The following is a 57,671-nucleotide window of genomic DNA, read 5'->3' as shown; positions in this document are numbered from 1 at the left end:
AAACTGTCATATAGCAAGCCGGCTAAATCGTCCTGCGTCATGTGCGCAGCTTTCTGAGCCAGGTCTGGCCGGCCAACATCTCCTAAAAACAATGTGTCTCCGGTGAAAATGGCGTAATCCTTTCCGTCTTCGTTTTTTAACAGGTAAGTGGTGCTTTCAAGCGTATGGCCTGGTGTATGTAAAATTTTAATGATCAGCTTGCCTATCTTAAACTCCTGGCCGTCTTCAGCGATAATGGCGTCAAATTCTGGTTTCGCTGTCGGTCCGTAAATGATGGATGCGCCGGTTTTTTCGCTTAAATCCAGGTGTCCTGAAACAAAGTCCGCGTGAAAGTGAGTCTCGAAAATATACTTTATCTGCACCTTATCGCGGTTAGCGCGGTCTATGTATGGCTGCACTTCACGTAAGGGATCAATAATAGCTGCCTCTCCGTCGGAGCTGATATAATATGCGCCTTGTGCCAGGCAGCCGGTATAAATTTGTTCAACTTTCATGACTTGGAATTAATTATCGACCATAAAATCTGCCGGACGATATTGGCTGCTAAGTTCAGGGATTTTATTAAGAAACGGAAAGAAGGCTTGGACGTAAGTTAAAGATGATAGTAAATGGCTTGTCAAATTTTTGGCATTTTTATTACGTGATCGAAATGCAGGCCATGTAACTTACCCAAGTTACGATTTAATTAAATTTCAATGTTAAGTCGGATAATTTGTAGCGCAGGGCCACATGCCTCGGTTAATGTCTCTTCCCGCTATCCGCTTTTACTCCTCACGCCGTCGCTTAATCCACCGCGTCGTTGCGGGGTAACCGCTTCTATCGGGGCTAAATAGGAGTGACAACGCTGTAATTTGCGTTTTTATTAGCGGTTCGGATTTCGAATGTTGTTAGAACCGAATGCCGGACGTTTCTAAACCCGGGCGGCGGATACTGGCCTTGTGGCTAATGCCTTGTGTAGGATAAGCAAAGAACGGGGCTGCAGTTTGACATGAATTCAGGCCCTGCTTTTCAATTATGTAAAGCCCATTATTTAAAATCTGTTCCTTTATAAAGTATAAATGCCTGTTAGTTCAAACCCTCGTAATAACCAATAAATCCCTTCAAAACAACGTCAACTCTGGCATTGGTTCAATAAACGAATACTCCTTAAAGCGGTTCCATTTTTTGCCATCGTGTTTTAGCAAAGTAAAACCGCCGACGGTAAACTGCCGTTTGAACTTTTTGTTCTTGTATTCCGCCCACATCGCCGGAAAAATTTCCTGGTCGATGTCACGATAAGCAATAGTAATATGTGGTTTGAACAGCGTGTTGCCGCCTTTCACTTCTCGTTTGCCAATTTCATGATGATGCATAACGGCCGTGATGTTCTTCTGTAAACTTGCAATCGACTTGTTTTTGATGGTGTTGATATAAACTACATGCGAGTTAAATGTGTCGAAATTTTCTAACTCCTGTTCGAAAGAAGAATGGTGACGCGGCGCCTCCAATACCTTTATTAGCTGGTTTTCGCGTTCGTTCCCAAGTTGGAAAGGAGCAAACAGCGTTATATGAACAGGTGGCTTGAGCGCTGCAAATACATTGAACATCTCCGAGCACTCTTTCCTGATATCGTCGATCTGTTCGCTTAATTGCTCCGGTGGTAAAATGGCAATGAAATACAAATTTTTCATTCTCAAAAATACTAAAATTATTAGTAATATTGCAAAGCATGAAACGCTATATTGTTCATATTGACCTCGACTCATTTTTCGTTTCCGTTGAGCGTTTAAAGGATCCTTCGCTTAGAGGGAAACCTGTGTTAATTGGCGGATCTGGCGACAGGGGTGTGGTGGCCTCATGCAGTTATGAAGCGCGAAAATTCGGTATCCACTCGGCGATGCCTATGCGTACTGCCAGAAGGCTTTGTCCAGATGCGATTACTTTGCGAGGCGACTATCATGCTTATAGTGACGCCTCAGCCAGTGTCACTTCTATCATCCACTCGATGGTTCCCTTGTATGAGAAAACGTCGATCGATGAGTTTTATATTGACCTCACAGGAATGGATCAGTTTTTCGGATGCTATAAACTGGCAACCGAGTTGCGCAGGCAGGTAATCAAGCAAACAGGTTTGCCCATATCATTCGGACTTGCATCTAACAAAACGGTGGCTAAACTTGCTACTAATCAGGCAAAGCCCAACGGCCAATTATTTGTAGAACATGGAAAGGAGAGAGAGTTTCTTGCGCCGCTCCCGGTAGGCAGCATCCCGATGATTGGCGATAAGGCCTGCGAAACTTTACGCGGCATGGGTATCCATAGAGTGAAGGATTTACAGGAGCAAAAGATTGAGAATCTTGAACGCGTATTTGGAAAGATGGGACAAATGATGTGGGATAAGGCCAATGGTATCGACCATTCGGAAATCGTTCCCCACCATGGCCGTAAATCAATTTCTTCTGAAAATACATTCTCCCAAAATGTGATGGATGAGCCGAAACTTGAGGAATTACTAATTTCGATGACCGAGCAATTGGCAGCAAAGCTCCGTATCGAGCGAAAAGTTGCTTCCTGCATCGCCGTTAAAATCCGCTATTCGGATTTTGAAACGAATACGCAGCAATTGAGTATGCCTGCAACGAATTCGGATCATTTGCTTTTTCCGCTCATAAAAAAATTGTTCAGGAAGGCTTATCAGCAAGGTCGCAAGATACGGTTAGTTGGCGTACGGCTAAGTAACCTCGCCGAAGGGCCGTTTCAGCCCGGCTTGTTTGATGATTTCGAGCGCAGCTCAAAATTATATAAAGCGCTTGATCAATTGAATGTGCGTTACGGAAGCAAAACTATTTCGAGAGCGTTGACAATGGGAATTTCGTCACGCGATTTTAATCCGTTTAACGGGAAGACTGGCTAATTTATTAAAGAGCCCGCTTATTGCGGTTTTCTAACCGTTTCATACCTGGTTTTTATAAAATCCGACTGAGTGTGTTTTTTTCCGTCTTTAACACCAATCAAAAAAATATCCTTACAAAAATTTACTGCTAAAGGACATAATCCGATAAACAGTATGACGATTTTGGCTTTTCGTTTCATTGCAAATTGAAGATAAATACTATTTTCTAAAATGCAAATAGTTAGGAGTCATTAAGGATTGGTTTTATCAAAAGCTGAATCGCTCACTGTCGAGATTTCCCGGAACTGCACATATTTTTTACAATCTCGCCTGCTCGGCATTGCCACCAAAAGTGAAGGGTATTTTTACGTGTACCAGTTGAACTTGACTATGCGGATTTACATGAGATTTGTCGGTTATATTTTTGCAATCCTTATCGCATCCTGTGGGAAGGATAATCTGAAGCCAGATACTAGTTCGATAGACAACGCAAGTAACGCAAAGGAAGCAACGGTGTCAGCCGTAACAGCTAATTATTATGTCGATAACGTGAGCGGTAATGACAGCAATAACGGTACAAGTGCCACCACCGCCTGGAAAACTGTAGGCAAGGTTAATTCCGTTACTTTTAAACCAGGAAACAGGATTTTGTTCAAGGCAGGCGGCAGCTGGACAAGGCAGCTTCGTCCTAAGGGCTCAGGCAACAGCGGAAGTCCTATTATCATCGGAAGATACGGATCTGGAAATAAGCCTAAAATTAACGGCGCAGGAGTAGCTGACGGCGCACTCTATCTGCTCAACCAGCAATACTGGGAAATAAGCGATCTGGATATTACTAATTTCAATACTTCAGAAGCAGGCGGAGCGAGCATATCGCAATGGGAAACGGCCAATACAGCTAATTACGCCAATATGGTTCGTCCGCCGCAATATGCAAACAAGGCGAGCGCAAAAATAGGTGTTCTGGTTGCAGGCCAGGATAAAGGAATGCTGAATCATATTTACCTCCGTAACCTGGAAGTTCATGGAGTAAATGGTTTTATCGATCAGTCTGACGAGAACAGTAAATACAACGGAGGCGTTTGTTTTAGAATTACCGGAACCGCCACGCCTACATGGTTCAATGATATCTTAGTAGATAGTTGTTTTATTCATGATGTTGACAGGACCGGGCTTTGGACGGAATCAACATGGAGTACGCGAACCTTAACTTCAAATACTAACTGGACACCATCCCTGAATATTATCGTTCGCAACAATAGTTTCGCTAACACCGGCGCTAATGCTATGATTATCAGGGTTGCCGACCGCCCGCTAATGGAACATAATCTTTTCGACCACTGCGCTATTAAGGCCTCCGGCAATGCCGCATTCAATTTTAATACGGATAACGCTATCTGGCAATATAATGAGTCGCGATTTACAAAAGCAAATATAGACGATGATGATGCTGGTGGTATTGACGCGGATTATAGAACCAAGAATACGATCATTCAGTACAACTACCTGCATGATAACGATTATGGCATGTTGGTTACCGGAGGCTCCAATTCCTTTAACGACAAAACGGTCGTCAGGTACAATATTTTCAAGAAAGATGGAAAATACGCGCATCCCGTGAGCGGCAAGTTTATGATTAAGCTATCGGGTACCGCTTCCAATACTGTCTTTTATAATAATGTGGTTGATATTGGTCCCACTCAGACCAATACCCAGTTCGTACGGTTCCAGATCTGGGGCGGCTGGCCATCTAATACATCCTTTTACAATAATATCTTTGATAACTACGGCAGCGGTACTTCATATACCTTTGGCAGCAGCACCGGAAATATCTTTGATTACAACTGCTATTACAAGAACCAGGTTGTCAACCAGCCCGGCCAAACCCATAATATTGCCGGAGATGTTAAATTTCTGAATTCCGCTTCTGATACTCCCGATGGTTTTAAATTGAAAGCTGGCTCCGTAGCCTTATCGTCTGGCCGGGTAATCAGTAATAATGGTGGTAAGGATTTTTTTGGTAACCCGCTTTCAGCTACTGCAAAGCCAAACATAGGATTCTATCAGGGTCCGGGACTTTGATCCCTTTTTAAATAATTACCTTTTCTTGTTAGTCTCAGGATCTCAGTGATTCTGAGACTAAGATTTTTGTGGTCTTAAGTCGCAATACAATTTCGTGCTTTAATCCTTTTGAATCCATCAAAGTCAAAATAATCGAATAAAAAATGATGATAATCATCAGAAAATGTGATTGTTATCATAAATCATCGGCCGGAAAATTCAGACTTTTGCAGCTCAGTTTTCTTGGCTGAACAAAAATGTTGGTAAGGTTTCCAGTGCCCGCCGGAACTGCCAACGTTCAGCCAGTTAAGAAACTGATTATACGGTATTTAAGCCGGTAAGTTTACAGACATCCAAATTGTTGGCGATGGAGATTAGTGTAACAGCAAAGCAGGAGAAGATTATTTTTATTGGAGGTGCAATTTTTTTGTTAATCTGTTTTGGTTTTATGATTGCTTTTGGCAACGCAAGCAATTTTTCAACCATTGGATTTTAAGATTTGGTAGGGGGGATTTATACGAATTGTGGCCGTTGCTTACACACCAACGGCCATTAATTCACGAAATTAAGACGGTGTCCGCCGCTTTCTTTCAAATGCAAATTTTGAATTGCCTGATTGGTTCCCGGTGGTTATTAGTGGGAAAGATGAGGCTGCTTAAAGCAGTCTGGTAACGGGAACAGCCAGCAGGCAATAATAGAAAGTTAATAGCCCTGGTCAGGATTTTATCCGGCCGGGTTTTTTGTGTTAAAGATAAAAAGCAGCGCCATCAACTTTTAATTTGCAATAATCTTTTATTGCCTATTTTAGGTTGCTTTTTTTAGATAGAAATGAACTGTAATAATTGCGGAGACGATAACAACGGCGTATACTGTATTAGCTGCGGACAAAAACTTTCGGTTGGCCGCTTAAGCATGCATGAACTGACACATGAAACCTGGCATGCTTTTACTCATATGGATAAAGGAATGATACGCTTGGTATCTGACTTGATCGTTCGTCCCGCCATAGCTTACGCCGATTATTTCAGCGGTAAAAGAAAGACATATTTTAGTCCGGTGCTCTTTTTTATTCTGACGGCCGGTATCCTGGCTGTACTTTACCCTTATGTTTTCGACTTTGAGGATAAGGTTGTGCACATGAATAATCAGTACGGCCGTGAGTTGTATCACTTAACTAAGTACCGCGCTATTTTATTATTGCCTCTGGAAACTTTGCTGACCTGGCTGGCTTTCAGGAAACGTTTCAACTTTGCAGAGATCGTTGTATTCTGGCTTTTTGCGCTGGGTTTAACTTATTTTTTCCGACTAATACTTTTACCGGTCTATTTTCCATTGATTGAATATAAATCGAATGTTGATCTGGCTTTTCAGTTAATCAGCTATGCGATTATTTTATGGCAGGGAATAGCCTTATTCGGCCGTTCAGCGTACAGTGTTATTGCGCTGATACTGATCCTAAATGTAATGAACCTGGCGGACCTGGTTTTGCAACTTTATACCATTTTCGACATTCATATTTTTAACAATAATGTTGGAATACATTCCTGGTGGGATATCTTGAAATATAGTTACGGGATTAGCTAACATGCAGCCCCTGCCCGGCGCCAGTGATTGTTCAGATCAAATCTTCAGCTTTAATTGGCAATTTACGAATGCGTACCGGATGCTGCCTTTTGCATTTGTACTCGTTACCAAAACTCCATAGGCACAATTCTTCAGCGAGTAGTCAGTCGAATAACAGAACTTGTATTTTTGTTAAGATGCATGCAGGTAGTGTCAATTTGTAAACCGTCATATAACAAGCTGGTTTTAAGAAAAATTATTGGCCCGGATTTGCGGTGACAATTATCATGCTGTAAATGAGTGAGGCTTTAACTTTACTGATTATGAGCGTATTTCTCACGCTGGAATTTTTGAAATTTCTTCACAGAATTTCACATTTTTTTTACTAGTTCCGGGACTTTTAAGGGTTGTTGACTTTTAATTGATGAACTTTAATAAACTAAACACACCCATGAAAATCTTAAAAAACCATGTAGCGCTGATATGCCTGCTAGTTCTGCTTTTTTCATGCAGGAAAGATACTGAGCAGGCGTTAGTCAAGGCTTCCGCCAGTGAGTCAAACTTAATGGCGACAGCAGTTCCAAGCGGCTACCCACGCCTGACGGTTAAAACAATTTCCGGCGTACCTGAAGAACCAGGTTATGTTGATGGCTCCGGCAATGCAGCAAGGCTGGCGTATCCTGAAGGCCTCGACTTATTACCAGATGGCAGCTTATATGTTGCTGATCATAACAATCACAAAATTAGAAAAGTAAGCCAGAATGGTGAAGTTTCTACTGTTACCTTGCCAGGTGATGCATTTGGAACGACCATCTCGTCGCCAAGGAGGGTCAGAGTTCAGAAAGATGGAACTATCAATATTCTTTGCCAGGATGGTCCGTTTACAATTGCTCCGAAAGTATGGATTATAAAACCCGGTGGCGAAGTACTTACGCCACCTTATAAAAATGGACCTGTCGTATACCCATACAGCTCTTACTATTACAATGATCTGCAGAGAGAGCCATATCATGATCAATTGTTTATTGCCGGATCATACGTCGACGGTTACGCACAAACGGGTATTATCGAACAATTTATAATCAATGAAGGTGCAATTGGCGCATTTGGCTATACGTTGTTTCCCGATTCGCTGGCGGAAGATGCACAAACCTTAAGCACGATCAATGCATTTTTTTGCGGATATAACAATGTTAAATATATTGTTGTTAATGGCAAAGCAATTTATAAATGGACATCTAAAGGGGTATTTACGCAAATTTTCAGAGACTTGAAATTTACTTACATATCGAGTATCGTTGTCAATAGAAACAGTAAAAGTATTTACGTTGCTGATAACGGATCTATTAAAAGTATATCAAACGGTAAGCTTCAATATCTTGCCGGGCCTCATCCTGACTATCACGGAAAAGACGGAGTAGGAAGAGAGGCTGATGTCAAGGCCGAACAGCTCGCTCTCGCAAAAAATGAAGCATCTATTTTTTTCACTGACCGGAATTCCGTCAGGCAGATTTTCTTAAGGTAAGAATTTAATATCGCGACTAATGTGCTGACAGATTATAGTTTGTTAACTAATTACTGTTTTACGGCGACTTTTAAATTTCTGATAATAATTTCAGCGATAAATAGATTGGGAACCCATGCCAGCCAACTTACGATGCGGTATGCCGGGATAAATTCATGAAACACAAAATTGGCAAGAATCGGAAGCCATAAACGTAAAGTGACGGCTCCGAATGTCAGGGCGTAATTCCGGATCATCCAGTACCGGTGCTGTATGATATTTCTTTTTAGGATAGTAGTATAAGCCATTGTGTTTGTATAAAACCATAGAACGGCCAGAATGCCGAAACCCATAACACAAACAATGCCGCCAGAAGCATAAAAGGCGACATATAACCCAGCCAGGCTGCTGAGAAATACCGACGTTATATATACTTTACCGACTGTTCTGTGCAGGCGCAAATACCGGTTTCTTAATTTTGTACTGAACTGCGGCCATCCTGTAAGCAACGCAATGCCGCCAAAGGTGATATGCACGTAAAACAGGGCATTCCAGAGCCTATTATCCAGCAGAGTTTTTGGTTTCGTTTGAAACAACCCGTTGCTATGCATATCCATCAGGTAATATGTCGCCGGATATATGCCAACAGCGATGGATAGGAATGCAATGCTCAGCCAGGGTAATTGATATCGCTTCATTTTCGTTAGACGAATTCCTTAGTTTTTGTTACCAGTGTATGCGATCGTTCTTATGACTTTCTTCCATTAAGCTTTGCGTTTCAGGTAAAACGGCCATGGCGACAGCATTTGTTTATCTCTTAACGATTTACCGTCGGCGTTGCGAAGAGCTCGTCAGAGCTTGATATCAACACCTTCCGCTTTTAATATTTTTAGTTGATTCTCTATTCCGCCGGGCATATGCCTGCTTGGTTTTCCGCTCTTTAACACCCGCCACCATGGTATATCGTATTCAGGATACTTTACCGGCGATTCATTTAAGCTGGCCATCCATTTCCAATATTTAATTGTCTTCGCCGGGCAGGCAGTGTCTGCTTTGCCTATTTTCGCCAGATCATCTCGCAATTGTTCGATCGTTTTGGTTTCACCTTTTGGAATTTTACGGATGGTTTCTGCTACGTCAGAGACCGATGGAATATATAAAGTTTGAGCTCCAGCCATTCTTTTACTTTTAACGACGTCCAGCTTATGAAAAGTGGCCTGCGGAGCAGTTTGTAATTTTTCAAGGAAAGATATATTTGACATCTGTTTTTACCTGAGGGGTGGATACAGCAATTTAGTAAATTTATAAAAGACAGTAAAGATCCTTATTTCTGCGGGGTATCGTTCCTGCTGATCTGGCGGCGTACCGGTTTTGAAGCACACCTTCAAGCTTCACAAAAACTTCATAAAACTACCCGAGTTTTGCCCCCATGATAGGAGTAACTTTTTCATTTTTGGCGCTTTGCGTTTCATTTTTATGCAGATGCCAGCAGCGGTCGGCAGTTGTCGCACTTTGTAATCCGGCGACAGGGTTCGCCGGATATAATGTTCAATCTGTCCAAGTTTCATTAATCGTAAACCGCTTTAATTCACAATATCCATGAAGAGAATTATTTTGCTTGCCGGAGTTTCTGCTTTGATCTACGGTACAAGTTGTAATCAAAAAAAAGAAGTAAAAGAAGAAATTCCAAATTACTCGGTCACCAGCCCGTTGCAGATTGATACATCATTTACTAAAGAGTATGTGTCGCAAATCAAATCGGTGCGGAATATAGAGATCAGGTCACAGGAAAAAGGCTATTTACAAAATATTTATGTCGATGAGGGCCAGCACGTAAAAGCCGGGCAGTTGCTGTTCAGAATCATGCCAACAGCTTTTGAAGCTGAGGTAAAGAAATCTGAGGCTGAAGCCAAAGAATCTGAAATCGAGCTCCAGAATACAAAAATGCTTTCAGATAAAAATATAGTTTCTAAAAATGAACTGGCCGTAGCTAAAGCCAAGCTGGAACAGGCAAGAGCGGAAACATCACTCGCGAAAGTTCATCTTTCGTTCACCGAAATCCGTGCGCCTTTCGATGGAATCATCGATCGTATTCCAATGAAGCTCGGGAGTTTGATCGACGAAGGTCAGCTGCTTACCAACCTTTCTGATAACAACCAGATGTTCGCTTATTTCAATGTGTCTGAACCGGAATATCTCAATTACGAGAATTCGGCTAACAAAGGGAAAAAACAACCGGTGAGCCTGGTAATGGCAAACGGCGATCTTTTAAAATACAAAGGTGAGGTAGAAACTGTTGAAAGTGAATTCGACAGCGAAACTGGTAACATCGCTTTTAGGGCACGTTTTCCCAATCCCGATCAACTGCTTAAAAATGGTGAAACAGGTAAAATAGAAATGGTTGTTCCGATTAAAAATGCGTTGGTGATACCTCAAAAGGCCACGTACGAAATCCAGGATAAGAGCTATGTTTTTATTGTGGACAAAAACAACAAAGTGCGCTCCCGTGAAATATCGATCGCCAGTGAGCTTCCTGATCTGTACATCGTAGGATCCGGTTTAAATCCCGGCGACAAAATATTACTGGAAGGGGTACAAAAAGTTAAAGACGACGATAAGATCGCGTACAGATTCCAGGATCCGAAAAATGTTATCGGGCACCTGAGAGTTGCAGCTGAATAGTGTAGTACGTTCAAAAAATAATATCATGTTTAACAAGTTTATACAAAGGCCCGTCCTTTCGATCGTTATTTCACTGATCATCGTATTTCTGGGCGTATTGTCAATCGCCAAATTACCGGTAACTCAATTTCCGTCGATATCGCCTCCAAAAGTGAATATTACGGCTGAGTATCCTGGTGCAAACAACGAGCTCTTGATCAAGTCGGTAGTTATCCCTCTTGAGCGGGCGCTTAACGGTGTTCCCGGAATGAAGTATATGGAGTCCGACGCCGGTAATGACGGCGAGGCATCGATCCAGGTAATTTTCAACTTAGGAACAGACCCTAACCAGGCATCGCTTAACGTACAAAATCGTGTTGCCGCGGTAACGAATAAGCTTCCGCCACTCGTCATTCGTGAAGGTGTGAAGATTTCGCGTGAAGAATCCAACATGCTGATGTACATCAACCTTTACAGTAAGGATCCGAAAATGAACGAAAACTTCCTGTACAACTATGCGGATATCAATCTTCTTTCTGAATTAAAGCGTATTGACGGCGTTGGATTCGCCGACATTTTAGGCGACCGCGATTATGCTATGCGAATCTGGTTGAAACCGGACAGGATGCTGGCTTATAAAATTTCTGCCGACGATGTGATGAAAGCGCTTGACGAGCAAAGTCTCGAAGCGTCGCCCGGCAAAACCGGAGAAAGTTCTGGTAAGCGCTCACAAGCATTTGAATATGTTTTGAAATATTCGGGGCGCTTCAGCACGAAGGAACAGTACGGCGACATCGTTTTACGTGCTAACCCCGACGGCGAACTGCTGCGGTTGAAAGACGTTGCAGACATCGATTTTAGCAGTTCGATGTATGATTTGTACTCGCACCTGAATGGTCGCCCTTCCGCGGCAATCGTGCTGAAGCAATCTTATGGCAGCAATGCCAGTCAGGTTATTGCTGATGTAAAAGCAAAGTTGGCCGAAATCAAGGCGAACGATTTTCCTAAGGGCCTCGATTACGAGATTAGCTATGACGTGTCAAAATTCCTTGATGCTTCGATGGAAAAGGTTGTGCATACGCTTATAGAAGCTTTCATCCTGGTAGGTCTGGTGGTGTTTATCTTCCTTGGCGACTGGCGCTCGACAGTCATTCCCGCTATCGCGGTTCCGGTATCGTTGGTTGGAACATTTGTTTTTATGCAATTTTTCGGCATCACTCTTAACCTGATTACTTTATTCGCACTCGTACTGGCCATCGGTGTGGTAGTCGATGATGCGATCGTGGTAATTGAAGCGGTGCATGCCAATATGGAGAAATACCATTTGTCGCCGTTGAGGGCAACCCAACGGGCGATGCGTGAGATCAGCGGTGCAATTATCGCCATTACTTTCCTCATGGCCGCGGTGTTTATCCCGGTAGCATTTATGTCGGGACCTGTGGGCATTTTTTATCGCCAGTTTTCAATAACCATGGCTACGGCGATTATTCTTTCCGGGTTAGTTGCGCTTACGTTAACGCCAGCACTTTGTGCGATGATGTTGAAAAGCCACTGTACCGGATCGAAAAAGAAATCAATCATCGACAAGGGCCTCGACAAGTTCAACAATTCGTTTAACAGGTTGTCGGGTAAGTACCATATTGTACTGACAAAAGTCGTGAGCCGCCGTGTAGTAACGTTCGGAATGCTGATCGCTTTCTGCGCCGGCGTTTGGTTCTTAAACTCCAATGTTCCATCTGGCTTCATACCAAATGATGACCAGGGAATGGTTTACGCGATTATTCAAACGCCTCCGGGATCGACACTTGAGCGAACCCAGGAGGTGGCATCGCAGCTGCAAAAAATAGCTGAACACGTGGAAGGCGTAAAATCGGTTTCGGCCCTGGCAGGATATGAAGTTTTAACCGAAGGAACCGGCTCTAACTCTGGTACCTGTCTGATCAACCTGAAAGATTGGAATGAACGTAAACATTCAGCCCAGGAAATCATTGATGAACTCGAAGAAAAATCAAAAGATATTGGCGGCGGATCGATCGAATTTTTCCAGCCACCGGCAGTACCCGGATACGGAGCAGCCGGCGGTTTTGAACTTCGCTTGCTGGATAAAGCCGGTAGCGGTGATTACAAAAACATGGAAACTGTGGCCCGGGATTTCGTCCGCGAGCTGAATAAGCGACCCGAACTCTCATCCGTGTTTACCTTTTACAGTGCAAGTTTCCCTCAGTATATGCTGCATATCAATAATGACCTCGCCCAGCAAAAGGGAGTGACCATCGACAATGCAATGAATACCTTATCGACTCTGATCGGAAGTAACTACGAAACCAGTTTCATTAAATACGATCGTCAGTATAAAGTGATGGTTCAGGCTCTGCCACAATACCGAGCTATGCCGGCTGATATTCTGAAGCTTTATGTGAAGAATGACAAGGACGAAATGGTTCCGTTCTCAGCTTTCATGACAATGGATAAAGTTTATGGCCTATCGGAAATCACTCGTTACAATATGTATAACTCGGCCGAGATCAGTGGTTCCGCCGCGCCAGGTTACAGTAGTGGCGCTGCCATACAGGCAGTAAACGAAGTCGCCGCTAAAACGCTTCCTCGTGGTTTTGGCATCGATTGGGCAGGTATTTCGAAAGATGAGGTTTCCCGTGGAAATGAGGCGCTTTATATCTTCCTGATTTGCCTTGGATTCGTTTACCTGATCCTCGCCGCGCAATACGAAAGTTTCATCCTGCCTCTGTCTGTAATTCTTTCACTGCCTGCCGGAATTTTCGGAGCATTCCTGTTCCTGAAAATATTTGGTTTAGAGAATAACATTTACGCACAGGTAGCTATGGTGATGCTGATCGGTTTGCTCGGTAAGAATGCTGTGCTTATCGTTGAGTTTGCGACGCAACGGCACCGTGATGGTGCTACGGTTTTAAAAGCGGCGCTTGATGGCGCGAAAGCCAGGTTCCGCCCGATTTTAATGACCTCGTTTGCCTTTATCGCGGGATTAATTCCGTTGATGATTGCAACTGGCCCCGGCGCTATCGGTAACCGCACCATCGGATCAGCCGCCGCCGGAGGTATGCTTTTCGGAACCGTGTTCGGGGTAATTGTTATTCCTGGGCTTTACTACATCTTCGGTAAAATATCCGAAAAACATCAGCTTATCAACATAGAAGAAGAACAACCTTTGACTGAAGAAATAGAAAACAATGTCTAAAAACAAAATATACTGGCTTGCCAGCGTGGCCGTGCTATGCCTGTCGGTTACAGGTTGTAAAGTGCCGTCCATGACGCAAGTCACCGAAAATAAACAGGTTCCACAGTCTTACGGAACGACAACGGATACGCTCAATACAGGTAAAATCCGCTGGCAATCATTCTTTACAGATCCGAACCTGGTTAGCCTGATTGATACAGGATTAAAGCGTAACCAGGAATTGCAGGTTACATTGCAGGAACTTGAAATTGCGAAAAGCGAAATCAGGTTCAGGCAAAGCAGCTTGCTGCCTTCAGTTGGAATAACAGCAAGTACCGGAATTGAGAAGGTTGGCCGGTATACCAGCCAGGGTGCCGGCGACGCTTCAACAGAAATAACTTCCGGTAAGCCCGTGCCCGATCCGCTGCCCGACTATCTCCTTGGCGTGTACGGTAATTGGGAAGTTGATATATGGCATAAACTGCATAACGCGAAAAAGGCCGCTGTAACCCGTTACCTGGCGAGTATAGAAGGCCGGAATTTCGTGGTAACAAATCTTATCGCGGAAATCGCTAACTCTTATTATGAATTGCTCGCACTTGACAACCAGATGGAAATTGTGAAAAAGAACATCGAGCTGCAAAATAATGCACTCGAGATCGTAAAAGTGCAAAAACAAGCCGCAAGAACCACTGAGCTCGCAGTTCGTAAGTTTGAAGCAGAAGTGTTGAATACGAAAAGTCTGCAGTATGATCTTCAGCAAAAGATCACGGAAACAGAGAATAAAATCAATTTTCTGTTGGGAAGATATCCGCAGCCGATCGTTAGAAGTTCGGTGACTTTTAATGATATGATGCCGGGCAGTATCAGTGCCGGTATCCCGTCGCAACTTCTCACCAATCGTCCTGACGTGAGACAGGCGGAGCTGGAACTAACAGCTGCAAAGCTCGACGTGAAAGTGGCCAGGGCTGAATTCTACCCGTCGTTAGGCTTATCCGCCTCAATTGGTTTACAGGCATTTGATCCAACTTACCTGGCTAAATTGCCGGAGTCTCTCCTGTACAATATAGCCGCTGATATTACTGCGCCCTTAGTTAATCGCGGAGCGATAAAAGCGGAATACGCAGGTGCGAACGCCAAGCAAACGCAGGCAGTTTATAATTACGAACGTACTCTTCTCAACGCTTATGTGGAAGTAGCCAACCAGATGTCGAGTATTAGTAATCTGCAAAACAGTTATGATCTGAAGTCGAGACAAGTGAATGCCCTAACACAATCTATTGATATTTCAAACGACCTCTTCCGTTCAGCTCGTGCCGATTATCTTGAAGTATTGCTGACACAGCGCGATGCTCTGGAAGCTAAATTGGATTTAATTGATACAAAGAAAGCGCAAATGAACGCGATGGTTAATATTTATCAGGCTTTAGGCGGCGGGTGGAATTAACAGCGAAATGATATATGATATGAATTCAAATAGCTGGCTAATACCGGCTATTTGAATAAAGATGCCTCAGTTAAATTTCACCATAAAAACTGTACAACCCGGACGAAGTGTTTTTAACGAAAACTCAAATCCGTGATTAACTAAAATTTCTCTGACCAGGATAAGTCCTATTCCTTTGCCGTCAGTTTTAGTGCTGTAAAAAGGAGTGAACAGGTATTCGCTTTGCGCAGGAGTAATACCGGTACCTGTGTCTGTGATCTTTAGCTGCCGGCTTTCAAGTTCTATACTGAATGTTACAGTTCCGCTAAATTCGATAGCTTCAATGGCATTTTTAACGATGTTGATGAATGCCTGCTCCACCTGTTGCTCGTCGGCCGAAATAATAATTGCTGATTCTGGTAACTCGTTGACCAGTTTAATATTTTTTTCTTCGGCTTTAATACCCATCAGCTGAACCACGGTTTTGATTAACGACTGCAGTTCAAGATGTCTTTTATTGGGTTTCGGCAATTTAACAAGGTCGGCAAAGTTGCGGATGAACAGGTTGAGGTTTTGATTCCGATCCAAAGCCACGTGGAGCGCTCCTTTCAGCAATTCATTATTTTCATTCCATATGGAGTTGGTAGCGATTGCTGATTGAATGATAGAATTAACCGGGCCGATGGTATTGTTAACCTCATGTGCCATCATACGAATCACTTTTCCATATGTATTCTTTTCAGCAGAAAGAATCTCGGCCGTAAGGTCTTCAATTAATATAAAATGACGTGAAAAGCCCCTGTCGATAAAATGCGACTTTTGTAACTTATATACCAGGGCGCCTTTATACTTAACAGTGCGGGAATCACCGGATTTTAACGTTACTATTTGGGTCAATAATTCATTTTGATGATAATTAACCGGGTAATTGATCAATTGCTTTTCGTCAATTTCCAGGATTTCCAAAGCTCTTGGATTTACTTGCTGAACCACATCGTCATAGTCCAGGATAACGATTCCGGTAGGTGATGTTTGAATTAGCTTCTCCAGGAAAAAATGTTGTTGTTCCTGCAGTGTCCGTTCAATACGCAGCTGATCGATCATCTGGTTATACACTTCGATCAACTGATCAACTTCGTATTTTCCTGTCGGCGAAAACTTGATGTTAAAATCACGGTCACGGATGGCTTCAACACCGGTCATTAACGACTTAAGCGGCTGTATCAACTGCCTGTATAAGCTCCAGGAGATCACGACCGAAATGACGATGAAAGCCTCCGCTACCAGGAATAGGATCTTGTTTTCCTCAAAAATAAAGTAAGAGAGCACAAGGGCAACCAGGTGCAGAATAAATACGAAAAGGAGGTATTTAGTCCTCAGTTTCATCGTAAGGTATTTGGTATTTGTCCAGCCTGCGATACAGGGAACTGCGCGTAATACCTAATGACTGCGCAGCTTTCGCCACCCGGTTTTTGTGATAATCCATCGCCTTCCTGATCATGTCTGCTTCAAGCTCGTCTAATGTATAGGAACCGACGCCGGGTAATTGCTTGTTATCTTTTTTTGCCGGCGTCGCGTCGAGCTGAGCCCTTATATCTTCAATTTCAAACTTGTCTTTTTTACTTACCAGTACAGTTCGCTCTACCAGGTTTTTCAGTTGGCGGATATTGCCCGGCAGGGGTAATTGCTGCAGCCATTTCAAAGCCGCATGGCTAACGGATAACTCAGGACGGTTATAAATCTCTTTTAAATTGCTGATAAAGTAATTAACCAGCAAAGGAATGTCTCCGGGCCGTTCACGTAATGCTGGCAAATAAATAGTAATGAGATTAATCCGATACAGCAGGTCTTCCCTGAAACTTTTAAGCGTAACCATATCATTCAGGTTTTTATTGGTAGCACATACCACACGCAGGTCGACTGTTTTTGTCCGGCTGCTGCCGAGTACTTCGTAAGTGCGGTCCTGTAGAACCCTTAACAGTTTTACTTGGCTTCCGGCATCCAGGTCGCCGATCTCATCTAAAAAGATGGTCCCTTTATTTGCCATTTCAAATCTTCCCATCCGGTCAAAACGCGCGTCGGTAAAAGCTCCGCGAATATGGCCGAACATCTCACTTTCGAATAAGGAAGTGGAGATGCCGCCAAGATTCACTTTTACAAAAGGCTTGTTCCTGCGGCTGCTGTTTTGGTGAATGGCTTCTGCAATCAGTTCTTTACCCGTTCCGCTTTCACCCATGATGAGCACAGAAGCATCTGTTCCGGCCACGCGGCCGATGGTTTCCAGGATATCCAGTAATTTGGGGTCCTGGCCAACGATCTGCTGAAAGTTATACTGACTGTCTAATTGTTTACGTGTAAGCCGCTGTGTAGTCTGTTTCTCGAGATCTAAAAATGTTTTGACGGATTGCAGAAAATACTGGTTGTCCCAGGGCTTGTTTATAAAGTCATTCGCACCCATTTTCATACCCTTTACAGCGAGTTCGATGCTTCCCCATCCGGTTATCAGGATTACCGGCACAGCGGGATTCAGCTGTTTAATCTGGCCGAGAAGCTGCAGGCCTTCATCGCCGGAAGTATCTAGCGAGAAGTTAAGATCCAGGATAATGAGCTGCAGTTTTTCTTTTTTAATAATCGATAAAGCATCTGCAGGTGTCGAAGAGCCAGTAACCTCATACTTCTCGCTTTTTAGCAATAAATACAGGGAGGTACGAACGGCGATATCATCATCAATGATCAGTATCATAACAGGGCCTTAAGGTCGTAATTATTCTTCATGTAGAGCAACAGCCGGGTAAATCGCTGCGGCTTGATTGCCCGGGTATAAAGAGCATGCAATAACAACCAGGTAAATAAAACCGATCGCAAGACCGATGGCCGTTAAATAAACGCCTGCAGGGAGATCAAACACATTGAGCAACGGAAACTGAACGGCAAAAAATGTCCCGGCAATGATCGATAATGTAGTAAGTATTAGCGCTTCGGTGACTAACTGGGATGATACCGAACTGCCGCTTGCACCGATCGCCCTCCGCAGGCCGATTTCGCCCCGTCTCTTATTAATGTTGTACCATAGCACGCCGAATATTCCCAGCGCTACATTGATGATCAGGAACGCGGCAACTATGGAGAGAATGATGAGCGGTACAAGAGTGAATTTGTTGTAAGCTGTTAATTTGTTGTCCAGGTGCTCTATCTCTATGTTCGAATTTTTTAAGGTATTGGCCATCATTTTATATAACCGCCCTTCAAAGGCGGCATCTGCATCCGGGCTTACCTTAACCAGTATCCGCGACAGCCAGTGATAGGCAGAGGTATCGGCCCGGCCATACATTGAAGGCCCCGCAACCTGGTAGTCACCGTCAAATTTGATATCGTTTACAACGCCAATGATTTTGATCTTTGCTTTGTCATCACCATAGGTTAGATATTTTCCAAGCGCGGTGGTATTGCCAAACAGCTTTTCTTTTAATGAATTATTGATTACGGTAAGTCTTTGCTTGCCCGCCTTATCTTCCTTATTGTACCATCTGCCTTCAATCATTTTGGCACCTAAAGTATTGGTGTAATTATCATCGACGGTGAATTGATTTACACGGTCAAATTCTTCACCATCATATTTAATACCGCTGCTTGAATGTGAAGAGGAGAAAGGTACATTGTTGCTTGAATAACCCGCATCAATTACTTTGGGCATACTCTTTATATTCCTTAACAGGCTCTCATAGAACAGGGCCAGTGAATCGGAACTCGTCGTTTTTAATGAGTTGTTATAATTAATAACCCATACATGTTCGTAATCGATCCCCATCGGTGTTACGTAGTTGCGGTAAGAATTCACCCCAAAAGTAAACACGGCGAACATCACCATAAAGGAAAGCAGGATTTCGGCGATCAATAAAGAATTTTGTTTCTTCTTGTTCCAGATGAGTTTAAATAAATGCTTGAACATAATATCGTGATTTTAAGGATTTATTTTTTACGCTTTCAGGGCAGTTACCACATTCAGTTTGGACATGCGCCAGGCCGGGTACACGCCCGAAAGCAACCCGAATACAATACATATTCCCAGTGCATAAAATAAAACGGTGAAGTTTAAACTCAATTCCAGGTTGGCAATTAGTCGCGCATTGTTAATAAAATACAGGGCTACAACAGACAGCACAATACCTATTAAGCCACCCAGGAAAGTCAAAATCAGGTTTTCTACAATGAACTGGTAAACCAACGTTTGCGAGGAAGCGCCAAATGCTTTGCGAACTCCAATTTCCGAAGAACGTTCCATAATCCGGGTAACGTTGATATTAACCAGGTTTAATGTAGGCAATAGCATGACCAGCAAAGCAAATACAGACAGGGCTGTTATAGCATACAGCATGCCTGATTTAGTTTCATTGCCGGTTCGAACATACCCCTCAACGTAAGGGTCGGCATGACTGTATATTTTATCGAATTGCTTATCGGGAATTGGGAGTTTGGGTATCATTAAATCAAATTCTTTTTTCATTTTCGGAACATCACTTTTATCAGCTGCTAGCAAAATTCCAGTGAATTCCCCCATATAACCTTTGTCGCTTTTGAAATCTATTTTAGATACAGTATAGGGCAGGTATATATCAGCGTAAAACAAGTAGGCTGTAATGGGTATATTTTTTACTACGCCACATATCCGGTATTTAATGTTGTCGGCTTCCAGGTACTTACCTACAACAGGACCGGAATCATCGCCGAAGTATTCCTTTTTCATATCTTCAGAAATGACGGTAACACGCTCCGCATTAGCAATCTGCTGCTTAGTGATCGCCTTGCCCTCCGAAAATTTATATTCCAGTATGTCCCAGTAATCGGCGTTGGTATATTTATAATTAATAACGATCTTCCGGTTATTTACATACGTATTCGTGCTGTTGAAATTAGATGATATGGCGAATTTAACAGGCGTTTTAAGGCTTCCGACATAATGCTGAAGGAAATAGTATGAAGGGGCTGCAGCATTCATTGATTCTTTGCCTTTTAATTCGATATGAGCGACATATAGTGAGCGGTCACGCTTTTTGTCCGGATAATCGTCGTTAACCACTTTATCAATGAACGCGGTGGCTACCATTAATATGCTCAGTGTAAAACTGATACCGAACAAACTGATAAAGGTGAAAAACTTACGGCGTTTTAACACCGCTATGGCAATTTTGAAGTAGTTTTTTAACATGGCTTTAATGTTAGAGCGGTGATTATGATACTTGCGAACCATCAAATAAACGCACCAGCCGATGTGTTTTCCTGGCCATATTTTCGTCGTGGGTAACCATCACAATGGTGGTTCCCTCTTTTTGATTTAAGTTGATCAGGATATCCATAATCTCATTTCCCATGGCGCTGTCCAGGTTACCGGTAGGCTCATCGGCCAGTATAATTTCCGGCCGGCCTACAATGGCTCTTGCGATAGCTACCCGCTGCCGCTGCCCGCCGGATAGCTGGGTAGGGAAGTGCTTCATCCGGTTGCTTAACCCAACTTTTTCCAATGCTTCGGACGCGAGCTTTTTTCTTTCCCTGGCTGTTGTATCTCGGTATAATAAAGGCAATTCGACATTGTCAAGCACCTGCAGGTCATTGATCAAATGATAGCTTTGAAAAATAAAGCCCAGTTTTTGATTGCGGAACTTTGCAAGCTGCTTGTCGTTCAGGCTGCCGGTTTCCTGGTTTGCTATTTGAATGCTGCCTTTAGAAGGGTCATCGAGCAATCCCATAATATTCAGCAGCGTACTTTTTCCGCAACCGGATGGACCCATAACTGAAAGGAACTCGCCTTTGGCAATATCCATGCTGATGTTGTTGAGCGCCAGCGTTTCGATGTTCGTGGTGCGGTAAACCTTTGCAATGTTTTGTAATCTGATCATGATGGTTGATTATACTATTTTAATAAGTTATTTTTTGCTTCTTTTCAAAATCATAAAGCGAGAGATAACGCAGCTGGTAGTAGGCTCCCCAAAAGTCCCGCAAGGCGTTAATAAAATCGCGTTTAGCCTGGTCGTTTTCCCTGAAAGCTATCCCGAGATCAGTGATGCTTAAATCGCCCAGCACATATCGTTCCCGTGCTATCTTGTACTTCTCGCCAGCGATGCTGTCGGCCTGGGCATTGGAAACGATCTGTTCCTTGAGCATGTTAAACAGGGTAACCTGTGTTACGATTTGCTGGCGAAAAGTTTGCTTATCCTGTTCCACTGCATAAGCTGTAAATTGCTCATTGGTCAGCGCCGTTTTAATTTTGGATTTACTTCGTCCCCAATCGAGAACAGGTATGGAAAACTGTAATTGCAGCAACTGTTGATCCTGTGGATTATGGTATACGCCCGGCACCGTAGCGGCGCTGTTGGAAAATCCTAAGTTCGCTGTTAAACTGGCCGTTAAGCCGGTTTGCCCTTTCGCCAGGGCGACGTCCCTTTTTGCCTCGGCAACTCTCCGCACAAATGCAATCGCTTCCGACCGGTTTTCGAAAGCTTCGGTCAGCACCCTGTCGGCACTTACTTCCATCCGACTGATCTCTTCCGGAACCACCAACGCCAGCTCCGCCTCGCTGTCGATACCCATATAGCTGCGCAGCGTCAGTGTAGCGATCTGAATATTACGGCTAGCCGTACCGACGTCTTTTTTTGCATTTAACAGCTCGAGCTGCAGTTGCAGAATTTCATTTTTCGAAATTTTGCCCAGCTCGAATTTAAGATTGGCCACCTTCATGATCTGCTGTGTATTTCTAAGGTTGATCTCGGCTACATGCAGGTTAACCTGCGCCAGTAACAGGTCAAAAAAATAACCCTCCACAGTAACGGCAATCTGCTCCTGCGATTCTATAAAAGCTTGTTTGCTTTCGTCATACTTCAAAGGCTCTATCTTCTTATCCCACTTTAAACTGTTGTACTGGAATAGTGGCTGGCTGATCCCGATGGCGTAAGGAACACCGTTGTAGAGCACGTTATTACGGTCGAAATCATCAAAGCGCTGAAGGTTTGTTGTGCCATAAACCGTTCCTCCGGTGGCTGTGATGGTCTGGCTGAAATCCAGCTGCAAGCTGGAATTATCGTTGTGCACCGGCTGAAACAGAATGGTTCCGTTAGGCTGAAGAACCTGCTGGTAAGTTTTGCTGTACCCAGGCAGCATTCCGCTTAATGATAGCTGTGGCTGATAGTTGCTTTTAAAGGTACGCCATTGCCAGTACTTGTTTTCCTTTACGGCGATCGCCTGTTTTGCCGCGATGGAATTTTTACGGGCCAGGTCAACAACCTCGGTCAGCGTTAATCGCAACGTATCGGGTGGCGCCGCCATGCAAAAGGCCTGTATGCCAGATATAAAAAACAAAAGGATGAGCAGCTGTTTCATGTGTTCCTATTGATTTTTAATGCTTAGCACCTTCGAATTTTTATACTCACTCATGTCTGAGCTTACAACGATATCGCCGGGCTTCAATCCATCCTTTATCTCTACATAATCGAAATTGCTAAGGCCGAGATGTACTATACGCCGTTCAACCTTATCACCATTCAGAACAAATACATCCTGCGCGCCGACACCTTTAAAAGCCGGCCCGTTTGCGATACGCATCACATGACTGTGGGCATCGGTTACCGGGAACACATCAACTTTCATATTAGGGCGCAGCTGTTTATTATTCCGTTCTTCCAGCTGTACCTCAAAACTTACCAGGCTGTTTTGCACGGATGGATTCAGATTCACGATCCGGCCCTTTAGCTCTGTATCATTAAAGCGGACGATGACGGGCATATTGTTACGCAGCTGGTCGAGGTAAGTGTCTGATATATTGCCGGCCACTTTGAAACTGTTCAGGTCGGCAATGCGGGCCAGGATGTCACCTTCTCTTACCGTTGTTCCGATATTCTTGTTAACATAGGTGATCACGCCCTTACGTGAAGCGGTTACGTTGGCAAGCTGTAGTTTGCGGCTCAGTTCGTTTAAATCGTTTTGTTGAATAGCCGCGGCAATTTCAGCTTCTCTAGCTTCCACACGCATCGTTTGCTGTTTGCTCCTGATCTCATTTTCCAGTTGCTTTTTCTCCAATTGAGCAACTTTCAGATTCAGTTCCGCCTGTTCAATACCTTCCCGCGTGCCGCCGCCGGCTTTGAATAGCCGTGTTGCATTTTCTACGGCATCCTTCAGATTTTCAATGCGAAGCTGTTTGATGGCGTTATTGGATTGTATATCAAAAAAGCTTTTATCCAGGTCAAGCTTTAGCTTTTTAATCTCACTTTTTTTTGATTCCAGCTGAAATTTCAGATTGGTAAATTCGTTTTCAGAGGATGATTTGTCCAGAATAATAATAGGCTGATTGGCTTTAACAGTTGTACCAGCATCAATCAGCGCGCTTTTGATAGAGGCGTTAATAGGGCTGGTGATCACTTCTTCAAACTCCGGCAATACTTCACCGGTAGCATTCAGCGTGTTTTCAACATTACCCGTTTCAACCTTTGCCAGCGTAATGTCACTGCGGTTAAGGGTTGGTTTAAAGAATGCTCTCAGTCCCCAGACCGCAGCGATGAGTACGCCTATACTTAAAACAATGATCAGTATAGTTCTTCTTCGTTTTTGTAACAGGTATTGAGCTGGTATTTCAGTATCCATATATCATTTCTTGTCAATTGCTTTGCAAGTGATATACCAATGTTAATTTATTGGTTGTTAGTGTTTTATGTTATTTCCGATGTCTGTATTTGTCCGATTTCGGACAGGTTGCCCTGCTTTCGGGCAGTTGTGGAGAGCAGACGGATTCAATCGTGTTATTATTATGCTACCAGTTGAAAGCAAAGAGAAAGGCTGCAGCTGCGGTGGGACGTCTGACATTCTGTATAAAATCACCTGTATAAAAAAGGGTGGTTTACCCGGGGTAAAAAGGGTGTTTTGAATCGTGTGTTTTTAAATCGGCGATAGCATATTTGCAGCACATCTGAAAAACAAAACTGTTACCCACATCTATCTATGAAAAACATACCTCTTGGGAAGTTCTGGGCCAAGATATTGTATGGGTAAAATTTACGGAATTAAGCGGCTTTGCCTGGTTGTTGTTTGCGGTATCATTTTATTTAGCTTTGGCTATTTAGATAAGCCCGTCAGAAAACCCGGTACTGCAAAATCAATCACACCAAAACTTCAGTCTGACAGGAAAAATCATTTTCAGCACGCCAGGAACATGCATGCGAAGGATACGTTGTTATCTGCCTGGGATTGAATTGACTTTACCAGATTTTCTTATTAAAGCATTTGCCAACCGGAAGTGCTATACTAGTCATTGCTAATAATCCTTATCACAATAGCTGCGGCATATCAGAGATGGTATGCCGTTTTTTTGACTGGTAATGATGTTACTTATTGTTTATAAGTACTTCAAGCAAGTTTTAATATAGAAATGGTAATTGGGGGATATAAAAAACTTTTCGAATGCCCGGAAAGCGGGTGGCTTTCGTTGAATGGTTGAATCATTTTTAAGTGGCTATCAATTCCGCTAATCTTAAATTATTTTAAGACTGTACGAGGCTCAAAATAATTGTACGAGCCGGACACAAAGGAACGGTATACGATGCAATAACTTGTTGAAAATGAAGATTTGGATTCGTTGTCCGGTTTGATTGAAACGTTGCATTTGATTAGGTAGGGTTATAGTAGATGATCGTATAAGTCGATTAAAATTACTTCGAATCTGTTGGCGGCTTAAATAATCCGGCGGATAGTTAGTTATCCCCCGGATTACTCAATTACAGGTGCAGCTGCTGAAGGATCGCCATAAACCATTGGAGCAACTTTCACGGTCATCGCTTTCAAGTTTTCAGGAGCGGATTCTTCAGCACATCCATAAACCATTGGCGCAACGGGTACACGTTTCAGATCAATCAATTCTGAAGGAACAGTTTCTGACTGGTTTCCGTAAATCATTGGCGCAACTTTAACTGTCATGGCCTTCAGGTTCTCTGGTGCAGATTCATCAGGGCTACCTAATGTAAAAGGTGCTGCTGAAACGTTTTTTAAAGAAGCAACAGTTTTTGAAGGAGCCTTTTCGTTAGCGAAAGCGCCGGTTGATGCGATGATTAATAAACCTGCTGCGATATTTTTTAAAGTTTTCATGATTCGTTTTTTTAATTTTTTTCCTTGTTTGTTGACTCAAAATTATCTCAAAAGCAGGCCGTCGTAAATAGAGAACTGGCAAGAGTGGAAAGACTTTCGGTAAATGCCGGAAAATTTCCGGTGAAAAGGGATTCGAAATTTTTACCGGTGATTGAGGTGTTGCTGAACTAAAGCCAGGCGCTTTTTTTTTTTGACGTGCAACACTCGTGGATCGTATTATGGAATTTAATCTATCCGCTCATCATTTAATAAAAAACGATTATGGCCGAATTAACCCAAACCTTACGTTCTAACTCTGGGAGAGTGAAACGCTTGCGAATTGCGCCACGCATAGATCTTACAGCAATGGTTGATTTATGCTTCTTGTTAATTACGTTTTTTATGCTGACGACTACGCTGGCAAAGTTAAAAGCGATGGACGTCGTTATGCCGGTTAAAGAAACTAACCAAACAGGTGTTTCCGAAGATCGGAGCATAACTATTTGTCTTGGAGCGAATGATAGGTTGATGTGGTATAAAGGCACTTCAAAAAAGCCACTGCTTGGCCCCTTCAGGACAAACTTTAGTAAAGGTGGTATCCGGAAAGCATTGACAGAACAATCCGCAGCTATAAAAAATCAATATAAAGACAAACAGTTGATTGTGCTTATTAAGGCAAGCGATCATTCCAGCTATAAAAATTTGGTTGATATTCTGGATGAAATGAAGATAGGGAGCGTTGACTCTTATGCCATCGTTGACCTTACCAAGGAGGACATGGTGATGATGAAAGCAATTCACGTCAATTAATTTCAAATCGTAACGTGCTGTTGAACGCCTTTCTGCATCATCGAATAAGCGGAAAGGCGTTATTATTTAGGAAAGTCTATTTGGGGCGATGTGTTTCTGAAATCATTCACTATCTTGAAATGGATTAACAATAACCAATTATGAAAACCAAATTTCTTTGCATTTTCTTACTGTTAACTTCGGCAGCTATGTCACAGCAACTTCCAAGTCGTTGGGATGAATTAACCACCACAGACTGGAAGGCCGCCCTCGATAAATCTTCCAAAACCTGTATACTGCCTATCGGGATTTTGGAAAAGCACGGCCCTCATTCACCGCTGGGAACCGATCTTATTCACGTAAGAGATATTGCGGCCCGCGTCGTAAAAAATGAATACGCCGTCACCTTTCCTGATTATTTTTACGGCCAGATTAATGAAGCCAGGCAGCAGCCGGGAACTTTTGCCTTACCAAGTGATTTGATTTTAAAACTCATTGAGGCTACCTGTGATGAGATAGCGAGAAATGGCTTTACCAAAATTGTTATACTTAACGGACACGGCGGAAACCCCGAATTCATGCGGTTCTTTATGCAATCGCAGCTATACAAACGGAAAAGCTATGCAGTGTTCTTCTACACTCCGCAGGGAGATCCGGCTTTTGGTGAGAAATTGGCTTCCATGAGAAAATCTGCTGCCCAGGGCGATCTTCATGCAGGGGAAACCGAAACTTCTGTGCTTTTATATCTTCACCCGGAATTGATGAAAATGGATCGCGCAGCCTCCGAATCTGGGGAAAATCAAAAACGCGCTACCTTGCCGCCTGATGTTTATACGCCCATATGGTGGTATTCGGGCTATCCCAATCATTATGCCGGCGAAGGTGCTAAAGCGACTAAAGAATTAGGCCAGCTGATCGTCGATCATGAAGTAGAATCCTTTTCAAAAGCATTAAAGGCTATCAAAGCGGATACAAAAACTTTGGAAATCCAGGATGAATACTACAAGAAGGTTGACGGGCTCAACAGGTAGCAGAGACTGTCGGTTAAAGATTAACTCAACTTTTTATTGAAAAACTCAATCGTCCGATTCCATGCGAGTTCTGCCGCTGCTTTATCATAGCGCGGGGTCGTATCATTGTGGAAGCCATGATTTGCGTTTTCATAAAAATAGGCGGTATATTCCTTGTTATTATCTTTTAAAGCTTTTTCATAAGCCGGCCAGCCCTCATTAACGTGAGTGTCGAGCGATGCATAATGCAGTAAAAGAGGAGCTTTTATCTTTGAAACGTCTTCAACCGGCGGCTGGCCACCATAAAATGGAACCGACGCCGACAGCCCGGGAATCCGGACAGCCATCATATTGGCAATCCACCCGCCAAAGCAGAAACCTACAACGCCAATTTTGCCATTGCAGTCTTTATGGTTTTTCAAATAATCATAAGAAGCGATGAAGTCTTCCAGCATATCATTTCTGTCACGCTTACTTTGCAGGGCGCGGCCCTCATCATCGTTGCCCGGATAACCGCCTAAAGGGCTCAGCGCATCAGGAGCAATAGAAATAAATCCCGCCAACGCTGCTCTTCTCGCTACATCTTCAATATGCGGATTTAAGCCCCGGTTTTCGTGAACAACGATGATCCCGCCAAGTTTCTTGTTTGCATTTACGGGTGCTGATAACAGTGCTTTGATTGTTCCGCCGCCTTTCGGAGATTGATAGCTGATGTATTCAGATTTTAAGCGGGGATCATCGTGTGAAACCTGGATCGCACCCTTGTAATCCGGCATGAGAAAACTCATCAGCGAAGGCACTGTAAGGCCGCCAACCGCATATAGGGATAGTTTTTGTACAAAATCCCGGCGATTAACACGGTTATGCGCATAATCGTCATACAGGTCGAATACATCCTGGCTGATGTCTTCTTTTTTTATTTCGCTCATAGTCAATTTGAATAAGTATTCTAAGCTAAGAATTTTTTAGTAGGTGTTGAACGGCTTACTAAAGAATAACTGGATGGTATTTTGTGCTTTGTCATTGCACTTTCAGCTTTCGCTAATCTGATTGTCATCTCCGTTAAGGATATAGGGATATCGGAAAAATCCGATATATCTTTGTCTTATGGATCAGGTGGAACTATTTAAAGCGCTTTCCAATAAAACCCGCTTGCAAATTTTGCAATGGCTCAAAGATCCGGAGAATAATTTCCCGGAACAGGCGGAGTATGGTTATGACAATGGTGTATGCGTTGGCCAGATACAGAAAAAAGCCGGATTGACTCAATCAACGGTTTCCGAATACTTGTCGCTATTGCAGCGGGCCGGGATGGTAAAGGCTACCCGTGTCGGGCAGTGGACTTACTACCAGCGAAATGAAGAAGCATTTAACAGCTTGATCCAGTTAATTAAAAAAGACATTTAAATTTTTAAACATGAATACAGACAGCTTGTTCAGGCCTTTTAACCTGAAATCGTTAAGTATCAAAAATCGTATTGTGATGGCTCCGATGACGCGTTCGTTTTCGCCAAATGGCGTTCCAACTGATGATGTCGCAGCTTATTACCGTAAGCGTGCCGAGGGGGGAGTGGGATTAATTTTATCGGAAGGAACGGTGATTGACAGGCCGTCCTCATCTAATGATGCAAACATTCCTCACTTTTATGGTGCGGATGCTTTGACTGGCTGGGAAGACGTTATCAAAAATGTTCATCAGGCTGGGGGGAAAATGGCACCTCAAATCTGGCACATGGGTATCATGGACAACCATCATTCCGGATGGATTCCGCCCGTCCCGTTTGAAGGCCCTTCAGGTTTAAATCGCCCGGGATTTGTTAATGGAAATACTATGACTGATTCTGACATCGCCGATACGATTGCAGCTTTCGGTCGTGCTGCCGCGGATGCCAAGCGATTAGGGTTTGATACCGTAGAAATCCACGGAGCACATGGCTACCTGATCGACCAGTTTTTCTGGAACGAAACGAATAAAAGAACGGATATCTGGGGAGGCAAAACATTAGCCGAACGGACACGCTTCGGAGTAGAAGTGATCAAAGAAGTTCGTAAACAGGTAGGAGAGGATTTTGCATTGATCATACGATTATCACAATTCAAGCCCGCCAATTATACCAATAAACTGGCTGCAACGCCACAGGAACTTGAAGCCTGGATCAGTCCGCTGGCTGATGCAGGAGCAGACATTTTTCATTGTTCGCAGCGTCGCTTTTGGGAAGCTGAGTTTGACGATTCGGATCTTAATTTCGCCGGTTGGGTTAAAAAGGTAAGCGGAAAAGCTACAATCACGGTAGGTTCAGTTGGTTTAACAGGAGAATTCCTTGCCGCTTTCGCCGGTGAAAGTTCCCAGCCAAGTTCATTGGATGAATTGCTTCGTCGTTTTGACCGCGGGGATTTCGACCTGGTAGCTGTCGGCCGTCCGTTACTCTCTGATCCAAATTGGGTTAAAAAGATCAAAGAACAACGTACCGGTGAACTGAAAGGTTTCTCTAAAGAAGCGTTGGCTGAGCTTGTAATGGAATAAAGCATTTTAATACCGGTTAACAAAAAAGCCGCTTCTTTTGAGGCGGCTTTTTTGTTATGCATCGTTTTTGCATATTGTTGTAAGCTAGATTAAATGCCTATCTTGATATAAAATTCGCTTCATGAAGCATACGGTTTTAATGCCGGTTTTTATGACTTGTGTCCTGTTAGTCTCCGGCGAAAATAATTTTTACAGACAGGCCCCGGTTTTAGCAACTTTTGACAGGAGTGTCGCCATTTGCGGAAATCTCCCGGAAGGCATAACAAAGGATCGGAACGGGAAATATATACCGGTGCTTCCGGGCTTGGGAAATCACAGTTACAGCATTTCTACCACTGCAGACAGTGCCCAGGTGTATTTTGATCAGGGCATTAATTTCTATTACAGCTATCATTTTCGCGAGGCGCAGGCTTCGTTTAAGGAAGCTGCCCGGTTTGACAAGGATTGCGCTATGGCGTATTGGGGTCAGGCGCTGGCAATGGGGCCATATTATAATAACTACACCTATAAAATGGATAAGCAAGTGCCGCAAGTTTTGCAGGTGATGGCACAAAATATCGCGGGTGTAAGCGAAAAGGAAAAAGATTTGATTTACGCCATGCAACGACGGTATTCTTCGGATACGACAAATGCAGATAGGGTTAAACTTGACAGCGATTATGCAGCTTCAATGCGCTTGCTCGTTAAAAAGCATCCGAATGACAACGACGTAAAAGCTCTGTACATTGACGCAGTGATGCTGCAGCATAAATGGGATTTTTGGTATAATAACGGAACTCCTAAAGCCTGGACACCGGAGCTTGTGCAGTTATCGCAAGAGATTTTAAAATCCGATTCCACTCATCCTGCGGCGCTTCATTATTTTATTCATTTAACAGAAGCATCGCGCCATCCGGAGATTGCACTGCCTGATGCAGAAAAGTTAAGAAATACTATGCCCGGCGTTGGCCACATGGTGCATATGGCAACGCATTCTTACCAGCGCAACGGTTTTTTTTCCAGGGGTGTTGTTGTAAACGAAGAAGCCAACGATGTAAATAACCGGATCGATTCCCTTGTGCCATCTTTACAACTAGGACGAGATAATGTCGTTCATATTTATGCTGTGCAATCGTACTGCGCGATGAACGCTGGTATGTACCGAAAGGGATTGCCTGTTTATCAGCGCACCCGCGAAAGGCTGATTGCTCAGCAACCAGGATTTGAAAAAAATACCTACGCGCAATTTGTTTATATGATACCGGTTGTCGCCCGGGTAAGGCTGGGCAAATGGCAAGAGATATTAAAGGCCAACGAACCCGATACAAAGTGGAAATATGCCTCTTTGCTTAACGATTTTGCAAAAGGAATGGCGTGCGTCCGAAGTGGCAATATACCCGAGGCTAAACGGCGGCTTACTAACATTAAAAAGCATTTGGCCAATAGTCAGCTGGCAATCCGGCTGATGCCTTTTAATGCGCCGAAGCAATGTGGTATCATAGCGTCAGAATTATTGAGTGGTGAAATTTTATTTGCTGAGAAACGATATGAAGAAGCATTAACTGCATTAAAGAAAGCCGTTGATGAAGAAGATAACCTGATTTATCGTGAACCTCAGGATTGGTTGATCCCTTCGCGACAATACTTAGGATTAGCGTTGCTAAGATTGAATCGTGCGTCGGAAGCTGCTAAAGTTTATCAGGAAGATTTGACAACAAACCCTGGAAATGGCTGGTCGTTATTAGGCATGTTCCAATGCCTGTCTGCTCAAAAGAAATTAACAGAAGCGGCTGCTTACAAAAAAAGCTATCAGCGGGCATTTGCTGCAGCTGATGTAATGCCCGATGCATCTGCATATTAACTCAGGTCGCTATACTTAAGAATTAAGATTTGATTAAAACCTTTTAAACAGATTTCTATTTTCTAATAAAAGATTTCTGTTATGAAAGACAACATGCAAAATCGGGGCGACGGCAACGAACAGGGTAAAAACATAAGTGCGAAAAACCTTGCTGCAAACAACGATATAGATGACAAAAAAATCGGCGCCGATGGTATTTTAATCGACAGCTCAGCAGAATCATATATTTCGGGTGAAAAAGACCAGTCGGAAGACAATTCCGAAGCTAAGAGACCAGAGCCCAAATAAACTTCGAAAACCGCAGCCAAAAAAGTGGGCTGAAAATAAACTAGCAATAAAGTTATGGTTGAAAACAACTTGAAAGAACATTTAGATGGTAGCGCGCATGATATCGATTATCATTATTTCATGGATAAGTTTAAGGTCACGCGCGAGGACGTAATGGCGGCTATCAATAAGTTAAAATCAACGGAATCTTCGACTTTGGAAGATTATCTCCGTCAAAAGTTTAGTCCACCGTCCGGAGATCCGGTAAAATAACAATCTTGTTCAATAAATATTACTGAATCAGAGCTGGTCCTTTAGTACTTTCCAGACGTTCTCTGTAACAATTTTCTGTCCTTCTTCTGTAGGATGTATGCCATCACCCTGGTTTAGCTTGCGAACACCAGCAACATCCTGTAGCAAAAAGGGAACCAACGCAATGTTGTTTTCTTTCGCCAGGCGGGGGTAAACAGCCGCAAAATCGCTCGCATAGTTCTCGCCCATATTAGGAGGAACCATCATGCCGGTAAGTACGATTTTACAGGAGGGATATTTTGATTTCACTTTCGAAATAATCGACTGAAGATTTTTGTAAGTGTCCTGTACGTCCAGGCCGCGCAATCCGTCGTTAGCGCCCAGTTCCAGCACGAAAACATCAACCGGCTGCTTTAAAAGCCAGTCGATACGGCTGTTTCCTCCGGCTGTTGTTTCGCCGCTCAGTCCGGCATTTACGCAATTATAAGGCAGGTTAAGTGAATCCACGGTGTGCTGTATCAAACCCGGAAAAGCATTTGCCGGATCATCGAGGCCATATCCGGCTGTTAAGCTGTTGCCAAAAAAAAGGATATTTTTTTTAGGTGTTTTTACCGCATTCCTGCTTTCGCCGGATTTTGGTTTTTCGCTGTCGGTAGTATTTGATGACTGATTACAGGCGAAAAATATTCCTGCAAAAAGAGTTATCATTAAAATCTTTAGTCTGGTCATTCGTCTTAGAAATAAGTGATTAAAACAAGCCGGTGACAAATTAAGTTTTCTAATCAGGTATTTTCGATGATCTTACAGAAATATTAGCAAATAACACAAACGCAATTGGCATCTATATTAAAAGTCAGCAACCTAAGTAAAACATATCAAAGCGCCGGAAGATCCCTTACCGTGCTGGATGACATCAATTTCGATATCGAAGAAGGCTCAACAGCGGCTATCGTCGGACCTTCAGGCAGCGGAAAAACAACCTTGCTGGGCCTTTGTGCCGGGCTTGACCGGGCGAGTGCAGGAGAAGTTGCTTTGAATAGCATTGTTCTCAATACGCTTTCCGAAGATCAGCGTGCAACCGTCAGAAATCGCTATGTAGGTTTTATATTTCAAAATTTTCAATTACTACCAACATTAACCGCTTTGGAAAATGTGATGGTTCCGCTGGAGCTTCACGGCGAAAAAAATGTGAAGCAGCGTTCGCTTGAGTTACTTGATAAAGTAGGACTTGCGGATCGCGGGCATCATTACCCGACACAATTGTCTGGAGGCGAGCAGCAGCGTATCTCCCTGGCCCGGGCTTTTTCCAATTCGCCGAGAATTTTATTTGCCGACGAGCCAACCGGAAATCTGGATGCTGAAACCGGGGCGAAAGTGGAAAAATTACTTTTTGAGCTGAATCGCGATGCCGGAACTACCTTAGTGCTGGTTACTCATGATCTTGAACTGGCGGCAAAAACACAGCGGGTGATACGACTCAAAGGCGGAAAGATTATTTCTGATGAAGCCGCGAGTAAATCAATCCATACACAGCTTTAAACTGAACCTGTGTTATGAACGATTATACGCAAAAACAACCGCTGCAATTTAACTGGTTGCTGAAAATGGCCTGGCGGGACAGCCGCAAAAACAGATCACGACTATTTCTATTCATATCTTCCATTATTGTTGGAATTGCCGCGTTGGTGGCTATTTACTCATTTGGTGATAATCTTAAACGCGATATTGATAACCAGGCAGCGACACTTATCGGCGCTGATTTGTCCGTTTCAGACAACAGGCCCTTCAGCAAGGAAACTTTGCATTTGATCGATTCGTTAAAAGGCCTGGATGCCCGTTATTCCGAGGAAAATAGTTTTGCTTCGATGATTCTGTTTAAGAAAAATCAGGGAACGCGATTAGTTCAGATCAGGGCTTTAAGCGGCGATTTTCCTTACTACGGTGAGCTGGAAACAACACCTGCGGGCGCTGCCACGGAGTTTCGCAAAGGCAAAAGTGCATTGGTGGATAAAACGCTGATGCTACAATTTAACGCCCAACCGGGTGATTCGATTCAGGTGGGAAATCTAACATTTCAGATCGCCGGAATTCTGAACAAAGCTCCCGGGCAAACCGGCTTTGCATCAACTGTAGCGCCGGCTGTATTTATTCCGTTGCAATACGTTTCTGCCACCGGCTTGCTGCAAAAGGGTAGTAGGATCAATTATACCGTTTACTACAAATTCCCGAAGGATGTGGATGTGAACGCCATGGTGAAAAAATTAGATCCGAAATTTGAGAAGCAGGAGTTAAACTATGATACGATTCAAACGCGGAAGGAAAACACCGGTAAATCGTTCAGCGACCTTACGGATTTCCTGGCCCTGGTTGGATTTATCGCCTTGCTTCTCGGCTGTATCGGCGTGGCGAGTTCGGTCCATATTTATATGAGGGAAAAGCTGACAACTGTTGCGGTGTTAAGATGCATGGGAGTGAGTTCCCGCCAGGCATTCTTAATTTACCTGATCCAGATTTTAGGCATCGGGTTCATTGGGTCGGTTACAGGTGCCCTTTTAGGTACGATTATCCAACAGATATTGCCGGTTGTGTTAAAGGATTTTCTTCCGGTAGAAATTAGTAGTGCCATTTCCTGGCTGGCGGTTGGTCAGGGGATTCTGCTGGGTATGCTCATTTCGGTATTGTTCGCGTTGCTTCCATTACTTTCGGTGCGTAAAATTTCGCCATTAAATACGCTTCGATTGCTTGGGGAGGAGAAAGGCGGTTGGAAAGACTGGGCGAGGTGGCTCGTCTTTTTATTGATTGCTTTATTTGTTATCGGATTTGCGACGCTGCAGCTCGATGGATGGATTCAAACGCTGGCATTTGCCGCCGGACTGTTTATTGCATTTGCTGTTCTTTATGCTATCGCGATGTTGCTGGTGTGGATGGTTCGCCGGTTCTTCCCAACCTCATGGAGTTATCTCTGGCGGCAAGGATTGTCAAATTTATATCGTCCGAATAACCAGACGGCTATTTTGTTGGTATCCATTGGCTTAGGAACAGCTTTTATAAGCTTACTATTCTTTGTACAAAGCATGCTGATCGGGCGGGTTACCATGGCGGCAGGAAAAAATCAGCCGAACATGATTTTGTTCGATATTCAGAGCTCACAAAAGGCTGCAATCGCTTCACTAACCCGTTCGGAAGGTTTGCCAGTAATACAGGAAGTGCCGGTTATAACCATGCGGCTTCAAAGCATAAATGATCAAACGGCGGCCGATATTAAAAAAGATAAGAAAACCACTTTATCAGTAAAGCCATTTGGAAGAGAGTTTCGCGTAACCTTCCGCGACACGCTGGGCGATACCGAAAAACTGAGTGCCGGAAAATGGATGGGATCTGTTGCCGGGCCGCGGGACACAGCTCGTATATCTGTTGAACAAAAATACGCTGAAAGTAATCACTGGCATGTTGGCGACAGGCTGATGTTCAATGTACAGGGCTTGATGGTTCCTACTGTTATCGGAAGCCTGCGAACTGTTGAGTGGAACCGGGTGCAGACAAATTTCCTGGTAATATTTCCAAAAGGTGTGTTGGAAGACGCTCCTCAGTTTCATGTATTGGTTACTCGTGTGCAGGATAACCGGCAGTCAGCGGCTTTTCAGCAGAAGATTGTACAACAATTTCCAAATGTGTCGGTGATCGACTTGGCGCTGATACTAAACGTGCTTGATGAGATACTGGATAAAATTGGTTTTGTGATCCGCTTTATGGCGGCCTTTAGTATCCTTACCGGATTGGTTGTTCTGATCGCTTCGGTTATGATCAGTAAATACCAGCGAATGCAGGAAAGTGTTCTGCTCAGAACGCTTGGCGCAAGCAGGAAGCAAGTGTTCGCAATTACCGCCCTTGAATATGTTTTTCTTGGCGCACTTTCAGCGCTTACAGGGATTTTGCTGGCACTTGCAGGAGGATGGGCACTGGCGCGGTTCAGTTTTGACACACCTTTTCGGCCAGCTTTGTCAGTTATTGGATTCATCTTTCTGAGCATCACCGCTTTAACGGTTCTTATCGGATTATTGAATAGCAGGGGAGTGCTTAACAGGCCGCCGCTGGAAGTTTTGCGTAAGGAAGTTTAGTTTTAGGAATTTTAAACTTTGATAACCGGTTTCTGGTCATAAAGGCAATTAGTCGATTAATCAATTACTGCAATCTAAATATGCTTAGAGCTTTTACAATCACGTTTATTTTCTCCGCTATTGTTACACTAGCTAATGCGCAAACAATTACGCATGCCCGATTTAAAATCTCCAACCGAAACGACGGTATTCAATCGGTTGAATTGCTGATCGATGATCGTTTTTATATCGGTCTCACAGGAAATGGCGGCGTCGATTATATTCAACTGACAACAAGAACTCCTTTAGCAGTGGAAGATATGGACAATCTTGGAATGCCTCTTACATGGTATGATCAATCAGACATTCACGACATTCCGGGAAAAATAAAATCAATTGGTGGTATCCAAATCGTTTACAACAACGTTTTTGATATTCACGAAAGGAAGGGGACGCTGAAATCAATAGGAGATATCCCGATTAGTTATTATAATGTGTTCGATATACATGACCCGCAGGGTAAAGTTAAATCAATAGGAAAAATACAAATCGAGTACTACAACGCATTCGATTCAAAAGAACTGTTTGGTCGGATAAAGTCGATCAAAGGCAATAGCCGTGATTTTGCTGTTGTTGCTGGTCGTTAAAATTGGCTGCGAATCACTCGTTACCACCGGTTTCGGGCCGAGGAGTTGGCGCTGTGGTCACTGCGATTCGCTTAAGTGAGCAGTCGGTATCGGCCGTTTTATCATCAAACAAAATTCCTACATTTGCCGCCATGAGAAAAAATAAGGCGGTTTTTTTAGACAGGGACGGAGTATTAAATCAGGAACTCGGCGATTACGTTTGCCGGGTGGAAGATTTTGTCGTGCTTGAACATAACTTTAAACCGCTGAAAGAACTTCAGGATCGAGGTTACCTGCTCATAGTTATAACCAACCAAGGCGGACTCGCGAAAAAGTGGTATACTGAAGATGATTTGCAGTCGATGCATAAAAAGCTTCGGGAAGCCTACGAGGCAAACGGCATTCAGCTTGCCGAAATTTATTACTGCAATCATCATCCCGAATATACCAGTAAATGCCTTTGTCGTAAGCCCGGATCGCTAATGCTTGAAAAAGCGGCTGCAAGATTCGATGCCGAGCCGTCTAAATCTTATTTTATCGGCGATCGTGAACGTGACGTTTTAGCAGGCGAGGCAGCAGGAATAACAGGCATTCTGATTAATTCGGATCAGCCGATCAGCGAAGTACTGCACCTGATTGATTAAGCATTTTTTCTTTAATAGCGTCGACAATCTTATAGGCGTGTTCACGTGAATTTTCAATAAACCAAACATGTGTCTCCATACCTCCGCAAACAACTCCCGCGAGGTATATTCCCGGCACAGCGGTCTCCATGGTGGTTTCATTATGTACCGGTATTAGTTTCTCGTCGTCAGACAAGGTTAGTCCGATTTTTTTCAGAAAGCTAAAATTTGGCTGATACCCTGTTAGAGCAAGCACATAGTCATTGGGGATTGTAATGGCTCCTTCGGGAGTCATTATATCAACTTCTTTTTCACGAATAGCTGCCAGGCTGGAATTAAAAAATGCTTTAATCGAACCTTCCTTAATGCGATTTTCGATGTCGGGCTTTACCCAATATTTAACACGCCGCCCGATTTCATCTTTCCGTATAACCATCGTCACCTCCGAGCCCTTACGGAAAGTTTCAAGCGCAGCATCTACCGATGAATTATTTGCACCTACAACAAGTACTTTTTGAAAAGCATACTTGTGCGGATCGTCGTAATAATGTGAAACTTTCTGAAGATCCTCACCAGGCACGTCCATCTTATTCGGCAGATCATAAAAACCTATGGCAAGGATGATATTTTTCGTGAGATATTCATTTTTCGAAGTGTGAACAGAAAATTCATCATCAACCTTTGTGACGGTTTGCACTTTCTCATAAAGTTTTATATTGAGATTGAACGTAGTAGTCACCCTGCGGTAGTATTCCATTGCTTCGCTTCGTGTTGGCTTTGGGTTGTTCGAAACAAAAGGAACTTTGCCGATTTCAAGTCTTTCGGAAGTTGAAAAAAAGGTCATGTTAACCGGGTAGTTGAAGATCGAGTTAACTAACGCTCCTTTTTCGAGGATTACATAACTAAGTCCGGCTTTTTTTGCTTCAATACCGCATGCCAGGCCAATGGGGCCGCCGCCTATAATTACCAGATCAAATTGATTCTCCATATTCGTAAAAGTACAAAGGCCAGAGTAAAACCCCGGCCCTCGTATCTTGAATAAAAGTAATTTTTATTTTACTGCTTCTGCCGCTTTTGCATGGTCCGCAAGAAACTGGGCCAACCCGTTGTCAGTTAGAGGGTGTTTCAATAAAGCCGTGATAGCCGAAAGCGGGCCGGTTATTACATCTGCACCGATTTTAGCACAGTTAACAATATGCATTGGATGACGGACCGAAGCCGCAAGGATCTGAGTTTCGTAGCCGTAGTTGTCATAGATCAAGCGGATGTCTTCGATCAAGGCAAGTCCGTCCGTTGAAACGTCGTCTAATCGTCCGATAAATGGCGATACGTACGTTGCGCCTGCTTTAGCTGCCAGCAACGCTTGCCCTGCAGAAAATACCAGGGTACAGTTGGTACGAATCCCTTTGGATGAAAAATATTTCAGCGCTTTAACGCCGTCTTTAATCATTGGAACTTTAACAACGATTTTATCGTCTAAAGACGCCAGGTATTCGCCTTCTTTAACTATGCTGTCAAAATCTGTCGCGATGACTTCGGCGCTTACGTCGCCTTCAACAATATCGCAAATTGCCTTATAATGATTGATTACATTGTCTTGTCCGGAGATGCCTTCTTTGGCCATTAAACTTGGATTGGTGGTTACACCGTCGAGAACGCCTAAATCGTGAGCCTCTTTAATCTGCTGAAGATTGGCAGTATCGATGAAAAATTTCATAAGATTATAATTTAATATTAAGGTTATTTGTAAAGCGTAGAGCAAACGATTGCACTGAATCTTTTAAAAGTAACGTTTTGTAGTAATTATAAAAACGAACTGATAGCATGATATTTGAAGGAAGATCATTTTTGCAAACCGCCTGAACGTAGTTCAAATATAAGCAAAAAAAATGGGCAAGCCCCTTTTATCGCACCGCTACAACCTTCTACCCTTGCTGTGTTCCCACCCTGGGGGAGTTCAAAGGGAGCTGGTCGTAAAAGACTTACCCGCCACAAAAGTAGAAAAAAAAGCGAAATTGACGAGCAGACTTTCAAAAATTGTGAATTTAACCCGTCATTGTCTACTATTCTCTTGATTTTTAGTGGCTTATTTTTAACGACCATATCTAAGTTTAGCAAGGCAAACATGTACTGCCCTTGTCAAGTTGAGGGTAATCAAAACGTTTCTAATTATTGTCGTGAGTAGGAAACACGTATGTTTTAGCCCTTAGCCCGGCTAATTGCTACAACTATGTAAGCAGACATCATTGGAATTTACCTTATATAAGTTTACTGTGATAGGTTGTATTTCTATTGTTAACAAACACGCAGGCCGCATTTTACAATTTTAAGCCAAAAAATGTTTTAAATTTCATAAATTTAGTCATCTAAGCCTGATAGAAGCAAAAAACTCAAATTACGTAATTGTTAATTAGAGTGCGTTGAAATTGCGATAGTGTAAATTATTGTATACATTTTTGATGATAAAATAGTGAAACGTTAAAAATATTTAAAACTATTTCAATCATTTCGTTAAATCTATATCTTCGTAATCACACCACTTAACCAACTTAATCAAATGAAGCAAACTGAGATTGATCAGCAGGGTCTGTATCGGCCTGAATTTGAACACGACTCATGTGGTACCGGATTTATCACATCAATCAACGCACACAAATCACATCAGATTATTGCAGATGCATTGACGATCCTGGAAAACATGGAGCATCGCGGAGCGTGCGGTTGTGATCCCGATTCAGGTGACGGAGCGGGAATTCTCTTTCAAATACCACACGAATTTTTACTGGAAGAATGCATAACACAAGGTATAAGATTGGGTGAGCCTGGTTATTATGGCGTTGGAATGGCCTTTTTACCTAAGGACATTGAATTGAAAGAGGCTTGTAAAAATATAATCAAACAGGCATCGGCCGATTTAGGGCTGAAGTTCTTAGGTTTCAGAAAAGTGCCTGTTGATCCTTCATCTATTGGAAAAACAGCGTTGGAAGCCGAACCAGCCGTTGAACAGGTTTTTATCGAGCGACCTTCGCATGTTAAAAACGCAGATGACTTTGAGCGCAAGCTTTTCGTTCTCCGCCGGTATGTAACCAAGTTGGTTTCAGAAAAACTTCCGCACGTTTCTGATGAGCTTTATTTTACGTCTTTTTCCTGTAAGATCATTATATATAAAGGACAGCTGACTACTTACCAGGTCCGGGCATATTATAAGGATTTGTCTGACGAGCGTATCAAATCTGGTTTCGGTATGGTACACTCTCGTTTTTCAACCAATACTTTTCCTTCATGGAAACTGGCACAGCCTTTCCGCATGATGGCTCACAATGGTGAGATCAATACTTTGACAGGAAATCTTAACTGGTTTTACTCCGGTGTTCGTTCATTAGCTTCTCCTTATTTTACTAAGGAAGAAATGGACATGATCCTGCCGGTAATTGATACTAATCAGTCCGATTCTGCCTGCCTTGATAATATTGTCGAGGTTTTGCTTCACTCGGGAAGAACCTTGCCGCATGTGATGATGATGCTGGTTCCTGAAGCTTGGGATGGTAACGAACAGATGGATCCGATAAAAAAGGCCTTTTACGAGTTCCACGCTACATTGATGGAACCATGGGATGGCCCTGCAGCGTTGACTTTTACAGACGGAACAAATATCGGGGCTATGCTGGATCGTAATGGTCTGCGTCCGTTGCGTTACGCCATAACCAGCGATAACCGTGTTATAGTTGCCTCAGAGGCAGGTGCGCTGCCGGTTTCTGAAGCGCTTATTATTAAAAAAGGACGCTTGCAACCCGGTAAAATGTTGTTCATAGATACAGCGGAAGGTAAGATCATCAACGATGATGAGATTAAACATCAGCTGGCCACAAGGCAACCTTATGGACAATGGCTTGAGAACTATAAGATCCGCATGGAGGAATTGCCTGAACCGCGCTTAGCGTTCACAAATCTTTCGGCGGAATCTGTGTTTAAATATCAGCAGGTGTTTGGTTACACCCGGGAAGATATCGAGTCCATCATTAAACCGATGGCGCTGGATGGCAAAGAACCGGTAGGTTCTATGGGAACTGATGTTCCACTCGCGGTACTAAGCGACAGGCCTCAACATTTGTCGAGCTATTTCAAGCAATTTTTTGCCCAGGTAACCAACCCGCCAATCGACCCAATCCGCGAACGTCTCGTAATGAGTCTCGCAACCTTTATCGGTAATAACGGTAATGTGCTTGATGAGGATAAAATGCATTGCCATTGTGTAGCTCTGCAGCAGCCAATTCTAACTAACGTAGAACTTGAAAAACTAAGAAGTATTGATACCGGCCTTTTCCACGCGAAAACGCTGCAAACTTATTTCAAAGCCGATGGATTGGCAGGGTCAATGCAAAATGGCATCGACAGGCTTTGCCGCTATGCCGAAGATGCCGTAAACGACGGTTTTGAAGTTTTAATTCTTTCCGACCGCGCTGTAGATTCTGAGCACGCGCCGATACCATCGCTGCTTGCTGTGTCCGCTGTTCATCATTACCTGATTCGTAAAGGCTTGCGTGGTGCGGTTGGTATTGTAGTTGAAGGTGGTGATGTTTGGGAAGTTCACCATTTTGCTTGTCTTCTTGCATTCGGTGCTACCGCGATTAACCCTTACCTGGCGCTGGGTACTATCCAGACAATGAAAGAAGAAGGTAAACTGGATACCTCACTGGAATGGAAATATCTTTCTAAAAACTATATAAAAGCTGTATGCGATGGATTGCTTAAGATTTTCTCGAAAATGGGGATTTCAACTTTGCAGTCATACCACGGCTCCCAGGTTTTTGAAATTCTGGGAATAAACAAAGCAGTTGTTGATACGCATTTCGCCGGAGCGGTAACACGGATCGAAGGTTTAGGCCTTGATGAAATCGCTCGTGAGACCTTATACAAACACTGGAACGGTTTCGGCGCTTCAAAACGCGACGAGCAGTTACTTCCAGAAGGTGGAATTTATCAATGGAAACGTCGTGGTGAAGCGCATTTGTTTAACCCGCAAACGGTTCACCTGTTGCAGCAAGCCACACGTACCAATAGCTACGATATTTATAAGAACTACGCAAAACTTGTAAACGAGCAAAGTGAAAAAATGTACACACTGCGCGGTTTATTGGATTTTGCGAAACATCGCGAATCAATTTCAATTGATGAAGTTGAGCCAGCGGAGAATATCATGAAGCGTTTCGCGACGGGAGCGATGTCGTTTGGATCTATTTCTCACGAAGCCCATAGTACATTAGCAATCGCGATGAACCGTATCGGCGCAAAGAGCAATACCGGTGAAGGAGGTGAAGACGAAATTCGTTACGAAAAATTGCCTAACGGCGATTCCATGCGTTCTGCTATAAAGCAAATTGCTTCAGCCCGTTTCGGTGTAACCTCAAATTATCTTACCAATGCGGACGAATTGCAGATAAAAATGGCACAGGGCGCTAAGCCTGGTGAAGGCGGCCAGCTTCCTGGACATAAAGTTGACGACTGGATCGCACGTGTGCGCCATTCGACTCCGGGAGTAGGTTTAATTTCTCCGCCACCACACCACGATATTTATTCAATTGAAGATTTGGCGCAGCTGATTTTCGATTTGAAAAACGCTAACAGAGCAGCCCGTATCAATGTGAAACTCGTGTCTAAAGCAGGAGTGGGCACCATTGCGGCAGGAGTAGCAAAAGCGCATGCTGATGTTATCCTTATTGCAGGGTACGATGGCGGTACAGGTGCATCGCCAATCAGTTCAATTAAACATGCTGGTTTACCGTGGGAACTTGGTTTAGCTGAAGCACATCAGACACTTGTTCGTAACCAGCTTCGCAGCCGTGTGGTTTTGCAGGCAGACGGACAGATGAAAACTGGTCGTGATTTAACGATAGCGGCGTTATTGGGGGCCGAAGAATGGGGAGTCGCTACCGCTGCTCTCGTTGCCGGTGGTTGTATTATGATGCGCAAATGCCATCTGAATACATGCCCTGTTGGTGTGGCTACACAGGATCCTGAATTGCGTAAGTTATTTAGCGGAAAACCTGAGCATATAGTTAATCTTTTCCGTTTCCTTGCAGAAGAAATGCGCGAGATTATGGCAGAGCTTGGCTTCCGTACCATTACCGAAATGGTTGGACGTGCTCAATACCTGAAAGTAAAAGAAGGCGTCACCCATTGGAAAGCGAAAACAGTTGATCTTTCAGGAATACTGCACCCGGTCGCTAATCCGTCTGGTCAAACACTTTATAACAGTGAGTCGCAGGATCATGGAATGGCCGATATCCTTGATTGGAAATTGCTGCAACATGCACAACAGGCTTTAGAAAGTAAAACGCCTGTGTTTGCAACGTTCATCGTTAAAAATACCGATCGGACAATCGGAACGCTTCTTTCAAACGAAGTATCGAAACGCTATCAATCTGCTGGCTTACCTGATAATACAATTAACTTTAAATTCAGTGGCTCAGCGGGACAAAGTTTCGGAGCTTTTGCTACCAAAGGTTTATCGTTTGAGCTGGAAGGTGAAGCTAACGACTATGTCGGAAAAGGCTTGTCGGGCGCGCAATTAGCCATCTATCCATCGTCCGAAAGTAAATTGGTTCCTGAGGAGAACATAATAATTGGAAACGTAGCACTTTACGGGGCTACATCGGGTGAAGTATTCATCAGGGGACAAGCGGGTGAACGTTTTGCAGTTCGTAATTCGGGCGCTACGGCGGTTGTAGAAGGGGTAGGAGATCATGGTTGTGAGTATATGACCGGCGGCCGTGCGTTAATTCTCGGTAAAACAGGACGTAACTTTGCCGCAGGAATGAGCGGAGGTATTGCCTGGGTATATGATGTTGACGGAAGTTTCGCTGAAAACTGTAATACAGAAATGGTTGAACTAGATCCGCTTACACAGGATGACGAAGATCAGATCCAGCACCTGCTCAGAAAGCATATCCAGTTAACACAAAGCCGGCTTGCGCTTTATCTGACCAGCAATTGGGTCGAAGAGTCACGCAAGTTCATAAAAGTATTCCCTACTGAATACAAAAAAGTTTTACAACGTTCACAATTCCAACCAGCTAATTGATCTATGGGCAAAGTAACAGGTTTTAAAGAGTTTGACAGGGAACTTCCCGCGAAAAAGAGCCCCGCGGAAAGGGTTAGTAACTACAAAGAGTTTGTTGGTTTGTATTCAGATGAGAAACTGAATAAGCAAGCTGCAAGATGTATGAACTGCGGAATCCCGTTTTGCCATTCGGGATGTCCGCTGGGCAACATCATTCCTGAATTTAATGATGCCGTTTACAAGGAGAACTGGGAGGAAGCTTATAATATCCTCTCTTCAACAAATAACTTCCCCGAGTTTACAGGCCGTATTTGCCCGGCGCCATGCGAGTCTGCATGTGTGTTGGGTATTAACCGTCCGCCGGTAGCCATAGAGGAAATCGAAAAACACATTATTGAGATTGCTTATTCAAAAGGCTATGTTCAACCGCATAATACGCATTTACGTACGGGTAAATCAGTAGCGGTTGTTGGCTCGGGTCCGGCAGGTCTTGCTGCCGCTGCGCAGCTGAATAAAGCTGGCCATTTGGTAACGGTTTACGAAAGAGATGATAAAGCCGGAGGATTGCTTCGTTACGGCATCCCTGATTTTAAGCTTGACAAATGGGTGGTCGATCGCCGCATTAAACTGATGGAAGAAAGCGGCATCCTGTTTAAATATAACACGGAAGTCGGCAAAGATATTTCGGCAAAAGAACTTGCTGAGAACTTTGATGCAGTAGTTCTTGCAGGAGGTTCAACTATTCCCCGGAATCTGAATATTCCGGGCCGTGAGTTGAAAGGCGTTTATTTCGCGATGGAATTTCTTAAGCAGCAAAATAAGCGCGTTGGAAACTCTCCCTTTGATGCGGAAGACATCCTCGCCACAGACGCCGATGTAGTTGTAATTGGCGGTGGTGATACGGGATCAGACTGCGTTGGAACTTCGAATCGCCACAAAGCAAAATCTGTTAAGCAGTTTGAAGTGATGTTTAAGCCGCCGGGCGACCGTACAGACAGTATGCCATGGCCGACATATCCGATGGTGCTGAAAACCACATCTTCGCATGAAGAAGGCTGCGAACGTTTCTGGGGTGTTAATACGAAAAAATTTATTGGCGATGAAAACGGAAACCTGAAATCGCTCCTGGTAACAGACGTAAATTGGGAAAAAGATATATTCGGGCGCCCAATCAAATTTAACGAAGTAGAAGGTTCCGAACGTGAAATTCCTTGTCAGCGCGTTTTTCTTGCTATGGGATTTCTTCACCCTCAATTCGAAGGCATGCTGGAAGAATTGGGTGTTGAAATAGATGAGCGCGGTAATGTAAAGGCGCGCGAAGGCGTTTATCAAACCAACGTATCTAATGTATTTGCAGCCGGCGATATGCGCCGCGGACAATCTTTGGTTGTTTGGGCAATCTCAGAAGGACGTGAAGCTGCGCGAAAAGTCGACGAATATTTAATGGGAGCAACAGCTCTTGCCAGCAAAGACGCTGTCAGCATGTTTGCGTAAATTCATATAAAATTCTTTACTCCAACCTCGAGACATAACCTGCGTCATGTATTTGATGCAGGTTTGTTTTTTAAGTCTTTAATTGTATGCTAATCGAATCACAAGTTGCCAATATTCTGAACGTAAGAACCTATTTGCTGGATCAGATAAAAGATTTCTCAGTTGAGCAGTTGAATAAAATTCCTGATGGTTTCAATAACAATATCATCTGGAATCTTGGCCATCTCACGTCAGCTATGCAAGGACTATGTTATAAACGTTCTGGCTTAAAACCTGCCGTAGAAGAGCAATATGTTGAGCCTTTTATTCCGGGATCAAAGCCTGAAAAATATTATAACGAAGAAGATGTTAATGCGATAAAGGAATTGCTTTTGTCGAGCCCGTTAAAGCTTCAGGACGATTATCAGCGCGGGATTTTCCAGGAATATACTACTGTCACAACCCGATACAATGTCACTTTAAGCAATATTGATGAAGCCATTGATTTTGTTTTGTTTCATGAAGGCTTGCACGCCGGATATGTAATGGCGATGCGGAAACTGGTTTAGAAATACCTGTTAGGGACAAGGACGTCAGGCAAACGCATTCCGAATGATTTCTATATACACTTCGTTGTTTGATTTTTTGAGCACGATGTTGTGGCATTGATTGAACCGAACAAATTTTTTCAGGGCATCGATAATCTTTTCGAGTTGCTGCCGGCTCAATTCCACCGGCTCGAAATGAAGGTTGTGAACAAGCAGGGTCTTTTTCTTCCTGTCAGCTTTTGAGTCCATACGCGCGACGAAGACATCCCCAACCAAAATCGGCAGTGAAAAATAGCCGTATTTTCGTTTCGCCTGAGGCACAAAACATTCAATTTGGTAATCGAAATTAAAGAAATCCTTTAAACGATGCCTGAAGACGTTTACTACGTCAAAAGGCGAAAGGATGTAAGCAGCGTCTGATAATTGCAGGTCTTTATTTATATGATCGGGGAGAAGATACAAAGTAGCCGTTTTTGACCCCTCTATGGCAACCGTACATACATCACCGGCCGCGACAAGTTTTTCCAGTTCCTGTTTAATCAAATTGTTTTTCACGCGACGTGCACGCCAGGACAATTCTTTCAGGTAGGCGATGCCCAGAGATTTTAAGGTTCGCAGGATAATGTACTTAGCAAATTCTTCAGCGGTCGGCATTGTGGTGTCGATGTCCTCCGGTATCAGGTTTTCGGGCAAATCGTACAGCTTTTTAAAATCTTTTTGCCTGGTGGTCATCAGTTCACCTGCCAGGTAAAGCCGTTCGAGAGCCAATTTCGCTGGCCGCCAATCCCACCAACCGGAACTCGCTTCGGTACGGTCGTTTTCAAAATCAGTTACCTGCAGCGGGCCTTCACGCGCTATGCGATCCATCACCTGATTCATGAGATTAATTTCAGCCTTGGTCAGGAGATTTCTGTTCGCTGAAAAGCTTGCTTTAACAGGCAAAGAAAACCTGAAATCGTTCATTGGCATAAAGCCTGAGTCTGCCAGGAGAAATTCGAAAATCCTCCCGTCTTCCTGCAGCTCCAAAAGCCATTCTGGTTCATAATCAGGCACGCGTGATGCAATGGCATGATGATGTGCGCGCTCAACTACATAATTGGTATCGATCTGGATGAAACCAAGATGGTCGATCAGTTTGTAAACGGCTTCGGGACCCGTTCCAAATGGCGCGGGTTGAGCCAAGCCAGCGGCATGCAAAATAATTTTCCTGGCTTGCGATCCGGTGATAGTCAACTGGCTCATACTTCCTTGATAGAAAAGGTTATATCGGGTCAGAATTTAACGAGAATACATTAAGCAAGTTTCCAATCCGGCCGTTCAAAATGGCAGGTATATCCGTAAGGGTGTTTTTGCAGATAATTTTGATGCTCCTCTTCAGCGTTCCAGAAATCGGCAGCGGCGACTACTTCGGTTACAATTTTTCCAGGCCACTTGCCTGACGCATTCAATTCAGCAATTAATTTTTCAGCTGTATCGCGCTGATTTTCGCTTGTGTAAAAAATAGCCGACCGGTATGAAGTGCCGACATCGTTTCCCTGCCTGTTACGTGTGGTAGGGTCGTGAATCTGAAAAAAGTACTCCAACAGTTTACGATAGGATAAACGTTCAGGATCAAATTCAATTTCGATGCCTTCCGCATGTGTTCCATGGTTGCGGTACGTCGCGTTTGGTACGTCACCACCGGTATATCCTACAACCGTTGATATTACACCCGGCTGATGCCTGATCAGTTCTTCGACGCCCCAAAAGCAACCGCCGGCCAAAATAGCTTTTTCAGTATTCATAGGTTTTTTCTAAGCCTTAAAAATAGGATATAGGAGAAAAAGGAAAGACAAAATATTGTCAAGTTATACCTAAAAACTCGTGCCAGATGGCGGGTCTACCGGCCATAGCCTTATCATTTTCAAAAAACGATTTTGTGATCACTTAAGTATTTGTGAAATTCATAAATGCATCGTTATACGCCTAATTCCTTTGAAAAAAAAATAAAAATCATCATATTCAATCCTTTCAGAATTAACAACGATACTATCAGGTGATTCAATTTGTTGCCAAGTGTCATCTAAAACAAGGAAGTCTTTTATTCCTAAACGCGTGTAAATGAATTTATTTGAAATTGCTTCCCTAAGCCCTTGATAATCGTCAATAGTAAAATACTTAAAAAAGTATTTGAATTTTATGTCGTACTCAGCCAAAAATTTATTAACCGGAATCAAATTATTACTTAGCTTAACCATCATCTTGTCTTGTAGTAAGTCAAAAGCATAATTTCCTGGCGTTTTTCTAATGGAACCATCATCGTACCTTTTTATGAATTCATTCATAAAAGATGTTTGATTCCCGTCTTTATCATAAAATATATCACCGTAAAGCTCATCCTGTCTAATTGTTAGTGGCTTTCCTTCTGTTTCTTTTGTACCTTGAAATCCAAATTTCAAACTGCCCCATATTCCTATACAACTCATAGTAACCGGTAGTTTAAGTTCTGTAAGCCATTTTATTGACTTTGCGTCATGAGCTGAATAAAGTTCAATGCCTTTGTTTAAAGCGTATGTTTTTACCGTCTTTGTAAATCCAGCTGCACATATCAATATTCCTTTTGTTGCATTCACATCTTCAATGACAGAAGCAAATTCTCCAATAGTTTTAATATCCGCAGGCGTTTTATAATCTTTTGCTTGAACGATCATAAGATAATTTTTGTTACCTATTTCACTTCTTATTGAAACATCGATTTCTCTTGGAATTTTAGAATAACGGCCGATAATTTTATCATTTTTAGTGACTATAGCCGACGGAAGTAGCTGGTTGTAAATTTCGTCAATTAACTCTTCATATTCTTTTCCTAGCTTGGGCATAAATCGGATGTAATGAGTTGTTTTATTATAACATTTATCTTACTTGTCTATCGGATTTTTCTTCCCAGCTTTCAATTTTTCAACAATCTTTTCCAAACGTTCAGCCTTAGTTTTTTCCTGTTTCGCGGAAACCAGCCACACAACATATTCCTTTTTATTGGTGTAAGAGAGGCCGTTGTAGAAGTTTAATGCAGCAGTGTTTGATTCGAGTGTTGTTTTGAGCTCTTCGGGCAGCGTTACCGTTTTTGTAGCCGGATCAATATATTCTCCGAACTGGTTGGTTGGAATTTCAGAGTTGCGGAAATCTGCCAGCTTCACTTGTTTTTCGTCGCGGAAACGCAATCCGGTCCAAACTTCGTCAAGCGAGGCCGAAGCAACAGGGCGTATGGCAAACTGGTGCAACTCGTTCCAGTCGCCCGACATCATATTCAGATCTGTTTTAATTCCCGAGCTCTTCTTCGGGTAAGCAATCCAGAAGACGGTCTCAGGCTTTAGCCGCTGAGCGAGGTTCCTTGTTTCATTTATCAATTCGTCTTTTCCTTTTACAAAAAGCATCGCTGCGTCGAATGGTATATCGGCGTCGTAACTGATTTTTAATCCTCCCGAAGCAAGTGAATCGGCAATGTTTGCCGCAGTTTCAGAAGGATTGATAAACGCAAGAGTTTGACCTTCCTTAAGGTGAAGTCTTTTGAGAATCGGGGTTGTTGCCATTGCGTGAATAAAGATTGAGTTTAGAATAAAAATCCCATAAAACAATCCCTGCGGAAATAACAATGTTAAAGGAATGTTTGGTTCCAAATTGCGGAATTTCCAAACAATTATCAATTAATTTCATCGCCTCTTCAGAAACACCGTTCACCTCATTGCCGAATATCAGCGCGTATTTTCTATCTCCGGACGGCTGAAATTCATGGAGCATGGCACTTTTTTCAGCTTGTTCGATGGCAAGTATATCAAAGCCATCCGCTTTAAGTTCGCTGATAGCCTCGTCTATATATTCAAAATATTTCCATTTTATCGATTGTGTGGCACCTAAAGCGGTTTTCTCGATCTCCCGGTGTGGCGGCTGGCCGGTTATCCCGCATAAGTAAATAGCTTCGACCGCGAAACCATCGGCGGTACGGAAGACAGAACCTACGTTATGAAGGCTTCGTACACTATCCAGAACAACGATAACGGGCAGTTTTTGCTGCCCGTGAAATTCTTCAACACTGGCTCTCCCGAGCTCATCTAATTTTAGTTTTCGCATGTTGATTAATGAACCAAAGTTCCGTTCAAACTGCGGACGCCATCGCCAATAAGCGAACTGTAAACGCCCGGTTCGTAACCAATTTTATCAGTATAATAGCTGATTAGCTCTTTACTATACTGATCGAAATAATCTTTTTTAACCAATGCAATGGCACAACCTCCAAATCCGGCTCCCGTCATACGTGCTCCGGCAACGTTGGGGTTGGTCAGGCTGTATTCAACCACCGCGTCCAGTTCCTTGCCGGATACTTCGTATTGATTTTTCAGCGAATCGTGTGAAGCATACATCAGCTTTCCAAAAGCCTCGAGATTGTTCGCTGCAAGTTCCTTCGCAGCTTTGTGTACCCGATCATTTTCTTCAACAACGTGCTTAGCACGCTTTCTGACTATCTCATTAGTGATCAGTTGGGCATGTTCGCTGAATGTTTCGCCCGTGATGTCGCAGAGGTTTTGTATCTCAAGTTCCTGCTGTAACGCTTTTAGTGCCTCCTGGCATTCGGTGACACGTTCATTGTATTTAGATTCAGCAAGTTTGCGGGGTTTATTGGTATTGATAATCGCTAAAAGGTAGTCGCCAAGATTACAATCCACTGCCTCATAGTCGAGTGTATCACAATTAAGCTTCAGTGCTTTACTGTCTTCTCCAAATGCTACGGCAAACTGATCCATAATGCCGGAGTTCACACCGATGAAATTATTCTCGACATCCTTTGAAATCTTGACAAGTTCAAGTTTCGAATAACCTGCATTTGTAAGTTGGTTTAAGGCAAAAGCCGTCACCACTTCAATAGAAGCAGAAGACGATAGACCTGAGCCGATAGGAATATTTCCGAAGTACAGCATGTCGAGGCCTTTCAGCTCGAAACCGGCTTTAGCGAAGCGGTCAATTACACCAAGCGGATAATAGAACCAGCTTTCGTCTTTTTTTGAATAGGAATTCTGAACATCTATATCCAACGATTCGTCAAAGTTTATGCTTCTCATACGAAACTTGCCGATAGTGTTCGGCGCGGTCAACAGGTAGGTTCCGAACGTAATCGCAGCCGGCATCACCAGTCCGCCGTTATAATCGATATGCTCACCGATAAGGTTTACGCGTCCCGGAGCAAAGAAAATATCCTGATGCTCATGTTGGAAAATCTCCCTGAAATTTTTGGCTAATTCGTCTGTCATATTCGTTGGTATAAGGCGCTAAAGATAAAAAAAAGTGCTGATAGAAGTGTCTTTATGACGTTATTTGCAAACATGCAACTTAAGAAAACCGATATCATTCTGATGGCTTTTACGACCGGCCTCATCGTGGCGAATATTTATTACTGCCAGCCGCTGATCATTCTTATCGCTAAAGAATTTAACATCGCCGAAAGTGATGCCGGACGCATAACTTATCTGACCCAAGCCGGTTACGCTTTGGGTTTGCTATTCCTGGTACCGCTTGGCGACAGGCTGGAACGTAAAACCCAGATACTATATACAACCTTGTTAGCCATCGCGGCCTTAATTGCTGCAGCCCTATCACCTGGTTTCACAATATTATGCATCGCTTCGGTAATTATTGGGTTCAGCTCGGTAGTTCCGCAGCTTATTCTTCCGCTCGCTGCTCATCTTGCCGAGCCGACGGAACGCGGAAAAGTGATCGGCACAATTATGAGCGGCTTGTTGATCGGTATCTTACTATCGCGAACCTTAAGCGGAATCATCGGGCAACTGTTCGGCTGGCGTGCCATGTTTTGGATCGCAGCTGTGATTTGCAGTTTACTGATGCTTCTAATTAAGAAACGTTTTCCGGAAAGCCGGCCAACATTTAACGGAAAATACAAGGATCTGATGGCTTCACTCGTGAAACTTACCCGCGAGCTGCCCGAACTTCGGGAAGCCTCGGCCATCAACGCGCTGGCGTTCTCCATTTTCGGTGCATTCTGGACGAGCATGGTTTTACTTCTTGATGGTGCGCCGTATTACTTTCGCGCTGACCAGATCGGTTTATTCGGGTTGGCAGGTGCGATGGGAGCCATGGCAGCTCCGCTCGTCGGGCGAATCGGCGATAAGAAAAACCCACGTATCGCTGTGGGTTATGGGTTGCTCATCCTTTTGATTGCGTTACTTATCTTCTACTTTTTCGGTACACATTTGTACCTGTTCATTTTTGGCATATTGCTGCTCGACCTTGGTCAGCAGGGAGTGCATGTGTCGAACCAGACACGTGTTTATGCGCTTATTCCCGAAGCGCGCAACAGGCTCAATACAGTGTTCATGACGGCTAGTTTTGTGGGTACATCAGCAGGTAGTGCGATGAGCCTCGCTCTATGGAAATGGAGCGGCTGGCATGGAGTGTGCCTCGGTTTGATCGTTTTGCTGCTGTGTGCACTCGCCGTATATATCTTCACTTATAAAAAAAACCAAACTGCAAATTTGCAAACCACTTCCTGATACCGCTGTTATCCTTACTCAATCAAGGATAATCATGAAAGCAAAGTTGTTCATAATTGTTGCCCTGATCGCATCTGCGGCAGCCTGCAAAACCGCGGTGAAATCCGTTGATCCGGGAGGAAGGCACAATATCCCGAAAGGTACGCGGAATGAAGACAAGGATACGTCGGCTATTAAGTCGAAAAACGATACGCTGCAAAAACATTAACATACACATCTATCTATCATCATGGAAAACATTGAGAACCTGGTTTCAAAAGAGGCCGTAGAAAAAATCAAAGAATTAGCTCAAGATGCCGGCATTTGCATGTTCGTAACCAACCTTACTGAATTACCACTTACCAGCAGGCCGATGGGAACTGCCGATGTGGACGACGAAGGAAATATCTGGTTTTTGAGCAATAAGAACAGCGATAAGAATATTGAGATCAAAGAAGATAAGCGTGTTCAGTTGTTCTACTCCAACAAAGGAGCTGCCGAATACCTGAGCGTTTTTGGGGAGGCTGAAATATACCGTGACCACGCTGAGGTAGAAAAAGTGTGGACACCTATCGCGAAAGCCTGGTTCAAACAGGGCGCCGACGATCCAGCTGTTTCTGCTATCAGAGTTAAACCTCAGGACGTGTATTATTGGGATACGAAGCATAATAAACTGGTTACCCTGGTAAGCATACTGGCATCGGCGGTAAGTGGCAAAAAAGATGCAAATGCGGTGGAGGGGAAGCTGAAAGTTTAAGCGTTGGATATGTGGTATCAGGTTTAAGGTATCAGAAATCAGTTTTGACTTATCTGGCTCATTCTTTGAGTTTTATTACGTTTATATTTTGAAAATGAACGTTTCTACAGCTATCGGCCGATAGTCCTGCTGTGCACTGTAGCCCTCGTACCTCGGGGCTGCCGTTTCCATCAGGTTTAAAATGAAAGCTCTGTCCATTGAAAACCACCGTTACAAAAACGGGTTTGTACGCAACAGATAATCGTAGAAAGACAAACCATTATGTAATAAACACTGGTGCCGCAGCAGCTCCCGGTTGATCGGGAATATTACCGCAGCAAATGCCTTTACCAGTTTATTCTGAAAACTGCACAAAATTTTCACGATAAGTAAAAGGTAAGCGCTAACTCCGTTGCCAGTTGTAACTTTATTACAAGTACTGGTAACCAATGAAAAAGATTTTATTAATAGCTGTTTTAATAGGAGTCGCAATTAGCAGCTGTAAAAAGGATGCTTCTATCCCTGATCCGAATGCTACAAGTGATAGCAAAGATGAAGTGAATATGTCATCAAGCAGTACTCCAGTTATTGTAAAAACAATAGCAGGCGGCCCTTACACATCAGGGCCTACATTACTTGATGGAACGGGAAAAAAAGCAAGATTTAATCATCCTCTGGGTATTAATCTCGCAGCTAATGGATACCTGTACGTTGCAGACGAATTAAACAATGCAGTCAGAAAAGTTTCAGTAGATGGCCTAACAACTACGATAAATAGCCCCGCTCTCCAGCAACTTAAGTTAGCGGAACCTAACGGAGTAGGATTATATGATGACGGACGTTTGGCAATTGTAGATAACGGTATTGGAGGATCATCCAGATTCATTGTTCTAAAGTCTGATGGTTCTTTGGATTACACCGATGATGATTATCACTTGTATAGTAAAGGCTTAGTATGGAATCCATTTGATAAAAGCTTCTGGGGCGGGGGGGCATTTAAAAAACCAGGCATTTTAAAAGTTTCGCCGAATTATTCTGCCGAGAAAGGCCCAGTTGAGTATTCCATTAGTGATACTCGATTGGATTACAAAATACCCTCTGATTCTGCAAGTTTTGAAAGCCCATTTTATTGGACGCATGCATCTTTCTTTGGCTATAATAATGTTTTATATCTTGCTTACAGCAATTTTGACCAATACTCTGATCTTTATAAAATTGTGTTGCCTAACGGGATACAGTCGCATATTTTCACTGATTTGAAATTCAAATACGTCACTGCTCTTGTTGCAACTCATGACTCCCGATCCATTTATATAGTAGACGACGGAGCTATTAAGGTGATCTTTAAAGGAAAGCTAAAATACTTAACTGGCCCTAACCCAAAATATCACGATTCAAGAGATGGCGTTGGAACAAATGCCGATGTGTACGCTTTTTCGCTGGCTTTATCGAAGGATGAAAATACCTTGTATTTTACTGATATCAACGCAAATGCAGTGCGGAAAGTTATTTTAAATATGCATTAGCCGGGTAACGATTGTATGACGAACAATCAGCTTTGGGTTTAATCTTGAATTTAACGCGTTGAAGTAATTACAAGGCTATCTTTTGAAAATGGACATTGCGGAGCTATCGGCCGATAGTCCTGCTGTCCACTGTAGCCCTCGTACCTCGGGGCTGCCGTTTCCATCAGGTTTAAAATGAAAGCTCTGTGCATTGAAAACCAACGTTACAAAACGGGTTTGTAAGCTAACAGATGATCGTAGAAAGACAAACCATTATGTAATAAACACTGGTGCCGCAGCAGCTCCCGGTTGATCGGGAATCTTTACCGCAACAAGCAGCTTTCTCAGTTCTTCTGAAAACTGCACATAATTTTCACGATAATTGAAAAGTGTATAGTGAATCTGTTACCAACTGTAACTTTATGTTAAACATTGGTAACTATGAAAAAGAATTTATTAATTGCTGTTCTTATCGGTGTCGTAATTAGCAGCTGCAAAAAAGACATTTCTGTTTCTGATCAGACAGTAATTAGCACTGCTAAAGATCAATTATCAGTTTCAGCGGGTAATACCATTCTTATTGTAAAAACCATCGCAGGAATGAGAGATTCTACTGGTCCCACATTGGTAGATGGAACCGGCAAGGATGCCAGATTCAAAGCACCGCTAGGAATTTATTTAGCCAATACCGGGAATCTTTACGTTGCAGATTCTAAAAATAATGCTATTCGAAAAGTAACCACAGATGGAACAGTTACTACTCTGGTGAACCCCGCTATAACAGCAGCCCATTTCAGCGAACCCAATGCGGTTGGGTTGTATGATGATGGCAGTTTAGCGGTAGTCGATAAATATGACGGCGGAGGCCGGGTATCCGTTTTTAAACCGGACGGTTTATTTGATTATCATGATCTTATACGTTCATCCCTTCTAGGTTTAGCTTGGGATCCTTTCACGAAAAGCTTTTATGAAGGAACCGATTTTGGCCCGCCATTTATTCACAGAGTTGGATCGTATTATCAGGGTTATGGGATTGATTTTAACAAATTGACTTATCATCTACCTTCTGACTATGATGGACGTTTCGATAGCCCGTATTATACGCCAAGAGGGTTCTTTTTCGGATTTAACAATATAATTTACATGATATTAAGTGATCCGGAATCGCTTAAAGGCGACATGTTTAAAATATTGCGTGATGGTACCCCATCTCACATTTATACCGATTTAAAGTTTAAAAATGTTACGTCTATCGTTGCAAATCACGACTCCCGATCCATTTATATAGTTGATAATGGAGCCATTAAAGTCATCGTAAACGGAAAACTTCAGTATATAACAGGGCCAAATCCAAAACACCACGACTCTAGAGATGGGGTTGGCACTAACGCTGATGTATATGCTTATTCTTTAGCCTTATCGAAAGATGAGAATACTCTCTACTTCACCGATTTGAATGCGAATGCGGTGCGGAAGGTTATTTTGAGGCTGCATTCGAATTGACGCTTTTTAGAAAATATTAAATGGTTATGAAACAATCATTTTCATTTTTGTAATGTTTTCTGCTTTTGCTCTTAATAGCTGTAAAAAAGGCGTCAGTATTACCGGCGGACAATCTGCAAGCGGCAAAAAAAATGCAAATGCGGTAGAGGGGAAGCTGGAAATTTAGGTATGATGTGACAGTATCAGGTAACAGTTTCATTATTGGTATTTTATTCCGTTTGCTTTTTGAAATGAACGTCTCGGCAGCTGACAATCCTGCCTTGGGGCTGCCGTTTCCATCAGGTTTAAAATGAAGGGGTTGTACAATAGAATCTTGGGTTTATCAGAATTTGTGGCGTTAAGAGTTTTTTGTAAAGCCAAATGGTATATGAATACGATGAATTAGCTTGATGGCGGTTCATGATAATTAATTGGAAATGAAAGCAGCTGCATCTATCGGTTGATAGTCCTGCTGTACACTGTAGCCCTCGTGCCTCGGGGCTGCCGTTTCCATCAGGTTTAAAATGAAGGGACTGTGCAATAACACTGCGGTTTATGACGAACGTCGTATTGCGAAGAGAGTTTGTTAAGTATCCGAAGTTTTTAAACCTGATTGAAGTGTATACCGGCCTGGCGGCTAATGCCTGTGCAGTATGAACGTAAAGCAGGACTATCGTTTCATAGTAGCCGAAACGTTAATTTTCTAATTATAAGAATTCGTAACATACATTAAAAAAAGTTACTTATTGCTTGTTACTCACCCGGTAAATTTATGCTCTAACTTTCACCGTCTTATACAACATATAAAACCCGCCGCCAGACAGCAGGCATACTACTGCCATGATAGTCCACAATAAGCCGAACCCTTTAAGGTAAATTACCTGGCTGCCCAGGGTTGGCGCCAGTATTTGTGCTGTCGACCATGCCATGGTATACAATG

At 43.2% G+C, this 57,671-nt stretch carries 50 protein-coding genes and 1 other RNA gene (2 of these 51 cut by a window edge); 27 read left to right on the top strand and 24 right to left on the bottom strand.

Annotation, left to right across the window (positions count from 1 at the left end; translation table 11 throughout):
• Both GS399_RS09880 and GS399_RS09875 read right to left on the bottom strand, forming a co-directional pair.
• Window positions 1-494, bottom strand: partial view of an MBL fold metallo-hydrolase gene (locus GS399_RS09880; protein WP_160844459.1) — the 5' portion only. It extends 892 nt beyond the left edge of the window; 494 of the gene's 1,386 nt are visible here — the first part of the coding sequence; the start codon lies at window positions 492-494; its stop codon lies off the left edge, out of view.
• Between the two features lie 606 nt (window positions 495-1,100).
• Window positions 1,101-1,670: a 2'-5' RNA ligase family protein gene (locus tag GS399_RS09875; RefSeq protein ID WP_160844458.1), complete on the bottom strand. Its 570-nt coding sequence runs from the start codon at window positions 1,668-1,670 to the stop codon at window positions 1,101-1,103.
• 38 nt (window positions 1,671-1,708) lie between these two features.
• Between GS399_RS09875 and dinB the strand changes: the two genes are divergently transcribed.
• The 4 genes from dinB (at window position 1,709) to GS399_RS09855 (ending at window position 8,021) form a co-directional block, all read left to right on the top strand.
• Entirely contained in the window at window positions 1,709-2,893 is a 1,185-nt protein-coding gene (gene dinB, locus GS399_RS09870; RefSeq protein ID WP_160844457.1) for a DNA polymerase IV, read from the top strand.
• Window positions 2,894-3,274: 381 nt separating this feature from the next.
• Window positions 3,275-4,954: a hypothetical protein gene (locus GS399_RS09865; RefSeq protein WP_160844456.1), complete on the top strand. Its 1,680-nt coding sequence runs from the start codon at window positions 3,275-3,277 to the stop codon at window positions 4,952-4,954.
• 807 nt (window positions 4,955-5,761) lie between these two features.
• Window positions 5,762-6,517 carry a DUF3667 domain-containing protein gene (locus GS399_RS09860; RefSeq protein WP_160844455.1) on the top strand — a complete coding sequence of 252 codons (756 nt, stop codon included), beginning with the start codon at window positions 5,762-5,764 and terminating at the stop codon, window positions 6,515-6,517.
• 430 nt (window positions 6,518-6,947) lie between these two features.
• Window positions 6,948-8,021 (top strand): NHL repeat-containing protein, encoded by a 1,074-nt coding sequence (locus GS399_RS09855; protein ID WP_160844454.1) that lies wholly within the window; start codon window positions 6,948-6,950, stop codon window positions 8,019-8,021.
• A gap of 50 nt (window positions 8,022-8,071) precedes the next feature.
• Here the strand turns inward: GS399_RS09855 and GS399_RS09850 are convergent, their stop codons facing one another.
• On the bottom strand, window positions 8,072-8,698 hold the full coding sequence (locus GS399_RS09850; RefSeq protein WP_160844453.1) for a DUF2306 domain-containing protein: 627 nt from the start codon (window positions 8,696-8,698) through the stop codon (window positions 8,072-8,074).
• A 153-nt stretch (window positions 8,699-8,851) separates the two neighbouring features.
• On the bottom strand, window positions 8,852-9,262 hold the full coding sequence (locus tag GS399_RS09845; RefSeq protein ID WP_160844452.1) for an MGMT family protein: 411 nt from the start codon (window positions 9,260-9,262) through the stop codon (window positions 8,852-8,854).
• Window positions 9,263-9,599: 337 nt separating this feature from the next.
• Here GS399_RS09845 and GS399_RS09840 point away from each other — a divergent pair, with 337 nt between their 5' ends.
• Genes GS399_RS09840 through GS399_RS09830 form a run of 3 tightly spaced genes read left to right on the top strand, consistent with a single transcriptional unit; the run spans window position 9,600 to window position 15,301 of the window.
• Window positions 9,600-10,682 carry an efflux RND transporter periplasmic adaptor subunit gene (locus GS399_RS09840; RefSeq protein WP_160844451.1) on the top strand — a complete coding sequence of 361 codons (1,083 nt, stop codon included), beginning with the start codon at window positions 9,600-9,602 and terminating at the stop codon, window positions 10,680-10,682.
• Window positions 10,683-10,707: 25 nt separating this feature from the next.
• Entirely contained in the window at window positions 10,708-13,875 is a 3,168-nt protein-coding gene (locus tag GS399_RS09835) for an efflux RND transporter permease subunit (protein WP_160844450.1), read from the top strand.
• Window positions 13,868-15,301 carry a TolC family protein gene (locus GS399_RS09830; RefSeq protein WP_160844449.1) on the top strand — a complete coding sequence of 478 codons (1,434 nt, stop codon included), beginning with the start codon at window positions 13,868-13,870 and terminating at the stop codon, window positions 15,299-15,301. The genes GS399_RS09835 and GS399_RS09830 overlap by 8 nt, the downstream gene beginning before the upstream one ends.
• 66 nt (window positions 15,302-15,367) lie before the next feature.
• Here GS399_RS09830 and GS399_RS09825 read toward each other — a convergent pair whose 3' ends face one another.
• From GS399_RS09825 to GS399_RS09795, 7 genes are read right to left on the bottom strand one after another with little or no spacing between them, the layout of a single operon-like run.
• Window positions 15,368-16,666: a sensor histidine kinase gene (locus GS399_RS09825; RefSeq protein WP_160844448.1), complete on the bottom strand. Its 1,299-nt coding sequence runs from the start codon at window positions 16,664-16,666 to the stop codon at window positions 15,368-15,370.
• Window positions 16,650-18,023, bottom strand: a complete 1,374-nt coding sequence (locus tag GS399_RS09820; protein WP_160844447.1) for a sigma-54-dependent transcriptional regulator — start codon at window positions 18,021-18,023, stop codon at window positions 16,650-16,652. Before GS399_RS09820 ends, GS399_RS09825 begins: the two co-directional genes overlap by 17 nt.
• Before the next feature lie 21 nt (window positions 18,024-18,044).
• A complete protein-coding gene (locus GS399_RS09815; RefSeq protein ID WP_160844446.1) occupies window positions 18,045-19,229 on the bottom strand; it encodes an ABC transporter permease in 1,185 nt (394 codons plus the stop codon).
• A gap of 27 nt (window positions 19,230-19,256) precedes the next feature.
• On the bottom strand, window positions 19,257-20,486 hold the full coding sequence (locus GS399_RS09810) for an ABC transporter permease (RefSeq protein ID WP_160844445.1): 1,230 nt from the start codon (window positions 20,484-20,486) through the stop codon (window positions 19,257-19,259).
• A gap of 22 nt (window positions 20,487-20,508) precedes the next feature.
• The gene (locus GS399_RS09805; RefSeq protein ID WP_160844444.1) at window positions 20,509-21,174 is read right to left on the bottom strand and encodes an ABC transporter ATP-binding protein; all 666 of its coding nucleotides are present in this window, start codon (window positions 21,172-21,174) and stop codon (window positions 20,509-20,511) included.
• Window positions 21,175-21,193: 19 nt separating this feature from the next.
• Entirely contained in the window at window positions 21,194-22,651 is a 1,458-nt protein-coding gene (locus GS399_RS09800) for a TolC family protein (RefSeq protein ID WP_160844443.1), read from the bottom strand.
• Window positions 22,652-22,657: 6 nt separating this feature from the next.
• Window positions 22,658-23,908 (bottom strand): efflux RND transporter periplasmic adaptor subunit, encoded by a 1,251-nt coding sequence (locus GS399_RS09795; RefSeq protein ID WP_160844442.1) that lies wholly within the window; start codon window positions 23,906-23,908, stop codon window positions 22,658-22,660.
• A 397-nt stretch (window positions 23,909-24,305) separates the two neighbouring features.
• Between GS399_RS09795 and GS399_RS09790 the strand changes: the two genes are divergently transcribed.
• Window positions 24,306-24,512, top strand: a complete 207-nt coding sequence (locus tag GS399_RS09790) for a hypothetical protein (protein ID WP_160844441.1) — start codon at window positions 24,306-24,308, stop codon at window positions 24,510-24,512.
• A gap of 515 nt (window positions 24,513-25,027) precedes the next feature.
• Here GS399_RS09790 and GS399_RS09785 read toward each other — a convergent pair.
• Window positions 25,028-25,402, bottom strand: coding sequence for a hypothetical protein (locus GS399_RS09785; RefSeq protein ID WP_160844440.1), 375 nt, complete (start codon window positions 25,400-25,402; stop codon window positions 25,028-25,030).
• Window positions 25,403-25,663: 261 nt separating this feature from the next.
• Between GS399_RS09785 and GS399_RS09780 the strand changes: the two genes are divergently transcribed.
• Both GS399_RS09780 and GS399_RS09775 read left to right on the top strand, forming a co-directional pair.
• Window positions 25,664-26,191, top strand: coding sequence for an ExbD/TolR family protein (locus GS399_RS09780; RefSeq protein ID WP_160844439.1), 528 nt, complete (start codon window positions 25,664-25,666; stop codon window positions 26,189-26,191).
• Between the two features lie 188 nt (window positions 26,192-26,379).
• Window positions 26,380-27,201: a creatininase family protein gene (locus GS399_RS09775; protein WP_160844438.1), complete on the top strand. Its 822-nt coding sequence runs from the start codon at window positions 26,380-26,382 to the stop codon at window positions 27,199-27,201.
• A 20-nt stretch (window positions 27,202-27,221) separates the two neighbouring features.
• Here the strand turns inward: GS399_RS09775 and GS399_RS09770 are convergent, their stop codons facing one another.
• The gene (locus GS399_RS09770) at window positions 27,222-28,109 is read right to left on the bottom strand and encodes a dienelactone hydrolase family protein (protein ID WP_160844437.1); all 888 of its coding nucleotides are present in this window, start codon (window positions 28,107-28,109) and stop codon (window positions 27,222-27,224) included.
• Between the two features lie 178 nt (window positions 28,110-28,287).
• On the opposite strand from GS399_RS09770, the gene GS399_RS09765 reads away from it, so the two are divergent.
• The 5 genes from GS399_RS09765 to GS399_RS09745 all read left to right on the top strand — a co-directional run bounded on the left by GS399_RS09765 (window position 28,288) and on the right by GS399_RS09745 (window position 32,084).
• Complete coding sequence (locus GS399_RS09765) at window positions 28,288-28,587, top strand: ArsR/SmtB family transcription factor (RefSeq protein WP_160844436.1); 300 nt, start codon at window positions 28,288-28,290, stop codon at window positions 28,585-28,587.
• A 10-nt stretch (window positions 28,588-28,597) separates the two neighbouring features.
• Window positions 28,598-29,704 carry an NADH:flavin oxidoreductase gene (locus GS399_RS09760; RefSeq protein WP_160844435.1) on the top strand — a complete coding sequence of 369 codons (1,107 nt, stop codon included), beginning with the start codon at window positions 28,598-28,600 and terminating at the stop codon, window positions 29,702-29,704.
• Window positions 29,705-29,825: 121 nt separating this feature from the next.
• Window positions 29,826-31,544, top strand: coding sequence for a tetratricopeptide repeat protein (locus GS399_RS09755; protein WP_160844434.1), 1,719 nt, complete (start codon window positions 29,826-29,828; stop codon window positions 31,542-31,544).
• A gap of 81 nt (window positions 31,545-31,625) precedes the next feature.
• Window positions 31,626-31,832, top strand: coding sequence for a hypothetical protein (locus GS399_RS09750; protein WP_160844433.1), 207 nt, complete (start codon window positions 31,626-31,628; stop codon window positions 31,830-31,832).
• A gap of 54 nt (window positions 31,833-31,886) precedes the next feature.
• Window positions 31,887-32,084, top strand: coding sequence for a hypothetical protein (locus GS399_RS09745; protein ID WP_160844432.1), 198 nt, complete (start codon window positions 31,887-31,889; stop codon window positions 32,082-32,084).
• A gap of 27 nt (window positions 32,085-32,111) precedes the next feature.
• Here GS399_RS09745 and GS399_RS09740 read toward each other — a convergent pair whose 3' ends face one another.
• Window positions 32,112-32,792 (bottom strand): arylesterase, encoded by a 681-nt coding sequence (locus tag GS399_RS09740; protein ID WP_160844431.1) that lies wholly within the window; start codon window positions 32,790-32,792, stop codon window positions 32,112-32,114.
• A 105-nt stretch (window positions 32,793-32,897) separates the two neighbouring features.
• Here GS399_RS09740 and GS399_RS09735 point away from each other — a divergent pair, with 105 nt between their 5' ends.
• From GS399_RS09735 to GS399_RS09720, 4 genes are all read left to right on the top strand, one after another.
• On the top strand, window positions 32,898-33,602 hold the full coding sequence (locus tag GS399_RS09735; RefSeq protein WP_160844430.1) for an ABC transporter ATP-binding protein: 705 nt from the start codon (window positions 32,898-32,900) through the stop codon (window positions 33,600-33,602).
• Between the two features lie 14 nt (window positions 33,603-33,616).
• A complete protein-coding gene (locus GS399_RS09730; RefSeq protein WP_202409424.1) occupies window positions 33,617-36,181 on the top strand; it encodes an ABC transporter permease in 2,565 nt (854 codons plus the stop codon).
• Between the two features lie 80 nt (window positions 36,182-36,261).
• The gene (locus tag GS399_RS09725; protein ID WP_160844429.1) at window positions 36,262-36,807 is read left to right on the top strand and encodes a hypothetical protein; all 546 of its coding nucleotides are present in this window, start codon (window positions 36,262-36,264) and stop codon (window positions 36,805-36,807) included.
• A 2-nt stretch (window positions 36,808-36,809) separates the two neighbouring features.
• A complete protein-coding gene (locus tag GS399_RS09720) occupies window positions 36,810-37,430 on the top strand; it encodes a D-glycero-alpha-D-manno-heptose-1,7-bisphosphate 7-phosphatase (protein WP_369410114.1) in 621 nt (206 codons plus the stop codon).
• Here GS399_RS09720 and GS399_RS09715 read toward each other — a convergent pair.
• The 3 genes from GS399_RS09715 to ffs all read right to left on the bottom strand — a co-directional run bounded on the left by GS399_RS09715 (window position 37,402) and on the right by ffs (window position 39,397).
• Window positions 37,402-38,397: a YpdA family putative bacillithiol disulfide reductase gene (locus GS399_RS09715; protein ID WP_160844428.1), complete on the bottom strand. Its 996-nt coding sequence runs from the start codon at window positions 38,395-38,397 to the stop codon at window positions 37,402-37,404. The two genes, GS399_RS09720 and GS399_RS09715, sit on opposite strands and share 29 nt — an antisense overlap.
• A gap of 63 nt (window positions 38,398-38,460) precedes the next feature.
• Complete coding sequence (gene fsa / locus GS399_RS09710) at window positions 38,461-39,126, bottom strand: fructose-6-phosphate aldolase (protein WP_160844427.1); 666 nt, start codon at window positions 39,124-39,126, stop codon at window positions 38,461-38,463.
• 171 nt (window positions 39,127-39,297) lie between these two features.
• An RNA gene (ffs, locus tag GS399_RS09705) (signal recognition particle sRNA small type) lies at window positions 39,298-39,397 on the bottom strand.
• Window positions 39,398-39,966: 569 nt separating this feature from the next.
• Between ffs and gltB the strand changes: the two genes are divergently transcribed.
• The 3 genes from gltB to GS399_RS09690 all read left to right on the top strand — a co-directional run bounded on the left by gltB (window position 39,967) and on the right by GS399_RS09690 (window position 46,511).
• Window positions 39,967-44,490, top strand: a complete 4,524-nt coding sequence (gene gltB / locus GS399_RS09700) for a glutamate synthase large subunit (RefSeq protein ID WP_160844426.1) — start codon at window positions 39,967-39,969, stop codon at window positions 44,488-44,490.
• 3 nt (window positions 44,491-44,493) lie between these two features.
• The gene (locus tag GS399_RS09695) at window positions 44,494-45,963 is read left to right on the top strand and encodes a glutamate synthase subunit beta (RefSeq protein ID WP_160844425.1); all 1,470 of its coding nucleotides are present in this window, start codon (window positions 44,494-44,496) and stop codon (window positions 45,961-45,963) included.
• Window positions 45,964-46,049: 86 nt separating this feature from the next.
• Complete coding sequence (locus tag GS399_RS09690) at window positions 46,050-46,511, top strand: DinB family protein (protein ID WP_202409423.1); 462 nt, start codon at window positions 46,050-46,052, stop codon at window positions 46,509-46,511.
• A 24-nt stretch (window positions 46,512-46,535) separates the two neighbouring features.
• Here the strand turns inward: GS399_RS09690 and GS399_RS09685 are convergent, their stop codons facing one another.
• The 6 genes from GS399_RS09685 to GS399_RS09660 form a co-directional block, all read right to left on the bottom strand.
• Entirely contained in the window at window positions 46,536-47,732 is a 1,197-nt protein-coding gene (locus tag GS399_RS09685) for a winged helix-turn-helix domain-containing protein (protein ID WP_160844424.1), read from the bottom strand.
• A 50-nt stretch (window positions 47,733-47,782) separates the two neighbouring features.
• The gene (msrA, locus tag GS399_RS09680) at window positions 47,783-48,274 is read right to left on the bottom strand and encodes a peptide-methionine (S)-S-oxide reductase MsrA (protein ID WP_160844423.1); all 492 of its coding nucleotides are present in this window, start codon (window positions 48,272-48,274) and stop codon (window positions 47,783-47,785) included.
• Window positions 48,275-48,433: 159 nt separating this feature from the next.
• Window positions 48,434-49,348, bottom strand: a complete 915-nt coding sequence (locus GS399_RS09675; RefSeq protein ID WP_160844422.1) for a restriction endonuclease — start codon at window positions 49,346-49,348, stop codon at window positions 48,434-48,436.
• 39 nt (window positions 49,349-49,387) lie between these two features.
• On the bottom strand, window positions 49,388-50,059 hold the full coding sequence (locus tag GS399_RS09670) for a YdeI/OmpD-associated family protein (protein WP_160844421.1): 672 nt from the start codon (window positions 50,057-50,059) through the stop codon (window positions 49,388-49,390).
• Window positions 50,022-50,597 carry an RNA methyltransferase gene (locus GS399_RS09665; protein WP_160844420.1) on the bottom strand — a complete coding sequence of 192 codons (576 nt, stop codon included), beginning with the start codon at window positions 50,595-50,597 and terminating at the stop codon, window positions 50,022-50,024. The genes GS399_RS09670 and GS399_RS09665 overlap by 38 nt, the downstream gene beginning before the upstream one ends.
• A 5-nt stretch (window positions 50,598-50,602) precedes the next feature.
• Window positions 50,603-51,772 (bottom strand): galactokinase, encoded by a 1,170-nt coding sequence (locus tag GS399_RS09660; protein ID WP_160844419.1) that lies wholly within the window; start codon window positions 51,770-51,772, stop codon window positions 50,603-50,605.
• Window positions 51,773-51,844: 72 nt separating this feature from the next.
• Here GS399_RS09660 and GS399_RS09655 point away from each other — a divergent pair, with 72 nt between their 5' ends.
• The 5 genes from GS399_RS09655 (at window position 51,845) to GS399_RS20665 (ending at window position 56,752) form a co-directional block, all read left to right on the top strand.
• On the top strand, window positions 51,845-53,029 hold the full coding sequence (locus GS399_RS09655; RefSeq protein WP_160844418.1) for an MFS transporter: 1,185 nt from the start codon (window positions 51,845-51,847) through the stop codon (window positions 53,027-53,029).
• Window positions 53,030-53,063: 34 nt separating this feature from the next.
• Window positions 53,064-53,237 (top strand): hypothetical protein, encoded by a 174-nt coding sequence (locus tag GS399_RS09650; protein ID WP_160844417.1) that lies wholly within the window; start codon window positions 53,064-53,066, stop codon window positions 53,235-53,237.
• 21 nt (window positions 53,238-53,258) lie between these two features.
• Window positions 53,259-53,765 carry a pyridoxamine 5'-phosphate oxidase family protein gene (locus GS399_RS09645; RefSeq protein WP_160844416.1) on the top strand — a complete coding sequence of 169 codons (507 nt, stop codon included), beginning with the start codon at window positions 53,259-53,261 and terminating at the stop codon, window positions 53,763-53,765.
• Window positions 53,766-54,193: 428 nt separating this feature from the next.
• A complete protein-coding gene (locus tag GS399_RS09640; protein WP_160844415.1) occupies window positions 54,194-55,270 on the top strand; it encodes an NHL repeat-containing protein in 1,077 nt (358 codons plus the stop codon).
• Between the two features lie 420 nt (window positions 55,271-55,690).
• Complete coding sequence (locus GS399_RS20665) at window positions 55,691-56,752, top strand: NHL repeat-containing protein (RefSeq protein ID WP_202409422.1); 1,062 nt, start codon at window positions 55,691-55,693, stop codon at window positions 56,750-56,752.
• A 749-nt stretch (window positions 56,753-57,501) separates the two neighbouring features.
• Here GS399_RS20665 and GS399_RS09635 read toward each other — a convergent pair.
• Window positions 57,502-57,671: the end of an MFS transporter gene (locus GS399_RS09635; RefSeq protein WP_160844414.1), read on the bottom strand. The gene runs 1,036 nt beyond the window's last position; only the last 170 of its 1,206 coding nucleotides appear in the window; its start codon lies off the right edge, out of view; its stop codon occupies window positions 57,502-57,504.

Origin of the sequence: Hufsiella arboris (assembly GCF_009834875.1) — a bacterium.
GTDB lineage: Bacteria > Bacteroidota > Bacteroidia > Sphingobacteriales > Sphingobacteriaceae > Hufsiella_A > Hufsiella_A arboris.
Note: the sequence above shows the minus strand (reverse complement) of the source record. Positions and strands in the feature narration are given on the sequence as shown.

Excerpts from the sequence above, each read along its gene's own strand:
- GS399_RS09810 (WP_160844445.1), bottom strand. The coding sequence starts at position 20,486 with ATGTTAAAAAACTACTTCAAAATTGCCATAGCGGTGTTAAAACGCCGT.
- gltB (WP_160844426.1), top strand. The coding sequence starts at position 39,967 with ATGAAGCAAACTGAGATTGATCAGCAGGGTCTGTATCGGCCTGAATTT.
- GS399_RS09850 (WP_160844453.1), bottom strand. The coding sequence starts at position 8,698 with ATGAAGCGATATCAATTACCCTGGCTGAGCATTGCATTCCTATCCATC.
- GS399_RS09740 (WP_160844431.1), bottom strand. The coding sequence starts at position 32,792 with ATGACCAGACTAAAGATTTTAATGATAACTCTTTTTGCAGGAATATTT.
- GS399_RS09650 (WP_160844417.1), top strand. The coding sequence starts at position 53,064 with ATGAAAGCAAAGTTGTTCATAATTGTTGCCCTGATCGCATCTGCGGCA.
- GS399_RS09830 (WP_160844449.1), top strand. The coding sequence starts at position 13,868 with ATGTCTAAAAACAAAATATACTGGCTTGCCAGCGTGGCCGTGCTATGC.
- dinB (WP_160844457.1), top strand. The coding sequence starts at position 1,709 with ATGAAACGCTATATTGTTCATATTGACCTCGACTCATTTTTCGTTTCC.
- GS399_RS09715 (WP_160844428.1), bottom strand. The coding sequence starts at position 38,397 with ATGGAGAATCAATTTGATCTGGTAATTATAGGCGGCGGCCCCATTGGC.
- GS399_RS09785 (WP_160844440.1), bottom strand. The coding sequence starts at position 25,402 with ATGAAAACTTTAAAAAATATCGCAGCAGGTTTATTAATCATCGCATCA.
- GS399_RS09690 (WP_202409423.1), top strand. The coding sequence starts at position 46,050 with ATGCTAATCGAATCACAAGTTGCCAATATTCTGAACGTAAGAACCTAT.
- GS399_RS09750 (WP_160844433.1), top strand. The coding sequence starts at position 31,626 with ATGAAAGACAACATGCAAAATCGGGGCGACGGCAACGAACAGGGTAAA.
- GS399_RS09760 (WP_160844435.1), top strand. The coding sequence starts at position 28,598 with ATGAATACAGACAGCTTGTTCAGGCCTTTTAACCTGAAATCGTTAAGT.
- GS399_RS09855 (WP_160844454.1), top strand. The coding sequence starts at position 6,948 with ATGAAAATCTTAAAAAACCATGTAGCGCTGATATGCCTGCTAGTTCTG.
- GS399_RS09815 (WP_160844446.1), bottom strand. The coding sequence starts at position 19,229 with ATGTTCAAGCATTTATTTAAACTCATCTGGAACAAGAAGAAACAAAAT.
- GS399_RS09840 (WP_160844451.1), top strand. The coding sequence starts at position 9,600 with ATGAAGAGAATTATTTTGCTTGCCGGAGTTTCTGCTTTGATCTACGGT.
- GS399_RS09660 (WP_160844419.1), bottom strand. The coding sequence starts at position 51,772 with ATGACAGACGAATTAGCCAAAAATTTCAGGGAGATTTTCCAACATGAG.
- GS399_RS09730 (WP_202409424.1), top strand. The coding sequence starts at position 33,617 with ATGAACGATTATACGCAAAAACAACCGCTGCAATTTAACTGGTTGCTG.
- fsa (WP_160844427.1), bottom strand. The coding sequence starts at position 39,126 with ATGAAATTTTTCATCGATACTGCCAATCTTCAGCAGATTAAAGAGGCT.
- GS399_RS09805 (WP_160844444.1), bottom strand. The coding sequence starts at position 21,174 with ATGATCAGATTACAAAACATTGCAAAGGTTTACCGCACCACGAACATC.
- GS399_RS09780 (WP_160844439.1), top strand. The coding sequence starts at position 25,664 with ATGGCCGAATTAACCCAAACCTTACGTTCTAACTCTGGGAGAGTGAAA.
- GS399_RS09770 (WP_160844437.1), bottom strand. The coding sequence starts at position 28,109 with ATGAGCGAAATAAAAAAAGAAGACATCAGCCAGGATGTATTCGACCTG.
- GS399_RS09845 (WP_160844452.1), bottom strand. The coding sequence starts at position 9,262 with ATGTCAAATATATCTTTCCTTGAAAAATTACAAACTGCTCCGCAGGCC.
- GS399_RS09790 (WP_160844441.1), top strand. The coding sequence starts at position 24,306 with ATGGGTAAAATTTACGGAATTAAGCGGCTTTGCCTGGTTGTTGTTTGC.
- GS399_RS09645 (WP_160844416.1), top strand. The coding sequence starts at position 53,259 with ATGGAAAACATTGAGAACCTGGTTTCAAAAGAGGCCGTAGAAAAAATC.
- GS399_RS09795 (WP_160844442.1), bottom strand. The coding sequence starts at position 23,908 with ATGGATACTGAAATACCAGCTCAATACCTGTTACAAAAACGAAGAAGA.
- GS399_RS09665 (WP_160844420.1), bottom strand. The coding sequence starts at position 50,597 with ATGCGAAAACTAAAATTAGATGAGCTCGGGAGAGCCAGTGTTGAAGAA.
- GS399_RS09820 (WP_160844447.1), bottom strand. The coding sequence starts at position 18,023 with ATGATACTGATCATTGATGATGATATCGCCGTTCGTACCTCCCTGTAT.
- GS399_RS09865 (WP_160844456.1), top strand. The coding sequence starts at position 3,275 with ATGAGATTTGTCGGTTATATTTTTGCAATCCTTATCGCATCCTGTGGG.
- GS399_RS20665 (WP_202409422.1), top strand. The coding sequence starts at position 55,691 with ATGAAAAAGAATTTATTAATTGCTGTTCTTATCGGTGTCGTAATTAGC.
- GS399_RS09835 (WP_160844450.1), top strand. The coding sequence starts at position 10,708 with ATGTTTAACAAGTTTATACAAAGGCCCGTCCTTTCGATCGTTATTTCA.
- GS399_RS09875 (WP_160844458.1), bottom strand. The coding sequence starts at position 1,670 with ATGAAAAATTTGTATTTCATTGCCATTTTACCACCGGAGCAATTAAGC.
- GS399_RS09775 (WP_160844438.1), top strand. The coding sequence starts at position 26,380 with ATGTCACAGCAACTTCCAAGTCGTTGGGATGAATTAACCACCACAGAC.
- GS399_RS09695 (WP_160844425.1), top strand. The coding sequence starts at position 44,494 with ATGGGCAAAGTAACAGGTTTTAAAGAGTTTGACAGGGAACTTCCCGCG.
- GS399_RS09800 (WP_160844443.1), bottom strand. The coding sequence starts at position 22,651 with ATGAAACAGCTGCTCATCCTTTTGTTTTTTATATCTGGCATACAGGCC.
- GS399_RS09670 (WP_160844421.1), bottom strand. The coding sequence starts at position 50,059 with ATGGCAACAACCCCGATTCTCAAAAGACTTCACCTTAAGGAAGGTCAA.
- GS399_RS09675 (WP_160844422.1), bottom strand. The coding sequence starts at position 49,348 with ATGCCCAAGCTAGGAAAAGAATATGAAGAGTTAATTGACGAAATTTAC.
- GS399_RS09860 (WP_160844455.1), top strand. The coding sequence starts at position 5,762 with ATGAACTGTAATAATTGCGGAGACGATAACAACGGCGTATACTGTATT.
- GS399_RS09755 (WP_160844434.1), top strand. The coding sequence starts at position 29,826 with ATGAAGCATACGGTTTTAATGCCGGTTTTTATGACTTGTGTCCTGTTA.
- msrA (WP_160844423.1), bottom strand. The coding sequence starts at position 48,274 with ATGAATACTGAAAAAGCTATTTTGGCCGGCGGTTGCTTTTGGGGCGTC.
- GS399_RS09655 (WP_160844418.1), top strand. The coding sequence starts at position 51,845 with ATGCAACTTAAGAAAACCGATATCATTCTGATGGCTTTTACGACCGGC.
- GS399_RS09825 (WP_160844448.1), bottom strand. The coding sequence starts at position 16,666 with ATGAAACTGAGGACTAAATACCTCCTTTTCGTATTTATTCTGCACCTG.
- GS399_RS09725 (WP_160844429.1), top strand. The coding sequence starts at position 36,262 with ATGCTTAGAGCTTTTACAATCACGTTTATTTTCTCCGCTATTGTTACA.
- GS399_RS09765 (WP_160844436.1), top strand. The coding sequence starts at position 28,288 with ATGGATCAGGTGGAACTATTTAAAGCGCTTTCCAATAAAACCCGCTTG.
- GS399_RS09640 (WP_160844415.1), top strand. The coding sequence starts at position 54,194 with ATGAAAAAGATTTTATTAATAGCTGTTTTAATAGGAGTCGCAATTAGC.
- GS399_RS09745 (WP_160844432.1), top strand. The coding sequence starts at position 31,887 with ATGGTTGAAAACAACTTGAAAGAACATTTAGATGGTAGCGCGCATGAT.
- GS399_RS09685 (WP_160844424.1), bottom strand. The coding sequence starts at position 47,732 with ATGAGCCAGTTGACTATCACCGGATCGCAAGCCAGGAAAATTATTTTG.